General features: G+C 65.2%; 57 protein-coding genes and 1 riboswitch (2 of these 58 only partly in view). Of the genes, 30 read left to right on the top strand and 27 right to left on the bottom strand.

What is annotated here, in order from left to right; all coding sequences use genetic code 11:
* The 3 genes in view from dnaE to POM99_RS11925 are tightly spaced (at most 17 nt apart) and all read left to right on the top strand, a layout consistent with a single transcriptional unit that may run on beyond the window.
* A protein-coding gene (dnaE, locus tag POM99_RS11915) for a DNA polymerase III subunit alpha (protein WP_277278059.1) crosses the window boundary here: on the top strand, positions 1 to 1486 show its end. 2111 nt of this gene lie to the left of the window's left edge; 1486 of the gene's 3597 nt are visible here — the last part of the coding sequence; the start codon falls outside the window, past its left edge; it ends in the stop codon at positions 1484 to 1486.
* 17 nt (positions 1487 to 1503) lie between these two features.
* Entirely contained in the window at positions 1504 to 3108 is a 1605-nt protein-coding gene (locus POM99_RS11920) for a long-chain fatty acid--CoA ligase (protein ID WP_277278061.1), read from the top strand.
* A gap of 1 nt (position 3109) precedes the next feature.
* A complete protein-coding gene (locus POM99_RS11925) occupies positions 3110 to 3541 on the top strand; it encodes a DUF1330 domain-containing protein (RefSeq protein ID WP_277278063.1) in 432 nt (143 codons plus the stop codon).
* 21 nt (positions 3542 to 3562) lie between these two features.
* Here POM99_RS11925 and POM99_RS11930 read toward each other — a convergent pair whose 3' ends face one another.
* From POM99_RS11930 to POM99_RS11945, 4 genes are read right to left on the bottom strand one after another with little or no spacing between them, the layout of a single operon-like run.
* Positions 3563 to 4630 (bottom strand): PA0069 family radical SAM protein, encoded by a 1068-nt coding sequence (locus POM99_RS11930; RefSeq protein WP_277278065.1) that lies wholly within the window; start codon positions 4628 to 4630, stop codon positions 3563 to 3565.
* Positions 4631 to 4678: 48 nt separating this feature from the next.
* Positions 4679 to 5206 (bottom strand): molybdenum cofactor biosynthesis protein B, encoded by a 528-nt coding sequence (moaB, locus tag POM99_RS11935; RefSeq protein ID WP_277278067.1) that lies wholly within the window; start codon positions 5204 to 5206, stop codon positions 4679 to 4681.
* Positions 5196 to 6977, bottom strand: a complete 1782-nt coding sequence (locus POM99_RS11940) for a lytic transglycosylase domain-containing protein (RefSeq protein WP_277278069.1) — start codon at positions 6975 to 6977, stop codon at positions 5196 to 5198. Before POM99_RS11940 ends, moaB begins: the two co-directional genes overlap by 11 nt.
* Positions 6974 to 7720, bottom strand: a complete 747-nt coding sequence (locus POM99_RS11945) for a uracil-DNA glycosylase family protein (RefSeq protein ID WP_277278071.1) — start codon at positions 7718 to 7720, stop codon at positions 6974 to 6976. The genes POM99_RS11940 and POM99_RS11945 overlap by 4 nt, the downstream gene beginning before the upstream one ends.
* A gap of 100 nt (positions 7721 to 7820) precedes the next feature.
* On the opposite strand from POM99_RS11945, the gene POM99_RS11950 reads away from it, so the two are divergent.
* The 7 genes from POM99_RS11950 to POM99_RS11980 all read left to right on the top strand — a co-directional run bounded on the left by POM99_RS11950 (position 7821) and on the right by POM99_RS11980 (position 16007).
* Positions 7821 to 9467 carry an electron transfer flavoprotein-ubiquinone oxidoreductase gene (locus tag POM99_RS11950; RefSeq protein ID WP_277278073.1) on the top strand — a complete coding sequence of 549 codons (1647 nt, stop codon included), beginning with the start codon at positions 7821 to 7823 and terminating at the stop codon, positions 9465 to 9467.
* Between the two features lie 77 nt (positions 9468 to 9544).
* Positions 9545 to 10348: a 4-(cytidine 5'-diphospho)-2-C-methyl-D-erythritol kinase gene (locus tag POM99_RS11955; RefSeq protein ID WP_277278075.1), complete on the top strand. Its 804-nt coding sequence runs from the start codon at positions 9545 to 9547 to the stop codon at positions 10346 to 10348.
* Positions 10345 to 11067 carry an N-formylglutamate amidohydrolase gene (locus POM99_RS11960; protein WP_277278077.1) on the top strand — a complete coding sequence of 241 codons (723 nt, stop codon included), beginning with the start codon at positions 10345 to 10347 and terminating at the stop codon, positions 11065 to 11067. Before POM99_RS11955 ends, POM99_RS11960 begins: the two co-directional genes overlap by 4 nt.
* A gap of 123 nt (positions 11068 to 11190) precedes the next feature.
* On the top strand, positions 11191 to 13038 hold the full coding sequence (gene ilvD / locus POM99_RS11965; RefSeq protein ID WP_277278079.1) for a dihydroxy-acid dehydratase: 1848 nt from the start codon (positions 11191 to 11193) through the stop codon (positions 13036 to 13038).
* 32 nt (positions 13039 to 13070) lie between these two features.
* Positions 13071 to 13403, top strand: coding sequence for a hypothetical protein (locus tag POM99_RS11970; RefSeq protein ID WP_277278080.1), 333 nt, complete (start codon positions 13071 to 13073; stop codon positions 13401 to 13403).
* 1 nt (position 13404) lies between these two features.
* On the top strand, positions 13405 to 14802 hold the full coding sequence (locus POM99_RS11975; RefSeq protein ID WP_277278082.1) for an NAD(P)H-hydrate dehydratase: 1398 nt from the start codon (positions 13405 to 13407) through the stop codon (positions 14800 to 14802).
* Positions 14799 to 16007 (top strand): class I SAM-dependent RNA methyltransferase, encoded by a 1209-nt coding sequence (locus POM99_RS11980; protein ID WP_277278084.1) that lies wholly within the window; start codon positions 14799 to 14801, stop codon positions 16005 to 16007. The genes POM99_RS11975 and POM99_RS11980 overlap by 4 nt, the downstream gene beginning before the upstream one ends.
* Here the strand turns inward: POM99_RS11980 and POM99_RS11985 are convergent.
* The 5 genes from POM99_RS11985 to POM99_RS12005 form a co-directional block, all read right to left on the bottom strand.
* Complete coding sequence (locus POM99_RS11985) at positions 16004 to 16441, bottom strand: MAPEG family protein (protein WP_277278086.1); 438 nt, start codon at positions 16439 to 16441, stop codon at positions 16004 to 16006. The two genes, POM99_RS11980 and POM99_RS11985, sit on opposite strands and share 4 nt — an antisense overlap.
* Before the next feature lie 22 nt (positions 16442 to 16463).
* Positions 16464 to 16895, bottom strand: coding sequence for an MAPEG family protein (locus POM99_RS11990; RefSeq protein ID WP_277278088.1), 432 nt, complete (start codon positions 16893 to 16895; stop codon positions 16464 to 16466).
* A 77-nt stretch (positions 16896 to 16972) separates the two neighbouring features.
* Positions 16973 to 17623: a class I SAM-dependent methyltransferase gene (locus POM99_RS11995; RefSeq protein WP_277278090.1), complete on the bottom strand. Its 651-nt coding sequence runs from the start codon at positions 17621 to 17623 to the stop codon at positions 16973 to 16975.
* A complete protein-coding gene (locus POM99_RS12000) occupies positions 17623 to 18801 on the bottom strand; it encodes a BtaA family protein (RefSeq protein ID WP_277278200.1) in 1179 nt (392 codons plus the stop codon). The genes POM99_RS11995 and POM99_RS12000 overlap by 1 nt, the downstream gene beginning before the upstream one ends.
* Before the next feature lie 128 nt (positions 18802 to 18929).
* Entirely contained in the window at positions 18930 to 19928 is a 999-nt protein-coding gene (locus tag POM99_RS12005) for a threonine ammonia-lyase (RefSeq protein WP_277278092.1), read from the bottom strand.
* Between the two features lie 78 nt (positions 19929 to 20006).
* On the opposite strand from POM99_RS12005, the gene POM99_RS12010 reads away from it, so the two are divergent.
* The 3 genes from POM99_RS12010 to POM99_RS12020 all read left to right on the top strand — a co-directional run bounded on the left by POM99_RS12010 (position 20007) and on the right by POM99_RS12020 (position 24008).
* Complete coding sequence (locus POM99_RS12010) at positions 20007 to 21212, top strand: saccharopine dehydrogenase family protein (RefSeq protein WP_277278094.1); 1206 nt, start codon at positions 20007 to 20009, stop codon at positions 21210 to 21212.
* A 130-nt stretch (positions 21213 to 21342) separates the two neighbouring features.
* Complete coding sequence (locus tag POM99_RS12015) at positions 21343 to 22539, top strand: carboxynorspermidine decarboxylase (protein ID WP_277278096.1); 1197 nt, start codon at positions 21343 to 21345, stop codon at positions 22537 to 22539.
* Between the two features lie 260 nt (positions 22540 to 22799).
* Positions 22800 to 24008, top strand: a complete 1209-nt coding sequence (locus POM99_RS12020; RefSeq protein WP_277278098.1) for a type III PLP-dependent enzyme — start codon at positions 22800 to 22802, stop codon at positions 24006 to 24008.
* 65 nt (positions 24009 to 24073) lie between these two features.
* Here the strand turns inward: POM99_RS12020 and POM99_RS12025 are convergent, their stop codons facing one another.
* The 4 genes from POM99_RS12025 to murI all read right to left on the bottom strand — a co-directional run bounded on the left by POM99_RS12025 (position 24074) and on the right by murI (position 28063).
* The gene (locus POM99_RS12025; protein WP_277278202.1) at positions 24074 to 24751 is read right to left on the bottom strand and encodes a nitroreductase; all 678 of its coding nucleotides are present in this window, start codon (positions 24749 to 24751) and stop codon (positions 24074 to 24076) included.
* Between the two features lie 131 nt (positions 24752 to 24882).
* Positions 24883 to 26103: a 5-aminolevulinate synthase gene (gene hemA / locus POM99_RS12030; protein ID WP_277278100.1), complete on the bottom strand. Its 1221-nt coding sequence runs from the start codon at positions 26101 to 26103 to the stop codon at positions 24883 to 24885.
* Positions 26104 to 26211: 108 nt separating this feature from the next.
* Positions 26212 to 27192 (bottom strand): MBL fold metallo-hydrolase, encoded by a 981-nt coding sequence (locus tag POM99_RS12035; RefSeq protein WP_277278102.1) that lies wholly within the window; start codon positions 27190 to 27192, stop codon positions 26212 to 26214.
* Between the two features lie 43 nt (positions 27193 to 27235).
* On the bottom strand, positions 27236 to 28063 hold the full coding sequence (gene murI, locus POM99_RS12040) for a glutamate racemase (protein WP_277278104.1): 828 nt from the start codon (positions 28061 to 28063) through the stop codon (positions 27236 to 27238).
* Positions 28064 to 28142: 79 nt separating this feature from the next.
* On the opposite strand from murI, the gene plsY reads away from it, so the two are divergent.
* From plsY to POM99_RS12075, 7 genes are all read left to right on the top strand, one after another.
* Positions 28143 to 28730, top strand: a complete 588-nt coding sequence (gene plsY / locus POM99_RS12045) for a glycerol-3-phosphate 1-O-acyltransferase PlsY (protein WP_277278106.1) — start codon at positions 28143 to 28145, stop codon at positions 28728 to 28730.
* On the top strand, positions 28727 to 29857 hold the full coding sequence (gene dprA / locus POM99_RS12050; protein WP_277278108.1) for a DNA-processing protein DprA: 1131 nt from the start codon (positions 28727 to 28729) through the stop codon (positions 29855 to 29857). Before plsY ends, dprA begins: the two co-directional genes overlap by 4 nt.
* Positions 29858 to 29995: 138 nt before the next feature.
* Positions 29996 to 30958: a hypothetical protein gene (locus POM99_RS12055; RefSeq protein ID WP_277278110.1), complete on the top strand. Its 963-nt coding sequence runs from the start codon at positions 29996 to 29998 to the stop codon at positions 30956 to 30958.
* Positions 30959 to 30978: 20 nt separating this feature from the next.
* The gene (locus tag POM99_RS12060) at positions 30979 to 31656 is read left to right on the top strand and encodes a hypothetical protein (RefSeq protein WP_277278112.1); all 678 of its coding nucleotides are present in this window, start codon (positions 30979 to 30981) and stop codon (positions 31654 to 31656) included.
* Between the two features lie 93 nt (positions 31657 to 31749).
* Positions 31750 to 34353, top strand: coding sequence for a type I DNA topoisomerase (topA, locus tag POM99_RS12065; RefSeq protein WP_277278114.1), 2604 nt, complete (start codon positions 31750 to 31752; stop codon positions 34351 to 34353).
* Positions 34350 to 34529, top strand: coding sequence for a hypothetical protein (locus POM99_RS12070; RefSeq protein ID WP_277278116.1), 180 nt, complete (start codon positions 34350 to 34352; stop codon positions 34527 to 34529). Before topA ends, POM99_RS12070 begins: the two co-directional genes overlap by 4 nt.
* A 129-nt stretch (positions 34530 to 34658) precedes the next feature.
* On the top strand, positions 34659 to 35081 hold the full coding sequence (locus POM99_RS12075) for a UrcA family protein (protein ID WP_277278118.1): 423 nt from the start codon (positions 34659 to 34661) through the stop codon (positions 35079 to 35081).
* Here the strand turns inward: POM99_RS12075 and POM99_RS12080 are convergent.
* From POM99_RS12080 to lepB, 4 genes are all read right to left on the bottom strand, one after another.
* Positions 35072 to 36643: an ArnT family glycosyltransferase gene (locus POM99_RS12080; protein ID WP_277278120.1), complete on the bottom strand. Its 1572-nt coding sequence runs from the start codon at positions 36641 to 36643 to the stop codon at positions 35072 to 35074. The two genes, POM99_RS12075 and POM99_RS12080, sit on opposite strands and share 10 nt — an antisense overlap.
* 121 nt (positions 36644 to 36764) lie before the next feature.
* A complete protein-coding gene (gene era / locus POM99_RS12085; protein WP_277278121.1) occupies positions 36765 to 37658 on the bottom strand; it encodes a GTPase Era in 894 nt (297 codons plus the stop codon).
* Complete coding sequence (gene rnc, locus POM99_RS12090; RefSeq protein ID WP_277278123.1) at positions 37655 to 38377, bottom strand: ribonuclease III; 723 nt, start codon at positions 38375 to 38377, stop codon at positions 37655 to 37657. The genes era and rnc overlap by 4 nt, the downstream gene beginning before the upstream one ends.
* Positions 38332 to 39195 carry a signal peptidase I gene (gene lepB / locus POM99_RS12095; RefSeq protein WP_277278126.1) on the bottom strand — a complete coding sequence of 288 codons (864 nt, stop codon included), beginning with the start codon at positions 39193 to 39195 and terminating at the stop codon, positions 38332 to 38334. Before lepB ends, rnc begins: the two co-directional genes overlap by 46 nt.
* 170 nt (positions 39196 to 39365) lie before the next feature.
* Here lepB and pgi point away from each other — a divergent pair, with 170 nt between their 5' ends.
* The 3 genes from pgi (at position 39366) to POM99_RS12110 (ending at position 43407) form a co-directional block, all read left to right on the top strand.
* Positions 39366 to 40883 carry a glucose-6-phosphate isomerase gene (pgi, locus tag POM99_RS12100; protein ID WP_277278127.1) on the top strand — a complete coding sequence of 506 codons (1518 nt, stop codon included), beginning with the start codon at positions 39366 to 39368 and terminating at the stop codon, positions 40881 to 40883.
* A 71-nt stretch (positions 40884 to 40954) separates the two neighbouring features.
* Positions 40955 to 42313 (top strand): glutathione-disulfide reductase, encoded by a 1359-nt coding sequence (gene gorA / locus POM99_RS12105; protein WP_277278130.1) that lies wholly within the window; start codon positions 40955 to 40957, stop codon positions 42311 to 42313.
* Positions 42314 to 42378: 65 nt separating this feature from the next.
* Complete coding sequence (locus POM99_RS12110) at positions 42379 to 43407, top strand: NAD-dependent epimerase/dehydratase family protein (protein WP_277278131.1); 1029 nt, start codon at positions 42379 to 42381, stop codon at positions 43405 to 43407.
* Positions 43408 to 43410: 3 nt separating this feature from the next.
* Here the strand turns inward: POM99_RS12110 and POM99_RS12115 are convergent, their stop codons facing one another.
* The 6 genes from POM99_RS12115 to crtY all read right to left on the bottom strand — a co-directional run bounded on the left by POM99_RS12115 (position 43411) and on the right by crtY (position 49254).
* On the bottom strand, positions 43411 to 44160 hold the full coding sequence (locus tag POM99_RS12115; RefSeq protein ID WP_277278133.1) for a molybdopterin-dependent oxidoreductase: 750 nt from the start codon (positions 44158 to 44160) through the stop codon (positions 43411 to 43413).
* Positions 44157 to 44957, bottom strand: a complete 801-nt coding sequence (locus tag POM99_RS12120; protein ID WP_277278135.1) for a cytochrome b/b6 domain-containing protein — start codon at positions 44955 to 44957, stop codon at positions 44157 to 44159. The genes POM99_RS12115 and POM99_RS12120 overlap by 4 nt, the downstream gene beginning before the upstream one ends.
* A 78-nt stretch (positions 44958 to 45035) precedes the next feature.
* The gene (locus tag POM99_RS12125; RefSeq protein ID WP_277278137.1) at positions 45036 to 45992 is read right to left on the bottom strand and encodes a phytoene/squalene synthase family protein; all 957 of its coding nucleotides are present in this window, start codon (positions 45990 to 45992) and stop codon (positions 45036 to 45038) included.
* An 8-nt stretch (positions 45993 to 46000) separates the two neighbouring features.
* Positions 46001 to 46582 carry an LOG family protein gene (locus POM99_RS12130; protein ID WP_277278139.1) on the bottom strand — a complete coding sequence of 194 codons (582 nt, stop codon included), beginning with the start codon at positions 46580 to 46582 and terminating at the stop codon, positions 46001 to 46003.
* The gene (locus POM99_RS12135) at positions 46579 to 48057 is read right to left on the bottom strand and encodes a phytoene desaturase (protein ID WP_277278141.1); all 1479 of its coding nucleotides are present in this window, start codon (positions 48055 to 48057) and stop codon (positions 46579 to 46581) included. Before POM99_RS12135 ends, POM99_RS12130 begins: the two co-directional genes overlap by 4 nt.
* Positions 48058 to 49254: a lycopene beta-cyclase CrtY gene (gene crtY / locus POM99_RS12140; RefSeq protein ID WP_277278143.1), complete on the bottom strand. Its 1197-nt coding sequence runs from the start codon at positions 49252 to 49254 to the stop codon at positions 48058 to 48060.
* A 77-nt stretch (positions 49255 to 49331) separates the two neighbouring features.
* On the opposite strand from crtY, the gene POM99_RS12145 reads away from it, so the two are divergent.
* Both POM99_RS12145 and thiC read left to right on the top strand, forming a co-directional pair.
* Positions 49332 to 49937, top strand: a complete 606-nt coding sequence (locus POM99_RS12145) for a DUF2585 domain-containing protein (protein ID WP_277278145.1) — start codon at positions 49332 to 49334, stop codon at positions 49935 to 49937.
* 43 nt (positions 49938 to 49980) lie between these two features.
* Positions 49981 to 50089, top strand: a riboswitch (TPP riboswitch).
* A 34-nt stretch (positions 50090 to 50123) separates the two neighbouring features.
* Positions 50124 to 52004: a phosphomethylpyrimidine synthase ThiC gene (gene thiC, locus POM99_RS12150; RefSeq protein WP_277278147.1), complete on the top strand. Its 1881-nt coding sequence runs from the start codon at positions 50124 to 50126 to the stop codon at positions 52002 to 52004.
* A 37-nt stretch (positions 52005 to 52041) separates the two neighbouring features.
* On the opposite strand, the gene POM99_RS12155 is transcribed toward thiC, so the two are convergent.
* Complete coding sequence (locus POM99_RS12155; protein ID WP_277278149.1) at positions 52042 to 52518, bottom strand: YaiI/YqxD family protein; 477 nt, start codon at positions 52516 to 52518, stop codon at positions 52042 to 52044.
* 71 nt (positions 52519 to 52589) lie between these two features.
* Here POM99_RS12155 and POM99_RS12160 point away from each other — a divergent pair, with 71 nt between their 5' ends.
* The 5 genes from POM99_RS12160 (at position 52590) to POM99_RS12180 (ending at position 54530) form a co-directional block, all read left to right on the top strand.
* A complete protein-coding gene (locus tag POM99_RS12160; protein WP_277278151.1) occupies positions 52590 to 52817 on the top strand; it encodes an AbrB/MazE/SpoVT family DNA-binding domain-containing protein in 228 nt (75 codons plus the stop codon).
* Between the two features lie 6 nt (positions 52818 to 52823).
* Positions 52824 to 53225, top strand: a complete 402-nt coding sequence (locus POM99_RS12165; RefSeq protein WP_277278153.1) for a type II toxin-antitoxin system death-on-curing family toxin — start codon at positions 52824 to 52826, stop codon at positions 53223 to 53225.
* A complete protein-coding gene (locus POM99_RS12170; RefSeq protein ID WP_277278155.1) occupies positions 53222 to 53596 on the top strand; it encodes a nuclear transport factor 2 family protein in 375 nt (124 codons plus the stop codon). The genes POM99_RS12165 and POM99_RS12170 overlap by 4 nt, the downstream gene beginning before the upstream one ends.
* A 115-nt stretch (positions 53597 to 53711) precedes the next feature.
* Positions 53712 to 54197, top strand: coding sequence for a glycine zipper 2TM domain-containing protein (locus POM99_RS12175; protein ID WP_277278157.1), 486 nt, complete (start codon positions 53712 to 53714; stop codon positions 54195 to 54197).
* Positions 54198 to 54275: 78 nt separating this feature from the next.
* A complete protein-coding gene (locus tag POM99_RS12180) occupies positions 54276 to 54530 on the top strand; it encodes a DUF5654 family protein (RefSeq protein WP_277278159.1) in 255 nt (84 codons plus the stop codon).
* Between the two features lie 11 nt (positions 54531 to 54541).
* On the opposite strand, the gene POM99_RS12185 is transcribed toward POM99_RS12180, so the two are convergent.
* The 3 genes from POM99_RS12185 to POM99_RS12195 form a co-directional block, all read right to left on the bottom strand.
* A complete protein-coding gene (locus tag POM99_RS12185) occupies positions 54542 to 54841 on the bottom strand; it encodes a hypothetical protein (RefSeq protein ID WP_277278161.1) in 300 nt (99 codons plus the stop codon).
* 35 nt (positions 54842 to 54876) lie between these two features.
* Positions 54877 to 55323, bottom strand: a complete 447-nt coding sequence (locus tag POM99_RS12190; protein WP_277278163.1) for a hypothetical protein — start codon at positions 55321 to 55323, stop codon at positions 54877 to 54879.
* A gap of 106 nt (positions 55324 to 55429) precedes the next feature.
* On the bottom strand, positions 55430 to 55435 hold the 3' end of the coding sequence (locus POM99_RS12195; RefSeq protein WP_277278165.1) for a hypothetical protein. Its footprint extends 288 nt past the window's final position; only the last 6 of its 294 coding nucleotides appear in the window; its start codon lies off the right edge, out of view — the gene reads right to left on this strand; it ends in the stop codon at positions 55430 to 55432.

The raw sequence follows: 55435 nt of genomic DNA on the forward strand, positions 1-55435 counted from the left end.
CCTCTCGGAAACCTATGGTATCTTCGTCTACCAGGAACAGGTGATGCAGGCCGCGCAGATCCTGGCGGGCTATTCGCTGGGCGATGCCGACCTTCTGCGCCGCGCCATGGGCAAGAAGGTGCAGGCGGAAATGGACGCCCAGCGCCAGCGCTTCGTGGACGGGTGCAAGGAAGTTTCCGGCATCGAGAAGGGCAAGGCCAACGAGCTGTTCGACTTGATCGACAAGTTCGCCGGCTATGGCTTCAACAAGTCTCACGCTGCCGCCTATGCCCTGCTGGCCTATCAGACGGCGTGGATGAAGACGCATTATCCGCATGAATTCTATGCCGGATCGATGTGCTTCGACATGCACCAGTCGGAAAAGCTGAACGTCTTCGTGGACGACATGCGCCGCAACGGTGTGGCGCTGCACGGGCCGGACATCAACCGCAGCGAGGCCGAGTTCACGGTGGAGCGGACCGACGAAGGCTATGCCGTGCGCTATGCCCTGGCGGGCCTGCGCAACGTGGGCGAAAAGGCGATGGAAGCGATCGTGGCGGAGCGGGAGGCCAATGGGCCGTTCACTTCGCTCGACGACCTGTTTCGCCGGCTGCCCGCCGGATCGATGAACCGGCGCGGGCTGGAAGCGCTGGCCGCGGGCGGTGCGCTCGATTGCCTGGAACCGAACCGCGCCAAGGTGACCGCCAATGCCGAACTGCTGATGGCGGTGGCGGACGAGGCGGCACGATCGCGCACGTCGGGACAGGGCGGCCTGTTCGGCGGCGACGACCATGCCGAACAGGCGACGCGGCTGGCCGAGACCAAGCCGTGGAGCCGGGCCGACCAGATGGCGGCGGAGCGCGAGAACTTCGGCTTCTATTTCGCCGCGCATCCGGTGGAGGAGTACCGCGCGGTGGCCAGCGCCAACGGTGCGCGCACTTATGGCAGCCTGATGGCGGGCGGCGGCGATGGTGGGGCGCGATCGGGCGCGGTGATGGCCGCGCTGGTGGAGAACGTGCAAAAGCGCAAGACGAAGAAGGGCAAGGACTTCGTCATGGCCGACTTCTCGGACAGCAGCGGTCTTTTCTCGGCCAGTTGCTTCGAGGAATCGCTGGTCGACAACTTCGTGCAGTGGGCGCGCGAGGGCACCTGCGTGCTGCTGAATGTGGAGCTGGACAGGCCAAACCCGGATGAGCCGCCACGTGTGACGGTGCGCGGGGCGCGGCCGCTGGACAGCGTGACAAGTGCGGCGCGGATGATGCTGAAGCTGGATGTCAGCCGGCCGGAGGCGATTGCCGAGCTGGCGATGCTGCTGCCCCGCGCGCCTGACGGCAAGGGCGAGGTGCTGGCACGGCTGAAGACCGGGCGGGCGAAGGAGCCACTGGTGCGGCTGGGCAATGACTTCCGCCTCGACAGCGATTTAATCGAACGGTTGATTCCGATCGAAGGCATCGCCAATGTGGCATTGACGGCGAGGGCGGAGAGGCATCTGCGGCTCGTCGAATAAAACGACGGGAGACATCGATGCTGCTTGGCGCCATGCAGGACTGGCCGTTGCGCGTGACGCGCCTGATCGACCATGCCGCGCGAGAGCATGGCGGGCGCGAGATCGTGAGCCGATGGGCCGATGGCAGCGAGACGCGGACCACCTGGGCCGGCGTGCGCCGCGATGCGATGCGCATGGCCAATGCCCTGCGCGCCCTGGGCATCGCGCCGGGGGACCGCATCGCCACGCTGGCGATGAACCACCACCGCCACCTCGTGACCTGGTATGGCGCGGTGGGCGCGGGCGGCATCCTCCACACGATCAACCCCCGCCTGTTCGACGACCAGCTGGAGTACATAGCCAACCACGCCGAGGACAAGGTGCTGCTGTTCGACAGGCAGTGGGCGCCGATCGTGGAGCGGATGAAGCCACGCTGGACGACGATCGAGCACTACATCTGCTTTGACAGTGATGAGCCCGCGCGGGCTTTCGAGGACTGGATCGCTGGCGCCAGCGACGAGGGCGAATGGGCCGATGGCGACGAGCGCGAGCCGTGCATGCTGTGCTATACCAGCGGGACAACGGGCAACCCAAAGGGTGTGCTTTACGAGCACCGTTCCACAATGCTCCACGCGCTCACGGCGCTGGGCAGGCCGGTGCTGGACATGGATTGCCGCACGGTGATGATGCCGATCGTGCCGATGTTCCATGCAGCCAGCTGGGGCATTCCTTGGGCCGGTGCGGCGGCGGGGGCGAAGCTGGTCTATAGCGCCAGCAACGATCCGGCGACGGTGTGCGAACTGTTCGAGAACGAAAAGGTCACGTCCTCGGCCGGTGTGCCGACGGTTTGGCTGGGCGTGTTCCAGCACATCGACAGGCAAGGCAAGCCGATCCCGCCCGACCTGAAGCAGATCGTGTGCGGCGGCAGCGCCATGCCGCGGGCGATGATCGAACGCTTCATGGCGGCGGGCGTGCGCATCGCCCATGCCTGGGGCATGACCGAGACATCCCCGATCGGCACCACGGGGTGCGAGACGCCGGATTGGGACGAGCTGACGTTCGACGAACAGGTCTCGATCAAGGCGATGCAGGGGCGGGTTCCCTTCGGCGTGGAGATCCGCTGCGTTGACCTGGGCGATCCGACCATGGTCCTGCCGCGCGACGGCAAGACATCGGGTGCGCTGCAGGTGCGCGGGCCATGGGTGGTACGTCGCTATTTCAAGGCGGAGCAGGACGCCACCACCGAAGGCCAGTGGTTCGACACGGGCGATGTGGGCGTGATCCACCCCGATGGCACGCTGCAGCTGACCGACCGGACCAAGGACGTGATCAAGTCTGGCGGGGAGTGGATCAGTTCGGTGGAACTGGAGAACGCCGCCATCGGGCATCCCGCCGTGGCCGAAGCGGCCGCGATTGGCATCCAGCACCCGAAGTGGGATGAACGCCCCCTGCTGGTTGTGGTGAAAAAGCCCGAAGCGGCAGTCTCTGCCGATGACCTGCGCACTTTCCTGGGCCAGCATGTGGCCAAGTGGTGGGTGCCAGACGATGTCGCCTTCGTCGATGCCATCCCGCATACCGGCACGGGCAAGATCAGCAAGAAGGACCTGCGGGAGCAATTCCGCGATTGGCAGTGGAAGGCCTGAGGTGACCAGCTATATCGACCCCAGCCGGGAGAACTTCGATCGGTTCAAGGCCCTGCCGCGCGACGAGCCCGTGGAGATGCTCAATCTCGTCAGGTTCAAGGCGCTTGCCAGCTATCCCGAAGGACACGAGCTGGCGGGCAGGGGGCTGACCGGTGCGCAGGCCTATGCCGAGTATATGCGCACGATCCAGCCAGTGCTTCAGCGCGCCGGGGGCGAGATCGCCTGGCGTGGCCAGTTCGGCTGCGTGGTGACCGGCCCCGCCGAATGGGAATGGGATGAAACCTTCGTGATGCGCTATCCCAGCGCGGCGGCGTTCATGGGCATGGTGAAGGACCCTGATTATGCGCCGGTGGTGGTGCATCGGCAGGCGGCGGTTGAAGACAGCAGGCTCGTCCGCTTTGCGCCGACCGGCAGGTTTCCTTTGCACGCCTGACGAAGCGCTGACGGTGCGATCCTAAAGCAGGGTGAGCTGCCCATCGGCGCTGGGGGCGCGGAACTGGCTGCAGTCCAGGTCGTGGCGTTGCTGGGTGATGCCGGCCTTGCGCAGGGCGATGCGGAAGCGGCTGCGGATCAGGTCTGCCCACACGCCGTTGGGTTTCATCCGGGTGTGGAAGCTGGAATCATAGTCCTTCCCGCCCCGCATCGATTGCACCGTGTGCATCACCTTGTCAGCGCGATCGGGGAAGTAGATCTTCAGCCATTCGCGGAACAGGGGCGCGACTTCGTGCGGCAGGCGGACGATGATCCAGCTTGCGGAGCGAACGCCCAGCGCGCCGGCCCGCACCAGGATCTCCTCGAGGAACTGATCGGTGATCGAAGGGATGATCGGCGAGACCGAGACGTGCGCGGGCACGCCGGCTTCGACCAACCGGCCCAGCGCAGCCAGGCGTTTTTCCGGCGTGCTGGCGCGCGGTTCCAGCCTGTTGGAGAGACGCGCGTCGAGCGTCGTGACCGAGATGCCGACCGCGATCAGGCGTCGGCGGGCGAGTTCGGCAATCAGATCAAGGTCATCCAGCACGCGGGCAGACTTGGTCGTGATGGTGACCGGGTGGCCTACCTCGAGACACAGTTCCAGCACACTGCGGGTGATGCGATAGCGCGTCTCGATCGGTTGGTAGGGGTCGGTGTTCGTCCCCATCGCAATCGGTTTTGGCACGTATCCGCGCTTGGCAAAGGTGCGCCTCAGGATTTCGGCCGATTGCGGCTTGGCAAAAAGCTTCGTCTCAAAATCCAGTCCGGGCGACAGATCATGGTAGGCATGGGTTGGGCGGGCGTAACAATAGATGCAGCCATGCTCGCAGCCACGATAGGCGTTGACCGAACGATCAAAGGGAATGTCGGGCGAGGAATTGAAGGTGAGGACGGTGCGGGGGAATTCCTCGGTCACCGTGGTCCGCAACTTGGGAAGCGGTCCGTCGATCAGTCCCTGATCATCGAGCCAGTCACCATCGGCTTCGCGTGTGGCGAGGCCGAAGCGGGTGGGAACGCTGGCTGATTGTGCTCCTCTGCCGTGGACTGCCATAGTCCACTGAGTAGAACATAATAAGAACGAAGGTACAAGCCGGTGGAGTTACTTTTCCAGCAGGCGAGGCATCAGTTCCACAAAGTTGCAGGGGCGGTTCCGGCTGTCGAGCTGTTCGTGCAGGATGCCATCCCAACCATCCTTCACCGCACCGTTCGATCCGGGCAGCGCGAAGATGTAGGTGCCGCGCGCCACCACGGCGCAGGCGCGCGACTGAATGGTGCTGGTGCCGATGGTCTTGTAGCTGATCCAGCGGAACAGTTCGCCAAAGCCCGGAATGTCGCGGGTCTTTACGCGGTCTAGCGCTTCGGGCGTTACGTCGCGACCGGTGAGGCCGGTGCCGCCGGTGATGACCACGGCATCGATGTCACGATCATCGATCCAGTTGTTCAGGCGGCTGGCGATGCGATCGGCATCGTCCCTTTCGATGGCGCGGGCGGCAAGCCGATGACCCTTGCCACGGATGCGATCTGCCAGGATATCGCCCGAAGTGTCCTCATCAGGACCGCGCGTGTCCGACACGGTCAGCAGGGCAATGGCGATCGGCTTGAACGTGCGGCTTTCGTCAATTGCCACGCGAGGCGATCCTTACCGAGTCCGCGCCGTTCAGGCCGGGGAAGCGCGGCCACATGCCCTGGGCAAGGCCGATGCGGCTTTCCGAGGGACCGCCAGCCTGGCGTTCATACATCCAGTAATTGCGCATCACGGTGGCGACGTAGCCACGGGTTTCCCAATAGGGGATCGATTCCATCCACAGCAGCGGATCGCCCTTGTCGCGGATCTCGGTGTTCCAGCGGCCGATGGGCATGGGGCCGGCATTATAGGCGGCGATCACCTTGGGCAGCAGGCCCTGCGTTTCCGATCGGTCCTTCAGCCGGGTGAGGTAGCTTTGCCCGAAGGCGAGGTTCACCTGCGGCACGTCCAGCTGGCTGTCGAAGCCCGCCATCGAGGGATCGGCCTTGGTCAGATCGCGCGCGGTGCCGGGCAGCACTTGCATCAGCCCCTTGGCGCCGGCCGGGCTGGTGACGGCGGTGCGGAAGTTCGATTCCTGCAGGCTGTGTGCGAAAAGCAGTGCGGGATCGACCTTCCAGCCGTTGGCCGGCACCCATTTGGGCGCGGGGAAACGGGCTGCATCATCGGGCCGCGCGCCAGCTGGCGCGTTGTAGGCCATCCACAGCTGGGTGGAAGGCAGCCCAAGATCACGCGCAAGGCGGGAAAGCGGGGCATATTGGCCGGGATCACCGATGCGCGCCTGATAGCGCAGCACTTCGTCGGCAAGGCCGTCCTCGCCAATCTCGGCCAGTTGAACCGCGATGCGCACGTTGTTGACCGTGCGCAGGCGCTGCCAATCATCCGATGAGAAATCGGGCGCAGCGGCTGGCGCGCTGTCACGCAGGCCCAGCGCTTCGGCTGCGATCATGCCGTAGAGCGTATCGCGCGCCGAGGCGGCAGCGCGCAGCGAGGCGGTGACCTTCTGCGGCTGGCGACAGCGCATCCAGGCGCGGCCAGCCCAATAGTTGGCGGCGGACGACAGTTCGGGGTTGCTGGCCATGCCCGCCGCCTTGCCGAAGGCGTCGGCTGCGGCCATGCAATCATCCATGCGCCATGCGGCTAGGCCGGCGGTCCACATCGCTTCGGCCACCCACGGGCCGTTTCCGCTTTCGAACGCGGAGAGCGAGATGGCGCGGGCAGAGGCGTCGTCGTTTTCGATATAGAACGCCCAGCCCACCTTCTGCCGCCATTCGGCACGGGCTTCGGCGGAAAGGGTGGCGTCAACGCCATCAAGCAGCACGCGCGCGCCCATCGGATCATCGTTCTTGATCCGGTCAGTGATCGCGGCGGCAACGCCATCCGGCATGGTGCCATCGGCGATCGAGCGCGGTTTCAGCCGCTTTGACAAGGAGGGCAGGTTGAACAGCGGCTGCGTGCCGGGCAGCGCAATGGGCAGGCTGGTGGCGCCGCGCTTCAGCGCAAGGCGGCCGACCTGGTCAGACCACGGCAGGTCAGGCGCGCGGGTGAGCAGGTCGGTCAGCGGCTGCAGTTCTGCCTTGGGTGATGAGGCGGCCAGGAAATACTGCGCACGGGCCACGGCGTGAAGCGGGCCATCCTGGCGCTGGGCGAAGAGCTGCTGGACCGTGGCCCAATCCTGCTTCTCGATCGCGCCGAACAGCGTCTTGTAATAGCTGCGGTCATCCTGGCTGAGCAGGCTGGGCACCGCGGTACGATCAGCCCGGTTGCGGAAATAGTCGACTGCGGCGCTGTTGGCGTGGGCGGGCAGCGCGGCGGCGAGCCCGCCAAGGGCAGCCGCGCCGGTCAGCGCAACGCGAAGGGTACGCGCAAAATTCACAGTTCCTGGTTTCCCGTCCAGTCGAGCCAGCGATTCCACAACTGCGCTCTTGAACTACCCTTGCCAAGGATCAGTTCGAGGTCTGCAGCGGCCATCGCCGGAACACTGCCGCCTTCATGGTCAACGGAACGTAAATTTGGTCCACTTTGCGCCGGGTCGTGGCCCAGCAGCGGTGAGATGTCCTTCTGTCCGAGAACCAGGAGCCGGCGGGGTGCTGCGAGTGCGACATGGTGTGCCAGCACTGCGCCAAGCCCCTCGGCGGCAAGAGTTGCCCAGTCCGGCATGGCGACTCGGGCCGGCAGGGCGGATGCACAGTAGGTCCGGCTTCGATCGAGCCCCATCGCGCCAAGCATCGCATCGATTACGGGCGCAGCCTTGCCGCTGAAAAGGGTATCCCCGTCATCGGCGAGCGGCATGGCCACCAGCACCATCAGATCTGCCCCCGCCTCTCCCGAAGGGGCCACCCGGCGCAGGCCGGAGGGGGCGAGCGAAGGATCGGAAAGCCACCAAGCCCGGAATTCCGCCAGGTCTGTTGGCCAGCTCTCTGGCGATCCACCCACGCGTGGCGGCGGCGGTGCGGCATCGGCAGCCGGTCCGGCCATCTGGATCGTGCGCGGCTTGGCCGGCGCGGCGCGGGCAAGCCAATTCTGCGGATCGTCCACGAAGTCGCAATCGACCCCGGCCTCGCGCCACCAGTCGAGCGCGGCCTTGATCGCCAGCGTGATGTTGTTTTGCGCCGTCACCTGTCCAAAAGTCCCGTCATCAGTGAGCTATTGACCTTGCGCGCCGCAGCTTTCAAGGCGAACCGGTAATTCGAATGCGTATGAGAAGTCGGAGCGCGGAATGAGCGAACGGGAATCGATGCCTTATGACGTCGTGATCGTCGGCGGCGGGCCTGCTGGCCTGGGCGCGGCGATCCGCCTGAAGCAGGTCAATCCGGAGCTGTCGGTGTGCCTGCTGGAAAAGGGCTCGGAGATCGGCGCCCACATCCTTTCTGGCGCGGTGGTCGATCCAAGGGCGCTGGACGAACTGCTGCCCGAATGGCGCACGCAGGGTTGCCCGATGGCCGAAGTGCCCGTGACCGACAACTGGCACTGGGTGTTGACCCGCACCGGCAAGATGGCAATTCCGCATTGGCCGATGCCTCCGTTCCTGTCGAACAAGGGCAACTATACCGGCTCGCTGGGCAACCTGTGCCGCTGGCTGGCCGAACAGGCGATGGAACTGGGCGTGGAAATCTTCCCCGGCTTCCCCGCTGCCGAAGTACTGTTTGATGAAAACGGCGCGGTGATGGGCGTGGCCACGGGCGACATGGGCGTGGGCCGTGATGGCGAGAAGAAGGCCGACTACCAGCCCGGCATGGAACTGCACGCCAAGTACACCCTGTTTGCCGAGGGCGCGCGTGGCCACCTGACCAAGCGGCTGAAGGCGCATTACGACCTTGAGCGCGATTGCCAGCCGCAGGTCTATGGCATCGGCATCAAGGAGCTGTGGGACATCGATCCCGAAAAGCACGTGCCCGGCCGCGTGCTGCACACGCAGGGCTGGCCACTTTCGGAATCGAATTCGTGGGGCGGCGGGTTTCTCTACCATCAGGCCAACAACCAGGTGGCATTGGGCTTCGTCACGGCGCTCGATTACGCCAACCCCTATGTCTATCCGTTCGAGGAATTCCAGCGCTGGAAGCAGCACCCGGAAATCCGCAAGATCCTGGAAGGCGGGCGCCGCGTGGCTTATGGCGCGCGCGCGATCAACGAAGGCGGCTGGCAGTCTGTGCCGCGCCTGTCGTTCCCCGGCGGTGCGCTGATCGGCTGCTCGGCCGGGTTCGTCAACGTGCCGCGCATCAAGGGCAGCCACACTGCGATGAAGAGCGGCATGTTGGCCGCCGAATCCATCGCTGCCGCCATCGCCGCGGGTCGCGAGCATGATGACATGGTGGAATACGATGCCGCCGTGCGTGACAGCTGGATCGCCAAGGAACTGAAGCTGGTGCAGAACGCACAGCCGCTGGTTTCGAAATTCGGCGGCTCTCTCGGCACCGTGCTGGCCGGGGCGGACATGTGGGCACGCGTGCTCAAGATCAATCCGATCAAGGGCATGGAGCACCATCGTGACAGCGAGGCGACGCAGCGCGCCGACCTGTACAAGCCGATCGCCTATCCCAAGCCCGATGGCGTGATCACCTTCGACCGCCTGACCAGCGTCTCGTTCAGCTACACCAATCACGAGGAGGACCAGCCGTGCCACCTCGTGCTCAAGGACCCGACGGTGCCGACGCGGATCAACCTGCCGCTCTATGCAGGGCCGGAGCAGCGGTACTGCCCGGCGGGTGTCTATGAATACGTCGGGGTGGAGGAGGGCAATCCGCGCCTGCAGATCAACGCGCAGAACTGCGTCCACTGCAAGACCTGCGACATCAAGGACATGACCCAGAATATCGAATGGGTCACGCCCGAAGGCGGCGGCGGGCCGAACTACCCGAATATGTGAGTTCCTCCCCGGAACGGGAGTGACAAGGCAGAGCGCCGAGGGTTGCCTCGGCGCTCTGCTCGTTTCACTGAGGGCGAATGACTTTGCGCGAAACAGCCTATGCCAAGATCAACCTTGCGCTGCACGTGCGGCGGCGGCGCGATGATGGCTATCACGAGTTGGAGACGCTGTTCGCCTTCGTTGATGCGGGGGATGAACTGGCCGCGACGCCCGCGCAGGCGGATTCGCTGCGCGTGATGGGCGAGTTTGGCGGTGTGCTGGACGATCCGTTCGGCAATATCGTGGCCAAGGCGCTGCATGCACTGCCACATGGAGCGGGCTGGGCGGTGACGCTGGAGAAGAACCTGCCGGTTGCGGCAGGACTTGGCGGAGGATCGGCCGATGCGGGCGCGATCTTTCGCATGGTCAGGGATAGCCATGGCCTTCCCGACGATTGGCACGCAAGGGCGGCGAAGCTGGGGGCAGATGTTCCTGCTTGCGTAGAGAGCGTAGCCTGCATCGGTCGTGGCATCGGGACCGAACTGGAGCCGATTGCCAACGATCTGGCCGGAACGTCGGTGCTGCTGGTCAACCCGCGCATCCCCTTGGCCACTGGCCCCGTGTTCAAGTCATGGGACGAAATCGACCGCGGCCCCCTGGAAGGGGCGAACCTGCGCGCGATGGCAATGTCAGGACGCAATGATCTTGAGGCTCCGGCGCTGTCGCTCGTTCCCGAGATCGCGGCCGTGCTTGAGGCACTGCGACAATCGGGGGCCTGGCTGGTCCGCATGTCTGGCTCCGGCGCGACGTGCTTTGCGCTTTACGAGACGGCGGAGCAGAGAGACGCGGCGCAGGTGGCCATGCCTGCCGGCTGGTGGACGATGGCGGGAGCCTTGCGATGAGCGAAGCCTATCGCATCCTCGGCACGCCGCGCTTTGGCGGCATTCTCGTGGTGTCGGATCATGCCTCGAACCGGGTGCCTGATGACATCGAGCTCGGAATTGCGCCTGATCTGCTGGACCAGCACATCGCCATCGATATCGGCGTGGGAAAAATCGGCCGGATCATGGCCGAACGCCCCGGAATCGCCGCCTTTCAGGGTAATGTCAGCCGCCTGGTGTGCGATTTCAACCGCGACGAGCATCTGCCCACGGTGGTGCCGATCGCCAGCGATGGCCACGCCATTCCCGGCAATGCGCTTGACCATGCTGGCCATGAAGCCCGGCTGGCGCGCTTCTTCCGCCCCTATCATGATGCCTTGGCGGACCTGCTCGACAGCATTCCGCAGGCGCTGATCCTGTCATTGCACAGCTTCACCCCGCAACTGGCATCGAGCGACGAGCCGCGGCCTTGGCACGTGGGCGTACTCTATAACGAGGACGATCGCGCTGCGCGGATCGCCATTCCGCTGCTGGAAGCCGATGGCCTGTGCGTGGGTGATCAGCAGCCGTACTCCGGTCGCCTCCTGAACGCGACGATGAACCGCCATGCCGAAGCGGAAGGTCGCCCATACCTCGGCATAGAGGTGCGTCAGGACCTGATCGGTGACGCGCGGGGCCAAGCCGAGTGGGCCGAGCGCCTGTCGCGCATCGCCAATCAGGTTGCAGTTGCAATCGGCTAGGATTTCTGCGGCTCTCAGACTGACATAGTTGTAATTAATACTTTCGACAGAGGCGCTTTTTCTAAGCTAGGGAGCGCTCACAAGTCGCCCAAAACTGCCGATTCCCAATTCGGAGCTCTTCCAATGCCCCCCTATCGCTCACGCACCACCACCCATGGCCGCAACATGGCGGGCGCACGTGGCCTGTGGCGCGCCACCGGCATGAAGGACAGCGATTTCGGCAAGCCGATCATTGCCGTGGTCAATTCGTTCACGCAGTTCGTGCCGGGCCACGTCCACCTGAAGGACCTGGGCCAGATGGTCGCGCGCGAGATCGAGGCGGCTGGCGGCGTGGCCAAGGAATTCAACACCATCGCGGTGGATGATGGCATCGCCATGGGCCACGATGGCATGCTCTATTCGCTGCCCAGCCGTGACCTGATCGCCGACAGCGTGGAATACATGGTCAACGCCCACTGCGCAGATGCGATGGTGTGCATCTCCAATTGTGACAAGATCACGCCGGGCATGCTGATGGCCGCGCTTCGCATCAACATTCCGGTCGTGTTCGTTTCCGGCGGGCCGATGGAAGCGGGCAAGGTCGTGCTCAAGGGCAAGGAAGTGGCGCTCGACCTCGTCGACGCGATGGTTGCTGCCGCCGACGAGAAATACACCGACGAGGAAGTGCAGAGCATCGAGCGTTCGGCCTGCCCAACCTGTGGTTCGTGCAGCGGCATGTTCACCGCCAATTCGATGAACTGCCTGACCGAGGCGCTGGGCCTTTCGCTCCCCGGCAATGGCTCCACGCTGGCGACGCATGCCGACCGCAAGCGCCTGTTCCTTGAAGCGGGCCGCCTCGCGGTGGACCTGTGCAAGCGCTATTACGAGCAGGATGATGAAAGCGCGCTGCCCCGCGCAATCGCCAGCTTCGAAGCGTTCGAGAACGCCATGAGCCTCGACATCGCAATGGGCGGTTCCACCAACACGGTGCTGCACCTGCTGGCTGCCGCGCATGAAGCGGGTGTGGATTTCACCATGGCGGACATCGACCGTCTTTCCCGCCGGGTGCCCTGCCTCTCCAAGGTGGCTCCGGCCAAGTCCGACGTCCACATGGAGGACGTTCACCGCGCTGGCGGCATTCCCGCCATTCTCGGCCAGCTGGAGCGCGCGGGCCTTCTCCACACCGGGCTCCCCACCGTGCACAGCCGCACGATGGGCGATGCGCTGGACAAGTGGGACATTTCGCGCACCAATTCGCCATCGGTGCAGGAATTCTTCAAGGCGGCGCCGGGTGGCGTGCCCACGCAGGTGGCCTTCAGCCAGGACCGTCGCTGGAAGGAGCTGGACCTCGATCGCCAGACTGGCGTGATCCGGTCAAAGGAGCACGCTTTCAGCCAGGATGGCGGCCTTGCCGTGCTGACCGGCAACATCGCGCTTGATGGATGCATCGTGAAGACTGCGGGCGTCGACGAATCGATCCTGAAGTTTTCAGGCCCCGCCGTGGTGTTTGAAAGCCAGGATGCGGCTGTCACCGGAATCCTGACCGGGCAGGTCCAGGCGGGCGACGTGGTGGTGATCCGCTATGAAGGGCCCAAGGGCGGGCCGGGCATGCAGGAAATGCTCTATCCCACCAGCTACCTCAAGTCGAAGGGGCTGGGCGCGGCCTGTGCGCTGCTCACCGACGGGCGCTTCTCCGGCGGCACCTCGGGCCTTTCGATCGGCCACGTTTCGCCCGAAGCGGCAGAAGGCGGCACGATCGGGTTGGTGGAAAAGGGCGATATCATCACCATCGACATCCCGGCGCGCACCATAACGCTGGACGTGTCCGAAGCGGTGTTGGCAGAGCGCCGCGCGGCGCAGGCGGCCAAGGGCTGGAAGCCGGCCAAGGACCGCCCGCGCAAGGTTTCCACCGCGCTTCAGGCCTATGCCGCGATGACCACCAGCGCCGCGCGCGGTGCGGTGCGTGACCTGTCGCAGCTCGAGAAAGGTTGACGCAGGGGCGGCAGGGGTCGCAAGGCAGCGCGATGCGACACATCGTGCCTCTCCTTGCCGTCCTCCTGGCCGCAGCCTGCAGCAAGCCTGCGGGTGATCCGCAGCCTGTCATGCGCCAGATCGATTGTGCGCTTGCCGGTTCGCAGGCGTTCACGCCCGATTGCAGGGTAGAGCAGGCCGGGTCCGTGCTCGTGGTCCATCACAAGGATGGCGGTTTCCGTCGTCTGCAGAAAGTGGACGATGGGCGCGGCGTGATCGTGGCCGATGGCGTGGAGCAGGCAAGGGTTGCCTGGATCCCCGACGGCCGGCTTGAAGTGACCGTGGGTCAGGACCGCTATCGCTTCCCCGCCAAGGTAAAGCCCTGACATGCCGCTCGGCCGCAGTTCCATCCTGGCGCAGGTTCTCTCCGTGGCGCAGATGCGCGCGGCGGAAGAGGCGCTGTTTGAGCAAGGCACTTCGGTCGAGGCGTTGATGGAGACGGCGGGGCGAGGGGCGGGCGAATATGTGCGCCGCATCGCCGCCGGGCGCCCGGTCACCGTGCTGTGCGGCCCCGGAAAAAACGGCGGTGACGGCTATGTCATCGCCCGCCACCTGATGGAGCACGGCACGCCCGTGCGCGTGGTTGCCGCAGCTGATCCGGCAACACCCGCGGCCCGTAATGCCCGCGGTCTCTATCAGGGCGAGGTGCTCGGCCCAGATGCCGTGATCGAGGGCGAAGTGCTGATCGATTGCCTGTTCGGCAGCGGGCTGACGCGGCCTCTGTCCGACAGCCTGCTTGGATTGCTTCGCACGCTGGCCGAAAACCATCACCTCAAGGTCGCAGTGGATCTGCCGAGCGGGGTGGAGAGCGATTCCGGCGCCTGCCTGAATGCCGGCCTGCCGCGCTTTGACCTGACCGTCGCGCTGAGCGCATGGAAGCATGCGCACTTTGCGATGCCGGCGTGTGAGACGATGGGCGCGCTGCGCCTTTTCGACATCGGCGTTGCAGCGGTGCCGGGTGCCGCCGCCGTGCTGACCAGGCCCTTGTTCACGCCACCACCCGCGGATGCGCACAAGTACCGCCGTGGGCTGCTCGGCATCGTTGCGGGAGAAATGCCGGGCGCGCCACTGCTGTCTGCCGAAGCCGCGATGCGGGCAGGCGCGGGCTATGTGAAGCTCTTCGCCCGCGCGCGGCCCGCAGGCGTGCCCAATGACCTTGTCTGTCACGCAGGCCCAGATGCTGATGGCCTGGATGACCCGCGCATCGCCGCGCTGCTCGTCGGCCCGGGCCTTGGGCGCAGCGGAGCGGCGGCGGAGCGCTTGCAGGCGGTCCTTGAATTGAGCGTCCCCGTGGTGGTTGATGCCGATGCGCTCGTCCTGCTTGGCCCGGGCATGATGACAGGTCCCGCCGTGCTCACCCCGCATGAAGGCGAAATGGCGGCGCTTGAGCGCGCCTTCGGCCTTTCCGCCGATGCGCCCAAGCACGCCCGCGCCCTCGCATTGGCGCAGGCAAGCGGTGCGGTGGTGCTGTTCAAGGGGCCCGACAGCGTGATCGCCGCGCCCGATGGCCGCGTGCTGCATGCTCCCCGCGCTCCCTCGTGGCTGTCAGTCGCCGGCACCGGCGATGTGCTGGCCGGCATCACCGCCAGCCGCCTCGCCGTGCACCGGGATCCGTTCCGCGCCGCGTCCGAAGGCCTCTGGCTCCACGGCGAAGCCGCGCGCCGCTCCGGCCCCGCCTTTACCGCCGGCGATCTTGCCCGCACCGTTTCGAAAGCTTTCGCATGAGCCAGTCCGGCCTGATCGTCCGCATCGCCGCGAAGGGGGAGGGCGCGACCGCAGATGGCCGCTATGTCCCGCTCGCCGCGCCGGGTGACGTGATCGAGGCGGACGGCACGCTGACACCGGGGCCGGACCATGTCGAACCGCCCTGCCGCCACTTCCCTGCCTGTGGCGGCTGCCAGCTGCAGCACCTGTCCGAACGCGCGCTTGCCGACTATGTCCACGGCCGCGTTGCCGGCGCGGCGCGCGGGCAGGGGCTTGATCCCGGCGAGGTCGCCCCGGCGCATCTCTCCCCGCCCGACAGCCGCCGCCGCGCCACGCTGCATGCGCAGGCGATCGGGCGCCGCATCGTGCTCGGCTTCCGCGAACAGGGCAGCCACAAGATTGTCGACATGCGCGAATGCCACGTGCTCGCGCCCGAACTCTTCGCGCTGGTCGATCCGCTGCGCCGCCTGCTGGAAAGCTGGCTGGACCGGAAGCTGGCCGCCGATATCGAAATGACTTTGGCCGATCAGGGCGTCAGCATTGGCCTCACCGGGCTGAAGGCCGACGACCTTGCCAAGACCGAAGCCCTGCTCGATTTCGCCCGCGACAACCGCCTCGCCCGCCTCACGCTCGACAGCGGCTTCGGCCCGGAGAGCCGGTGGGAGCCCGAACCCGCCACCGTCACCCTCGGCGGCGTGCCCGTGGCGCTGCCGCCGGGCGGCTTTCTGCAGGCGACGCGTGATGGCGAACAGGCGCTGACCGACGCCGCGCGCGAATGGCTGGCCGGCGCATCCTCGGTGGCTGATCTCTTCAGCGGGCTCGGCACCTTCGCCTTCGCGCTGGCGGGGCCGAAGACAAAGGTTCTTGCCGTGGAAGCGGCGCGCGATGCGCATCTTGCCTGCCAGGCCGCCGCGCGGATGAACGCCCGCCCGGTCCATGCGCTGCACCGCGATCTGTTCCGCAATCCGCTGCGCGTGGAGGAACTGGATCGCTTCGCCGCCGTGCTGCTCGATCCGCCGCGCGCCGGCGCGCGCGAACAGGTGGCGCAGATCGCCGCGTCAAAGGTCGCCCGTGTCGTCTATGTCAGCTGCAATCCCGCCAGCTGGGCCAAGGATGCCGCCGCGCTGATCACCGGTGGCTACAGGCTCGCCGCGCTGCGTCCGGTGGGCCAGTTCCGCTGGTCCACCCATGTCGAGCTGGCGAGCCTGTTCCTGCGCGAGGCCTAGAAGATCGCCAGCGCCGCGTGCAGCACCAGCGCGATCAGCGCGAGGCTGGACAGCGAGAACACCATGAACCGCACCATCACCTTGTTGACGGTTGCCTGCACCAGCGAGTGGACCACGCGCAGGCCGACATAGGCCCAGGCGATCATGGCATTCACGCCATCGCCCTGGCCGATCATGGCCAGCACGATCGCCACTGCATAGAACACGGTCGGCGCTTCATGCAGGTGGTTGTAGTTGTGCGCCTTCCACTGCACCGATGCGGGCAGGAGATCGTCCAGCGTCTTCGATGGATCGCGCGCCAGCGAATCCGGATCAAGCTTCGCCGCGCTCATCGCGGGGATGCGCGTGGCATACATCCACACCCACATCACCATGGTCCACGCCGCCAGTGCGACCACCGGCTTCAGGATTTCCATTCCCACCGTCATATGCATGGCATTTCCCCCTTTGTGGTTATCAGTTTGCGCCCAGCGTCAGGATCGCGGCATGGATCGCCAGCGCAATCAGGCATGCCGTGGAAAGGAGGAACAGCGAGAAGCGCACCGGCACGGTGTTGATCAGCGCCTGCCACAGCGAATGGATCACGCGCAGGATCACGTATCCCCAAGCCAGCATCACATCCAGCGCGCTGGCCCCCACCACGGCAAGGATCAGCACCGTGGCATAGAACAGCGTCGGCTGCTCCATCAGGTGGGTGAAGTTGTGCGCTTTCCAGTTCACCGAATCCGGCAGAACACCTTCAAGGTCCTGCCCGCGCCCGCCCGGCTTGGCCTTGCCCAGCCCACCCATCTTCGAAATGGCGGGCAGGCGGGTGAAAGCCATCCAGAACAGGACGACGATAGACCACAGCACCAGCACGGCCGCCGGTGCGAGCACTTCCGTTTCCATCCGCTATCCCCCGCTTGTGTTTATGCGGGGCACAGTGCCGGAAAGAATCCGATTGTCAAATGCAACCCATCTGGCGCTCAGGCCGGTCGGCGCAGCACCACGATGCGGTAGTATCCCAGCGGCCCGCGCGTGACCGAGGGTTCCAGCCCCAGCGACTGGGCCGTGCCCCACATGCTGGTGACCATGTCGTTGCGCGGAGAAACATGGAAGCGCCGAAGCCAGCCCAGCATGGCCTTGCGCACAATCGGCGGCATGCCGCCAAAGCTGCCGAAATCAACCACATGCAGCGATCCGCCTGGCGCCAGCAGGCGTGCCGCATGCGCAATCGCCTCACGCCAGTGGGGGATCATCGATGCCGCGAACGAGATCAGGATGCGGTCGAACTCGCCAAGGCCGAAAAGGCGTTCGGCGTCGAAGTCGGTCGCATCGCCCAGCGCCAGGCGCGCCTCTGCGCCCAGCCGGGCCCGCGCGCTTTCCAGCATGGCGCTGGAGATATCCAGCCCGTGCCGCTCCACCCCCGGCCAGCACTTGCCGATCTGCGCCAGGTTGCGCCCGGTGCCGCAGCCCACCTCAAGCACGCGCATGCCCGGCGCACACGCCATCTCGCGGATCGCGGTGTCGCGGCCGAACAGGTAGTACTTGCGCGTCAGGTCATAGATGTGGCGCTGGCGGCGATAGATCGAATCCATCAGCGCGCCGTGCCCGCCGGTAAGTGTCGCCCCGTCCATCACGCCAGCTCGTACAGGTGCACGCCACCATAGATCGACGAGCGATCCCGCCGGGTGAAGTCGGCGCTCGGCGCTTCGTGATAGGTCCAGCGCGATAGCAGCGCATCTTCCACCCGGCCCGGCAGCAGGCTTGGCTCGGCCGCAGTGCGGAACAGCACGCGCGAACCGGGGCGCGCGGTGCGGGTGATCTCGCGCCACAGGTCGTTGAGCTGCGCGTCGGTCATCCAGTCCTGCGCATCCAGCAGCACATAGCGATCGAGCGAGGCGTCGGGCTGGGCACGCAGATGTTCGGTCATGTTGGCGTGGACCACGTTCACCCGCTGTGCCCGGTCGCGCACCTTCTCCCAGTTCGCTTCCTTCAGGTATGGCGGCAGCGGGCAATCCGCGCCCTTGCCATATCCGCGTGAAAAGGCCTGCCAGGCAAAGTAGTTGTCGTTGATCTCGAAATCGCAGGCCAGCTTTTCCAGCCTGCGGCGCAGCACTTCGGCCATGGGCTGGTCGCCCGCCAGCGCTTCGAACTGCGCCGGGGGAATGCCCAGGCCGAACAGCGATGCCGGCTGGTCGGTCAGCCAGCGCACGAACTTTCGGTCGAACACCGGGGCCAGCTCTTCCTCGAACACGCGGCGCTGGTCCTCGATGCTTTCTGCTGCAAGGATCGCCTTCAGGTCTATGCGATAGAGCCTCGCCAGCAGGTGTGCCGCGCCGATGAAGCCGCCCAGCAGACCGCGCTTGTAGATGCCTGAGCGAAACCCTCCGATGCGCCGCCGGAACATCAGGTCGCGCCCTTCCCAATACCGCCGCGTCGCATCGTCGAGATGCGGGGCAAGGTGCTCGCGATAGGCGCGGATATTGGCCTTGCTGTCCGCCTCGGCAAAGAACCGGCGGAAATGCGCGTGATCGGGCAGGTGGCGGGCGGAGGCGAGCTTCAGCTTGTTCAGTGCGATATGCGCGGTGTTCAGGTCCACCGCGGTGATCGCTGCCGGCCCGGCAACGAGATAGCTCAACACGTTGCAGCCGCCGCTGGCGATGGCGATCATCCGGCTGTCGGGCCGGATCTGCAGCGCCTCCATGTCCACTTCCGGGTCTTCCCAGATCTGGGCATAGACCAGCCCGCGAAAGGCGAAGGCAAAGGCGTGGTCCAGCAGCTTGCCGCCCATCCCGGCGGACTTGCGCACCATGGCGCCGGCAACCTTTTCCTGTGTGGAGGCGGCGTGGCTGCGTTCGCTGCTGTGCATGTCTTTGCCTTCTGTCCGTCTTCGATCCCGGGCGGCGGATATGCGCAAAGCGTTGCGGTATTGTGGCAGGATCAATCCTGTCCGGCGATCACCGCAGCAAAGGTGGCAGGATCCACATTGCCGCCGGAAAGGATGATTGCCGTGCGCGCGTCCACCGCCACCTTGCCCGCCAGCACCGCAGCCAGCGCCGCGGCGCCCCCCGGCTCAACCACCAGGCGCAGCTTCGCCAGCGCAAACCGCTGCGCCGCGCGCACTTCCGCCTCGCTCACCGCCACGGCGCGCAGGCCATGCGCCTGCATCACCGCAAAGTTTACCGGAAATGTGCAGGGGGTCTGCAAGGCATCGCAGGCGGTCCGGGGCGGATTGGCCCCGATCGGCAGGATTCGTCCGGCCTCAAGGCTGCGGCGTACGTCGTCCCAGCCTTCGGGCTCCACCGGAACCACGTCTGCATCGGCGCAGGCGAGCGCCAGCCCCGCCGCCAGCCCGCCACCGCCACATGGGCAGACAACCCGTGTCGGCGCACCGCCGGCCTGTCGCTCCATCTGCGCCATCAGCTCGGTTCCCGTGCTGCCCTGACCCTCGATCACCCATGGATCGCCATAGGCGTGGACCAGCACTGCGCCGGTGCGCTGGCACAGATCGCGGGCAATGGCGTCGCGCGATTCGGCCATGCGGTCATACAGCACGATCTCGGCGCCCAGTGCGCGCGTGGCATCCAGCTTCACCGCCGGGGCATCGCGCGGCATCACGATCGTTGCGGCCATGCCAAGCCTGCGCGCCGCCCAGGCCACGCCCTGCGCATGGTTGCCGCTCGAAACCGCAACCACCCCGCTTGCCCGCTCGGCTGCGTCCAGATCGGTCATGCGGTGCCATGCCCCCCGAATCTTGAAAGCGCCCACCGGCTGCAGGCTTTCCGCCTTGCACCACACCGTTGCGCCATCTGGCAGGTCCAGCGGCAGCAGCGGCGTGGGCGGCAGCAGTTCGGCCATCTTCGCCGACGCGCGCAGCACCCCGTCGCGGGTGGGGGCCCGTTCGGGCTGCGGCAGATCAACGGGTATTGGGTTTGTCATGCCACTACTCTAAAGGGCCTGCCCATGATTGTCGCGCGCAGGCATCACGGCGCGCGCGAAAAGGCATTTGGAGACAGCATGGCAAAGGTTCTGGTCATCGGCGCAGGCGGCGTCGGCTCGGTCGCGGTCCACAAGATGGCGATGAACAGCGATATCTTCACGGGTATTGCGCTCGCCAGCCGCACCAAGTCGAAGTGTGACGCCATCGCCGCTTCGGTGAAGGCGCGTACCGGCGTCTCCATCGACACGTTCCAGATCGATGCCGACGATGTTGCCGCCACCACCGCGCTGATCCAGCAGGTGAAGCCCGTCCTCGTCGTCAACCTCGCGCTGCCTTACCAGGACCTGCACATCATGGACGCCTGCCTTGCCGCCGGCGTCAACTACATGGACACCGCCAACTACGAGCCGATCGACGAGGCGAAGTTCGAATATTCGTGGCAGTGGGCCTATCAGGACCGTTTCAAGCAGGCGGGCCTGATGGCGCTGCTCGGTTCGGGCTTCGATCCGGGCGTGACCAGCGTCTTCGCCACCTGGCTCAAGAAGCACAAGCTGGACACCATCCGCACGCTCGACATCCTCGATTGCAATGGTGGTGACCATGGCCAGCACTTCGCCACCAACTTCAACCCGGAAATCAACATTCGCGAAGTGACCGCCCCGGCGCGCCACTGGAACAAGGGCGAATGGATCGAAACCCCGGCGCTGACCATCCGTCATCAGTTCGATTTCGAGGCGGTCGGCCCGAAGAACATGTACCTCATGTACCATGAGGAGCTGGAGAGCCTTGCCCACCACATCCCGGAGATCGAGCGCATCCGCTTCTGGATGACCTTCGGCGATGCCTATATCACGCACCTTACCGTGCTGCAGAACGTGGGCATGACGCGGATCGACCCGGTGATCTACAACGGGCAGGAAATCATCCCGCTGCAGTTCCTCAAGGCCGTGCTGCCCGAACCCGCCAGCCTCGGCCCCACGACCAAGGGCAAGACCAACATCGGTGACATCGCCACCGGCCTGAAGGACGGGCAGGAAAAGACCTTCTACATCTACAACATCTGCGACCACGAGGACGCCTATCGCGAAACCGGCAACCAGGCCGTCAGCTACACCACCGGCGTCCCCGCGATGATCGGCGCCGCCATGATGGTGCAGGGCCTGTGGAAGGGCGAGGGCGTGTTCAACATGGAACAGTTCGATCCCGATCCCTACATGGACATGCTCAACAAGCACGGCCTGCCCTGGCAGGTGAAGGAACTGGCGGGGCCGCTGGAATTTTGATCGCAATCCTCCCCTGACAGGGGAGGGGGACCGCCGCAGGCGGTGTGGAGGGGTAGCGGGCGAACCATACCCCTCCGTTAGTCCTGCGGGCTGCCATCTCCCCTCGCAGGGGAGGATGAAGAGGTGTTGCATGGAAACCAGAGCCGGCGATCCGGGCGCATTTGCGCAGTTTGACCTCAATCGGGTCGATAGTCCCGCATTCGTGGTCGATGCCGCGGCGCTGCGGCGGAATCTGGCGGTTCTGGCGGATATCCGGGACCGGGCGGGGATCAAGGTGCTGGCGGCGCTGAAGGCCTTTTCCATGTGGAAGGTGGCGCCCATCGTCGGGCAGTACCTCGATGGCGTTTGCACCTCCGGCCTGTGGGAGGCGCTGCTCGCCAACGAGCATTATTCGGGCGAGGTGGCGACCTATTGCGCGGCCTACAAGGCCGAGGACATGCCCGAGATCCTGCGGCTGTCCGACCACGTGATCTTCAATTCCCCCGGCCAGCACGAACGCTTCAAGGGCGAGATCGCGGCGGCGCGGGCGCGCGGCAACGTGTTCGACATCGGCCTCAGGATCAACCCGCTGCACCAGGAAGGCGAGGTGCCGCGCTATGACCCTTGCGCGCCCCATTCGCGGCTGGGCTTCCCGATCGACCAGCTGCGTGATGAGCATCTGGAAGGGGTGGACGGCATCCACTTCCACACCCTGTGCGAGCAGGACTTCAAGCCGCTTCAACGCACCGTCAACGCGGTTCTGCCCCTTCTCAGTCGTTTTCAACCCAACCTCAAATGGCTGAACTTCGGGGGTGGCCACCACATCACCCGCGCGGACTATCAGCGCGATGAACTTGTCCAGTTCCTGCAAGAGGTTAAGGCCCAGACAGGCTGCGAAATCTACCTTGAGCCGGGTGAGGCGGTGGCGCTCGACGCCGGCATCCTGGTGGGCACCGTGCTGGATACGCACTGGAACGGCATGCCGCTGGCAATCACCGATATTTCAGCCACTTGCCACATGCCAGATGTGATCGAGGCGCCCTATCGCCCCGCCATGCTGGGCGAACTGCCCATCGACGAATACGAAGATGGCCAGGGCGACGCCCCGGTCCGTCTCGGCGGTCCATCGTGCCTCGCCGGGGACGTCATCGGGGATTACCGGATGGCGCAGAAGTGCGAGCCGGGCACCCGCTTCGCGTTCCTTGACCAGGCGCATTATTCGATGGTGAAGACCACCACCTTCAACGGCGTCCCGCTCCCCTCGATCTGGCTGTGGGACAGCGAAACGGACGCGCTCGAGAAGGTGCGCGGGTTTTCGTACGAGGATTTCCGCGACCGACTGTCCTGATCGGGAACCGATTCGGCGCGGGAGAGGCTTGCGGATTGCCGCAGCTCGCGTCGCAAGGTGTCATCGAAGTGCACGGAAATCCAAGGGTTTCGGGCCAAACCGCCTGTCATTGTTTCATTTTTGTGACCGCAGTTTTGAGTGCCCATTTTTTCACTTGATGTTCAGCGCAGGGGTCCTATTTACCCCCTCTCGCTGCCCCATGGGGACTTCCAAACCGCAAGGCAGCTTTGTTCAACTGTTCCGTTTGGGGGTCCCTTGAGTTGCACATCCATCAAGACGCTCTGGCCGTAGTCCGCGCCGCCGCGCCGGACCAACCTGCCATCCTCAACCGCCCGCACGCCGCTGCGCGCGCCGCCCGCTTCTTTGTCGAGAAGTTCCCGGGCCGGTCGCTCTATGCGGTGAAAGCGAACCCCTCTCCCGATCTGCTGCGCGTCCTGTGGGAAGCCGGCGTCACGCACTATGACGTTGCTTCCATTGCGGAAGTGCGCCTGGTGCGTTCCACGCTGCCGCAGGCGACGCTGTGCTTCATGCACCCGGTGAAGGCGCCCAGCGCCATCGTCGAGGCCTATCGCGACCACGGCGTGCGCGTGTTCAGCCTGGATTCGGTGGAAGAGCTGGAGAAGATCCGTCTTGCCACCACCGAAGCCAACGGCGGCGTGCTGCCCGAGGACCTGACGCTGTGCGTGCGGCTGCGCGTTTCCTCCGAGTATTCGGAGCTGAGCCTGGCCAGCAAGTTTGGCTGCGACCTGACCACGGCGGGCGAACTGCTGCAGGCGACCCGCCAGGTGGCGGATTCGCTGGGCGTGTGCTTCCACGTGGGCAGCCAGTCGATGAGCCCGCATGCCTATGTGCAGGCGCTGGAAAAGGTTCGCGCCGCGATCGTGGATGCGTCGGTCACTGTCGACATCATCGACGTGGGCGGGGGCTTTCCCTCGATCTACCCGGGCATGGAGCCGCCGCCGCTGGAGGATTACTTCGGCGTGATCGACCGCACCTATGAATCGCTGCCGGTCTCTTATTCGGCAGAGCTGTGGTGCGAGCCGGGCCGCGCCCTGTGCGCCGAATACAACTCGATCATCGTGCGGGTGGACAAGCGCCGCGAGGACGAGCTGTTCATCAACGATGGCGCCTATGGCGCGCTGTTCGACGCGGCGCACGTGGGCTGGCGCTTTCCGGTGCGGCTGCTGCGCGATGGCGCTTCGGCCGAGACCGAGCCGTTCAGCTTTTACGGCCCCACCTGCGATGACATGGACCACATGGACGGTCCGTTCGAACTGCCGGTGGACATCAAGCCGGGCGACTACATCGAGATCGGCATGCTGGGCGCCTATGGCGCGGCGATGAAGACCGCCTTCAACGGCTTTGGCGCGAACGAGGTCTATGAAGTGCTGGATGAGCCGATGGCCAGCCAGTACCGCGGCGACCGTCGCGATCCGCGCGTTTCGGATAACGTGGTCAGCCTGCGCTGATCCTTTCGGGTCGCACCGAAAAATGGAAGGCCCCGCCAGCGATGGCGGGGCCTTTTGCATTTCGGTCAGTCTGCAAAGCCGATGAACCGCGCGGCTTCTTCCATGCTTTTGCGATGGCTGACCACGGCGTTTGCGGGGAAGCTCGGGTCCGGCCAGCCCATGGCAACCGCCTTCATGATCACCTGATCGTCCGGGATGCCGGCGTGTTCGCGCACCACCGGCGATTGCATGATGCCTTGCGAATTGATGACACAGCCGAGCCCGCGAGACCAGGCCGCGTTGACCAGGGCCGTCGTAACCGCGCCGCAATCGAACGCGGTGTCGTCGCTGCCAGACAGCTCGCGGTCATAAGCGACGATCACGCAGACCGGAGCATCGAACTGGCGAAAGCCGCGCAGCACCCAGTCTTGCCGGGCGGCGCCATCGTCGCGCGCGATGCCCATGGCACTGAACAACTGCTTGGCGACTTCAACCTGCCGTTCACGATGGACGCCGGAAAAGGCCTCGCCCCGGCGGAATTCGCGACTGTCGGGCTCGCCAGCCAGGATGCGCTTGGTGTTGCCCTCCCTGATGCGGGCGAGAGGTTCGCCGGTGATGACATGGAAGTGCCAGGGCTGCGTGTTCATCGAGGTTGGCGAACGCATGGCGATCGTCAGGATCTCCTCGATCAGGGTCCGAGGAACCGGCTTGGGGAGATATCCGCGGATCGAGCGCCGTCCGAGGACGACCTCGTCATAGAGCATTGTAGACATCGCCTCTCCAGCGTTTAATCATTCGATTAAGGCTAGCGGAAGATACACGAAAGGCAAGCCCAACGAAAAAGCCCTCCCGGTGAGGGAGGGCCAATCCGTCGTTTCCATACAGGAGAAAAGGCTCAGGCGGCCTTCTTCACTTCCAGTTCCAGCCGTTCCCAGATCTCCACCAGCGCCTTGGTGAGGTCCACCATCATTGCCTCGGTATGTGAGGGGCCAGGGGTGAAGCGCAGGCGTTCCGTGCCGCGGGGCACGGTGGGGTAGTTTACCGGCTGCACATAGACGCCGTATTCGGCCAGCAGGATATCGCTGACCTTCTTGGCACGCACCGGATCACCGACCATCAGGGGCACGATGTGGGTGGTGCTGGGCATCACGGGCAGGCCGGCCTCGGCAAAGGCCTTCTTGAGGAAGGCGGCAGCGGCCTGCTGCCCTTCACGTTCCACGCTGCTGGCCTTCAGATGGCGCACCGAGGCGAGCACCCCTGCAACCAGCACCGGCGAGAGCGAAGTGGTGAAGATGAATCCGGGTGCATAGGAGCGGATCACGTCGATGATCTTGGTGTCCGCCGCGATATAGCCGCCCATCACGCCAAAGGCCTTGCCCAGCGTGCCTTCGATGATGTCGATACGGTGGGCCGCCTCATCCCGATCGGTGATGCCGCCGCCGCGCGGGCCGTACATGCCCACGGCGTGAACCTCGTCGATATAGGTCAGCGCATTGTACTTTTCGGCAAGGTCGCAGATCGCGTGGATCGGGGCGACATCGCCATCCATCGAATAGACGGATTCGAACGCGATCAGCTTGGGCAGCGCGGGGTCCGTTTCGGCCAGAAGCTCTTCCAGATGCTCGACGTCGTTGTGACGGAACACCTTCTTTTCCGCGCCGGAATTGCGGATGCCCGCGATCATGCTGGCGTGGTTCAGCTCATCCGAGAAGATCACGCAGCCGGGCAGGATCTTGGCAAGGGTGGAGAGCGTGGCGTCGTTGGAGACATAGCCGCTGGTGAAGAGCAGCGCGCCATCCTTGCCATGCAGGTCCGCCAGTTCGCGTTCCAGATCGACGTGATAGTGGGTGTTGCCGCCGATATTGCGGGTGCCGCCCGATCCGGCGCCGACATCATGCAGCGCCTCTTCCATCGCGGCGATCACCTTTGGATGCTGGCCCATGGCGAGATAATCGTTGGAGCACCATACGGTGATCGGCTTCGGGCCATTGTGGCCGGCGAAGCAGCGGGCATTGGGGTAGGCGCCCTTGTTGCGCAGGATGTCGATGAAAACGCGGTAACGGCCTTCGCTGTGCAGGCGCTCGATCGCGGAATCGAAAATCTGGTCGTAGTTCACCCGCCGCTCCTTGTTCCTGCTGGAGACCTGTCTGTCTCCGCGGCCCGTCCCCCTGGGTCGCCCGGCGATGGCGCGGCTTCTACGCTTGTTTTCCCTGCTTTGCCAGCATCATTTGATGGCATTCGCATTGCCCGCAGGGGCGGCTGCAGGGGTTTCTTCATCCAGCGGATCGCGGTCCTCGGGCGTGGTGGTCCACAGGAAATCGGTGTGGAAGCCGGGGCCGCGGCGGCCGCTCTGCAGCCATGCCAGATCGTGTGAATAGACCAGCGTGAGGCGGGGGTTGCGCCTGGCCAGATCCGACAGGCCCTTGATCCATCCGATCGTTGCTCCCCGATCCTCGGGTGCGATCCAGTCCGACACGAGATGCGAACGCGGCCTGACCCAGCCGACATTGCGCGCCATCGACGCGGTATCGCCAGTGAACAGGTATTCGCGCCCGTCCTGCAGCTGCACGAAGATCATCTGCGATCCGGGTGTGTGGCCCGGCGTGCGCATGAGCACCACGCCGGGGGCAACGGCGGCGTATTCGCCATAATGCAGCGGCTTGGGCAGGCCGGCAACGCGGCTGGCTGCCACCTCCTTAATGCCTGCGATCATTTCGGGCAGGATCACCGCCTTGGGCGCGATGCGGGCGAAATGGGGGGAGGCGAGAAAGCCGCCGACATGATCGGGGTGTTCGTGGGTGAAGAGTATCAGCCGGGCGCTGTCCATCCAGCCATTCACGCGGGCCTGCGCCGGGCCTTTCCACAGATCGATCCCCATGTCGTGGGCCTGCGCCTGGCTGAGACCGGAATCGATCAGGATATCGCCACCGGGCGAGACAAGGCGATAGGCGACGATGCCGATCAGGTCACGCTTCAGCCCGCCACCGGCCACAAGGGCCGCACCGGGTGCCCGACGCGCCGCGACTGCGGCATATTCGATCGCCACGGGCTTTTGCCCCGGCACGTCCTGCGCGGCGCGGCGCAGGGCAACGATGTCGATGGGTTTGGCAGGAACGCTGCCAGTTCGCGCATCGACCAGCAGCCAATAGTACGGGATGGCGACCAGCAGGACGAAAAGCAGGATGATCCTGTTCCACAGCTTCATGCGCCTGAAAGTCCCCCCTATGGGCCTGTCGAAAAGGGTGCGTTCAGAACAGAATGGTCTGTTCGAGTCCGCGCGCGGCCAGCGTTGGTCTTAACGCCTCGACATCCTCACCGCCACGGGTGAAGAGCGCGACATCCGGCTTTTCGCGCACGAATTGCTGCGACTGCGTTAAAAAGACGATGCGGCGGGCAATACCGTCGGAACCGTCGACGAACGAAACGCCGGGGCCGAAGGCCTGGGCCAGTTCGTCCTGCACAAGCGGAAAGTGGGTGCAGGCCAACACCACCGTGTCGATCCGCTCCCCATCCGACATCGCGCGCAGGGCGGTGGCGGCGCGGGCATAGACGGCAGGATCGACCGCTTCGCCCCGCAACTTCGCTTCGGCAGCAGAGACGAGTTCGGGCGCGGCGTGACGCAGCAGGCGCTTGTCAGCCGCGAATTCGGCCTCGAGCCGGTCAACATAGCCCTGGCGGATCGTTGCTTCGGTGCCGAGCAGGCCGATCACGCCGGTGCGGGTCATCACGGCAGCGGGCTTGATTGCGGGCACGGTGCCGACGATCGGAACCTCCAGCACTTCGCGCACCGAGGCGAGCGCGATGGTGGAGGCGGTGTTGCACGCGATGCAGACAAGGCGCGGACGGAAGCGTTCTGTCATGCGGCCCAGCAGACCCGATACCCGCGCGGCGATCTGCGCCTCGGTCTTGCTGCCATAAGGCAGGCCGGCATAGTCGGCGGCATAGATGACCGGGGCCTGGGGCAGCACCTGGCGCAGCTTGTCCAGCACGGAGAGCCCGCCCACGCCGGAATCGAACAGCAGGACGGGGGCTGCGGGATCGGCTGATGGATCGGCGGTAGGATCGGGGGCGGCCATTGCCCGGCTTCTAGCCGCAGTTGCGGGAAAAAGGGAAGGCGCCTCTCCCCAAGGTTCCCCGCGCTGGTTATGAGGCGGCATGGAAACCACCCTGATCGCCCTGCTGGGCGGATACCTTCTGGGCTCCGTGCCCTTTGGCCTGATCCTCACCCGCCTGACCGGTGCGGGTGATTTGCGCGCGATCGGATCGGGCAACATCGGCGCCACCAACGTGCTGCGCACCGGGCGCAAGGGGCTGGCGGCGGCGACACTGTTGCTGGACCTGGCCAAGGGCGCGCTGGCGGTGGTTCTGGCCCGCCATTTCCTGCCCGCCCAGGCCGAGGCGATGGCGGCAGGTGCGTCGGTGATCGGGCACTGCTTCCCGGTGTGGCTAAGGTTCAACGGTGGCAAGGGCGTGGCGACGACGATGGGCGTCTCGCTCGGCCTCGCCTGGCCCATCGGGCTTGCCTATGCGGTCGTGTGGCTCGGCGTGCTGGCGCTGACGCGGATTTCGTCGCTGGGCGGGCTGAGCGCGGTGATCGCCGCGCCGATGGCCGCCTATGTCTTCGGTTATCCGCAATACGGCCCGGTGCTGGGTGCGATCGCGGTGCTGGTGATCTGGCTCCACCGCGCCAACATCGCCCGCCTGCGTGCGGGGACGGAGCCGAAGGTGGGCAGCAGGAAATGAGCGGCGGGGGGCAGGCGCTGAGCCAGGCAGAGGCGTTTGCGCGCATCCGGCTGCTGCGCTCGCCCAACGTGGGGCCGGTCAGCTATGCCCAGCTGCTGCACCGCTTTGGCAGCGCAGAGGCTGCGCTGGAGGTGCTGCCCGATATCGTTTCGCGCGGTGGGGGCAAGTATCGCCCGGCCGACAAGGCCCGGATCGAGGACGAGATCGCCGCGGTGAAGCGGCTGGGGGCGCGGTATCTGTTCCATGACGGGGCGGATTATCCGGCGCTGCTGGCGCAGCTGGACAGCCCGCCGCCGATCCTGACGGTGCGCGGCGATACCGGGCTGTTCGCAAGGCCCTCCGTAGCGGTCGTGGGTGCGCGAAATGCCTCGGCGGGGGCGGTGAAGCTTTCACGCGAGTTCGCATTGGGCCTTGCCGAGATGGGCCACGCGGTCATTTCAGGGCTGGCCCGTGGCATAGATACCGCGGCGCACCGCGGCGCGCTGGCCGGTATGGCGCAGGGCGGTGGGACCATCGGCGTGATCGCCGGCGGGATCGACGTGGTTTATCCGCCGGAGAACGCGGAACTGCAGGACGAGGTGGCGCGGCGGGGCCTGCTGGTGGCGGAAATGCCACCGGGCACAGAGCCGCTTGCCCGCCATTTTCCCCACCGCAACCGCATCATCGCCGGGTTGGCGACCGGGACCGTGGTGGTGGAGGCGGCGCCAAAGTCGGGCTCTCTCATCACAGCGCGGCTTGCCGGGGAAGCCGGGCGCGAGGTGATGGCGGTGCCGGGCTCGCCACTCGACAGCCGCTCGCACGGGTGCAACCAGCTGATCCGCGACGGGGCGATCCTGGTGCAGAATGCACAGGACGTGGCGGAGCTGCTGCAGGGATTCACCGGCAGCCCGCGTTCGACCTTCCGCGAGGCGTTGGCGCCCGTCTACACTGCGGTTCCGGACGCCGAGTTAGAAAGCGATCCGGCCGACATTGCGGGCCTGCTGGGCACGGCGCCAGTCAGCATCGACGAGATCGTGCGCCAGAGCGGCGCCAGTGCGGGCGCAGTCCAGACGGCCTTGCTGGAGCTGGAACTGGCCGGGCGGCTTCAGCGCCATGCCGGCGGACGGGTGTCGCTGGTTCAGGGCTGAACCGGCCGCAATCGTTACCCAGTATTTGACGCTTGCAATTGCCTGCCTGTCTTTCGTTAATGTGGTGAAAACCATGAAAAGGGGCGGGGATTGACCATGCACGACAAGAGGCGTCAAGTCTTTGCTGCGGCACTGCTGATGTCGCTTTTTTCTGTTCCTACGCAAGTACTTGCAGGAGAGCCTGAGGCCATCAAGGTTTCCGGCAAGGAAGCGGTCAAGGGTGCGACGACGGTGGCCATCGGGGCCTTCAACGTTGGCTTCATCTTCGAGTCGACCGACCAGACCAAGGCCACCGGCGGCCTGATGGGCGCATTCGGCGGCACGACCAAGGCGAAGTCTCAGCTTGTTGGCGTGACGCCAGAGATGATGCAGAAGATCGCCGATGCCGCCTATGCCGATTTCGTGGGCAAGCTGCAGGCGGCGGGGCTGACGGTGCAGGGGCCGGCAGCGGTGTTTGCCGCACCGGAACTGGCCAAGCCACATGGGCATCCTTCGCCGCTGGACATCAACATCCAGCTTGAAAAGAAGAGCACGGGCAAGGCGACCTATGTGAAGCCGTCTGCGCTGCCCACGCTGATCATGGTGGCAGGCGATTTCCAGGGAAGCGGCTTTTCGAGCATGGGGCTGGCCATGGAAGCGGGGCAGGCCGGCATGGCGCTGTCGAACTATGCTCGCGCTTCGGGTTCACCGGTGATCGACGTGACCTACCTGATCGACTTTTCCGACCAGAAGCGCCCCGGCGCGTTCAGCTTTGGCGGGCTTGAGGTCAACGCCAACCTGTCGGTGGTGCCGGGCTATTCGCGGATGACGATCTTCGGCGCGAACGGCAAGACCACCACGGCCACGCTGCAGCAGGGCGTATCGGTGGATGGGGACTTCATCACCAAGGAAGATGCGACAAGTGGCGCCTCCAAGACGACGCAGGCGGCGGGCAATGTGGTGGGTGGCTTGCTGGCCGCCGGTGGCATGGGCGGATTGCGCCTTGGCAAGACGCGCAAGTTCGAATTCACCGCCAAGCCCGGCAATTACGAAGATGGCGCCACCAAGGCTGCGTCGCTTGCCAACGAACGGCTTGTCGCGCAGATTGCCGCATTGAAGTAGTCTAGAGTTCAGGGGGCGGAATGGCGAGCACGGCCGGTTACACCACGGTGGGGCAGATCCTGTCGCAATGGACGGCGATCGTGGGGCGGAACATGGGGGTCTGCCTGCTGGCCGGCGGCTTCATCGCGATTCTGGGCACCGTGCTGGACCTTGCCATGGGCGAAGGCGGCAGCTCGCTTTTGTTGAGCATCGCAACCTTCTTCATCTCGTATCACTTTTCCGAACACATCCTGCAACAGGAAGGCTTGATGGCGCGGGGGGTGAGCAGCCGGCATTATGCATCTGCATTCGGTGCGGCGTTCCTGGGCACGCTGGGGATCGTTGCGGGCCTGATTGTCCTTGTCCTTCCCGGCCTTTATGTGGCCGCGCGGTGGTCGATGTCGAGCAGCCTGGTGATTGCCGAGGGGCTCACCACCACGCAGGCGCTGGGGCAATCGTGGCAGCGGACGGCCCAAGCTGCCTGGCAAGTTACCGGGGCAGCCTTCGTGGTCGGGCTTGGCATGCTGGCGCTTTTCGCGCTGGTCGGGCTCGTGGGAGGGCTTTCGGAAACTGGAACGTCCGAACAGATGGGGCTGGTCGGCACGGCCGTCGCCAACGCGGCCGGTGCCGGCATTCAGATCATGACGACGCTGTTCGCTGTAGCTGTCTACGCCTGCCTCGGCCAATCCACGGGAAACCTTGACGACGTGTTCGGCTGAACCGACTTTCCTCTCATCGGCGGCTTGACGCGAGCCGCCTTGCGTCCCCACCCTCGCGCGTACGTATACGCGTGAAGGTAATTGTTTCGGATCATGCAGCTCGTCATCGTTGAATCTCCCGCCAAGGCCAAGACCATCGAGAAGTACCTCGGTCCCGGCTACAAGGTCCTCGCCAGCTATGGCCACATCCGCGACCTGCCGGTGAAGGACGGGTCCGTCCGTCCCGACGAGGACTTCGCGATGGACTGGGAGCTTTATGGCGACAAGCAATCGCGGGTGAAGGCCATCACCGACGCCGCAAAGGGGGCTGACCGCCTGATTCTGGCCACCGACCCCGATCGCGAGGGCGAGGCGATTTCCTGGCACGTGCGCGAACTGTTGGCCAAGCGGCGCTCACTGCCCAAGGAAGTGGAACGCGTCACCTTCAACGCCATCACCAAGGCGACGGTGACCGAGGCGATGAAGAAGCCGCGCGAGCTGGATCAGGACCTGATCGACGCTTATCTCGCCCGGCGCGCTCTGGACTACCTGTTCGGCTTCACCCTTTCGCCCGTGCTCTGGCGCAAGCTGCCGGGGGCGAAGTCTGCCGGCCGCGTGCAGTCGGTTGCGCTGCGTCTGATCGTGGAGCGCGAGCGCGAGATCGAGGCGTTCAAGGCGCAGGAATACTGGTCGGTGATCGCGCGACTGGAGCAGGGCGGCACCGAGTTCGCCGCGCGCCTGGTCAAGTTCGACGGGCAGAAGCTCGACAAGCTGACGCTTGGCGACGAAGGCGCAGCGATGAAGGCCAAGGCCGTGGTCGAGGCCGGCACCTTCCGTGTCGAGGATGTCGAGACCCGGCCGACCCGCCGCAATCCCTATCCCCCGTTCACTACTTCGACGCTGCAGCAGGAAGCTGCACGCAAGCTTGGCTTCTCTGCCAGCCACACCATGCGCGTGGCGCAGACGCTTTATGAAGCGGGCGCGATCACCTATATGCGTACCGACGGCGTGCAGATGGACCCCAGCGCCATCAGCGCGGCGCGCAAGGCGATCTCGGACCGATATGACGGACACTATCTGCCGGAAAAACCGCGTCATTACGAGACCAAGGCCAAGAATGCGCAGGAAGCGCATGAAGCGATCCGCCCCACCGACTTTTCCAAGGACCGCTATGGCGTGGGCGACGAGGCCCGGCTCTATGACCTGATCTACAAGCGCGCGATGGCGAGCCAGATGGCATCCGCCAATATCGAGCGCACGACCGTGACCCTGCGCGACGGCACCGGCAAACACGAACTTCGTGCGACGGGACAGGTCGTGAAGTTCCCCGGCTTCCTGGCCGTGTATGAAGAAGGGCGCGACCAGAAGGCCGAGGGCGAGGACGACGAAAGCGGCCTGCTGCCCGCGATGACCAATGGAGACACACCGGCGAAGCGCGGCGTGGACGCCACCCAGCACTTTACCCAGCCGCCACCGCGCTATTCGGAAGCGAGCCTGGTCAAGCGGCTTGAGGAGCTCGGCATCGGTCGCCCATCGACCTACGCCGCCACGCTGCAGGTGCTGAAGGACCGAAACTACGTCAGAACCGAAAAAAACCGTTTCTTCGCAGAGGAAAGCGGGCGGTTGTTGACAGCGTTTCTCGAACGATTCTTTGACCGCTATGTCGCCTATGAATTCACTGCCGGGATGGAGGACGAGCTGGACGACGTGTCCGGCGGCCGCGCCGCCTGGAAAGCGGTGCTCGCCGCGTTCTGGAAGGACTTCAAGCCCAAGTCCGATGAGGTGATGGAAAAGAAGCCGAGCGAGGTGACCGCCGAACTCGACACCTTCCTGTCCGACTACCTCTTCCCGCAGAAGGCCGAGGGCGGCGATCCGCGCCTGTGCCCCAAGTGCGGCGAGGGGCGGTTGGCCCTTCGCGGTGGCAAGTATGGTGCGTTCGTCGCCTGCTCGAACTATCCCGAGTGCAAGTTCACCCGCAAGTTCGCGCAGCCGGGCGGCGAAGGCGATGGCGGTGAGGGCGAGGAGAGCGGCCTTGGCAAGGACCCGGTGACGGGCCTTGAGGTGATGCGCCGCACCGGGCGCTTTGGCCCCTATATCCAGCTGGGCGAGGGCAAGGAGGCCAAGCGTGCCTCGATCCCCAAGGACATCCCGGAGCTGGACCTGGAATGGGCGCTGAAGCTGCTGAACCTGCCGCGCGAAATCGGCATGCACCCGGAGAGCGGCAAGCCCATCGTCGCCTCGATCGGGCGCTATGGGCCGTACCTGTCGCACGACGGCAAGTATGCCCGGCTCAAGGCGACATCCGAGGTATTCGAAACCGGCATGAACGCGGCGGTGGTCAAGCTGGCCGAAGCGGCTTCCGGAGCAGGCGCGAGGGGTAACAGGCAGGCTGCGGAACCGCTCAAGACGTTCGGCCCGCACCCGACTTCGGGCGGTGAGATGAAGCTGATGGCGGGCCGCTATGGCCCCTATGTGACCGACGGCACCACCAACGCCACCCTGCCGCGTGACAAGAAGCCCGAGGAACTGACGGCGGAGCAGGCCGTGGTCCTGATCGATGAGCGCGCCGCCAAGGCCCCGGCCAAGGGCAAAAAGAAGGCGACTGCAAAGAAGGCTCCGGCCAAGAAGGCCCCGACCGCCACGGATGGGGCCAAGAAGCCGGCAGCGAAGAAGGCTGCACCCAGGAAGAAGGCCACCAAGGCGGAGTCGGGCGAATGAGCGAGAAGGTTGCCCGCCACCGCCAGCCGTGGAAGCCGGACGAACTGCAGAAACTGCGCAGCCTCGCCTCCAAGGGCAAGGGTCTGAAGGAAATCGCCAAATCCCTGAACCGCACCGAGGAATCGACCAAGGATGCGGCGAAGGAGCACGGCATGACCATCGCCAAGCTGCGCTGAAAGGATGCGCATCCCCGCTTGCGGCGCACTGTTCGTCGCAAGCGGGGGGAACGGCGCGGCCTGCCCTCCATTCCTTTCGCGACCGCCTGGCGGGAGGATGGGTGTCGGCTCCACATCAGGAGCAGACCAATGCTACTTCGAAAACTCGTTGCCCCGGCCGTCTCGCTGGCCACGCTGACCATTCCGGCCATCGCCACGGCACAGGGCGCGGCAGAGGAAATCACCGTGACCGGCCGCTATGGCAAGGTGCCCGACAGCGTGCAGTCGCTGTCACAGGCGGTCAGTTACGCCGATCTCGACCTCAGCACCAAGGCCGGCAAGGATGAACTGCGCCGCCGCGTTTCGCTGACCGCACGCTTCCTGTGCGAGAAGATGGGCGAGACCGACACGACCGATCCGGTGGCGCCCTCGTGTCGCGATGCTGCCGTCAGCGACGCGATGCAGCGCATCGGCACCATTGAGGGCAGCTTCGCGCCGCGCGGCACCACGTGGGTGCATCCGCCTGCCTGGGTGCCGCCCTATCCGGCCGACTGGACCACGCGCTACCCCTGAACGGCGCTTGTCGGAATGGCTGCGCCCGTATCCTGCGGGCGCAGCTTCGGTCGCCACAGGCCATAGCTGCGCTCGCCCACCTGCACGCTGGCGTAATGCTCGTAGTCCCGAAGAAGGAAATCCATCAGCACCGCGCGGCTGACATGGTTGGGCAGGTAGATCTTCTTCCACTCGGCCACCTGCACCACGTCCGGCCGGGAAAGCATGATCCGCGCGACTTCCACATTGGGATCGGCCCCGATAGCCGTCGCCTCGGTATAGGTGGTCAGGTGATTGGGAAAAGCGAAGCGCGTTGGGACGCAGGCCCCCACGGCCTGATAGAACGCCGGTTCGCCATCGAACTGGAAATAGCAGCCGCCATGGATCTCCGATCGCACCGTGGAGGCAAGATGGCTGACCTGCTGCCCGTTGCCGTGCCGATGGACCTGATAGACCATCACCACCAGCCCCGCGACCGCCCCGAAGCCCAGCAGCAGGCGGCCATACCACCGCTCTCCCGGCTTGGTCCGGGCGAGGGCGGGCGCTGCCAGCACCGACAGGGGCGCAAGCGTCGGCGCGACATAGTGATCGTACCATGTGCCGAACACAAGGAAGCCCAGCACCGCCGCCGCCGCCCATAGGCGCAGCGCGCGCAGGGCTACCGGGTGCGCCCGTGGCATCGGCATGCGCCTTGGAGCTAGCAGGATCGCGAGGATGAAGGGTGAAAGCGCCAGCGTTTCCTTGAACACGCGGAACCCGGCGACGGGCCCTTCCGGCCCACGCTGGAACACCGAGACGAAGTTCGCCTGAATGAAGGCTTCGCCATGCCCTGCCGCGGCATAGGCGCCGAGGGCCAGCGCCATCGGCAGGATGGCGATCCCCGCCCATACCGCACATGCCATGGCGAAGCGCCACCCGCGCCAGCCATCGGCCCAACCCCGCGCCAGCAGCATCAGGCCCAAGGCCATGCCCTCGAACACCACGCAGGTCTTGATCTGCATGGCGATGCCGACCAGCGCCATCGCCTGCACGCCGCGCGCCAGCAGGTCCGGCGCGTTGGGTCGCTTCCAGGCCTCCATCACGGTCAGCGCCGCGAGCGCTACCGGCAGGTTGTAGAACACCGGCCCCTGGCCCAGCGCGCAGTTGAAGACAGGCATGTAGAGGACATAGGCTGCACCGGCGAGCCATGTGGCGCGGGGCGGTGCGATCTCCTTCGCCATGCGCTCCACCACCAGCGCCGTCAGCGCGGTGAAGACGATCCCGGCAAGCTGGTAGGCGACCAGCCCGCCGCCCGGGGCCATCACAAACAGGCGATAGAGCGCAAACAGGCCGATCGGCTTGCGGTCCCACACCCCGACATAGGGCAGGGCGCCTTGCTGCCAGCGTTGGGCCGCATAGAGGTAGAACTCCTCATCCACATGGACGACGGGATTGCCGATCAGGAACGCGCGGAAGGACAGCGCGAGGAAGAGATAGGCGGCCAGCGAAAGCCAGCCCTGCGCAATGCCACCGTGCCGCCCCCGCCAGACCTCCACCAGCGCACGGCGGGGGGCCTGCAGGGTCGCACTCGCAATTCCGGGCATTCACGCACTCCGCGTCTGTCACTGTGCAAGTGCAAACGCGGCTGTCGTGTTTATCCTTCGGCAATAATGGGTTGGTGTCCCGAAAAGAGCTCGCGCCGTCGCATAAACCGGTGCGACGGGATCATTTTACCCAGTCGAGGCCGATCTCTTCGTAGATTTCCCGGCTTTCCGCCCAGTTTTCTTCCACCTTCACGTGCAGGAACAGGTGGACCTTCACGCCGAGCAGCTCGGCCAGCTCCTTGCGCGCGGCCTCGCCGATTGATTTCAGCTTCGATCCGCCCTTGCCCAGCACGATGCCGCGCTGGCTGTCACGCGCGATCACGATCTGCTGGTGGATCTCCACCGACCCATCCTTGCGGTGGGTATAGCTCTCGGGCCGCACCGCGCTGTCATAGGGCAGTTCGTCGTGCAACTGGCGGTAGATCTGCTCGCGAGTGATCTCGGCGGCTAGCAGGCGTTCCGAGGCATCGGAAACCTGATCCTCGGGATAGTGCCAGGCACCTTCCGGCATCAGTTCTGCAAGGCGTGTCTTCAGTTCGGCCACGCCGTCGTTGGTCAGAGCGGAAACGAAGAACACCTCGTCGAAGTTGCCGGCGGGGGAAAGCTCCTCGGCCATCACCAGCAGCGGTTCCTTGGGCGTGGCGTCCACCTTGTTGAGCACCAAGATCTTGCGCTCGGGCCGGTCCTTCAGGCTCTCCAGAATGGGCTCGAGATAGTCGCGTTTCTTCTTGCGCGAATCCACCACCAGCAGGATGGCGTCGGCTTCCGATGCGCCTTCCCACACGGCGTTGACCATCGCCCGGTCGAGCCGGCGCTTGGGCTCGAACAGGCCGGGCGTGTCGGCCAGGATGATCTGCACCTCATCCTGCAGGGCAATGCCCATCAGCCGCGCGCGCGTGGTCTGCGCCTTGGCTGATACGATCGCCACCTTCTGGCCGACGAGCGCGTTGACGAGGGTGGACTTGCCCGCATTCGGGGCGCCGATAACGGCGACGAGGCCGCATTTCTGTGTCATGCAAACTTCTTCATGAAATCGCGGGCGGCGTTGGTCTCCGCCTCCTGCTTGGATGATCCGCGTGCTTCGGCTTCACCGACGCCCTTCACGGAAACGGAAACGGTGAACGTGGCCGCGTGGTCGGGCCCTTCGCGCGAAACGATGGCATAGACCGGCGGCTTGCGCCGGTTGCCCGCCGCCCATTCCTGCAGCGCGGCCTTGGGATGCTTGCGTTGCCCGGTGCCGCCCTCCATGGGCCGCGCCCAGGCCTTGCGAACGAAGGCGCGGGCCGCCTCGAACCCGCGTTCAAGGAACAGCGCACCGATCAGTGCCTCCATCACGTCGCCCAGGATGTTGTCGCTGTCGGCGCCGCCATCATCGCGCGCCTGCTTGCCCAGCCGCATGTATGGCTGCACGCCCAGTGCGCGGGCGACATCGGCGCAGGTTTCGCGCGCGACCAACGCGTTGAGCCGCTGCGAGAGCTTGCCCTCGGCGCCTTCGCTGCGTTCATAAAGCCAGTCGGCGATCACCAGCCCCAGAACCCGGTCACCCAGGAATTCCAGCCGCTGGTAATCGCGCGTCTCGCCCATCGATCCGTGGGTCAGCGCGTCGTTCCACATGTCGGGCCGCTGCGGCGCGGCCCCGGTCAGCGCGGTCAGGAACCCTGCCGCATCGTCGCTCAGCACGGGACCGCTCAGAACGTGCCCCCGATCCGGTTCCACCGTGCGGCGGTGAACCATGTCCAGGGCAGGAACCAGTTGGCGCTGCCATCGGTGGACCACATCACGATCGTCGCACGGCCGACGAGGTTGTCCTGCGGCACCAGCCCGATCCCGCCGCCTTCGACCGCCGGGAAACGGCTGTCCATCGAATTGTCGCGGTTGTCGCCCATCAGGAACAGGTGGCCCTCGGGCACGACCACGGGCACCGTGTCATCCTGCTGGCGATAGCCGAGGTCGAGCACGTTGTAGCTCTTGCCCTCGGGCATCGTCTCGCGGAACTGCGGGTAATGGCAGGTCGGCGTGCCGTCCTTCTCCATGACCTCGAATTCCGGGCTGACACAGTTGGTGTTGGCCGAAACCGGGATCACGAAGTCCTCGATCTTCACCTTGGGCACCGGCTTGCCGTTGATGTTCAGCACGCCGCCAATCATCTGGACGGTGTCACCCGGCAGGCCGATCACGCGCTTGATGTAGTCCACATCGTTGCCCGGCGGCGCCTTGAAGATCACCACGTCGCCACGGTTGGGCTGCCCAGCAAGGATGCGCTTGGGCAACAGGGGCACGCTGAACGGCAGCGAATACCTAGAATAGCCGAACGGCCACTTGGCGGCGAGCAGGTAATCCCCGTTCTCAAGCCTTGGCAGCATCGATTCCGAAGGGATGTTGAAAGGTGAGAAAATGAAGCTGCGGAAGATCGCCACGATCAGCACCAGCTTCACCAGGAACACGCCGAAGCTGTCTTCCTTCTTTTCCTTCTTCACCGGCGCGGCCGGGGCAGGTGCCGCAGCGGGCGCGGCAGTGGTGGCTTCGGGCGCGTTTTCGGGCGTTTCGTTCATGGAGGCGGTCATGTGGAGGGGGCTGCTTCCCGTCAAGGGTGATATTCAGCCGATAGCCGCGATCAAATACGATTGCACCCCCGTTCGTCGATCCACGTCGGCGCTTGGCGGATTGGCCCTGAGCGGGCATGAAGGGGCGATTCCGCACCTGCGAAGAAGGAAATGCACCAATGACCGATCAGGCGGCCGCGCTGTGGCAGGAACTGGAAGGCCTTTCGCGCCCCACGCTGGCGGAGCTTTTCGCCGCGCCCGACCGGCTTGATGCGTTCTGCACCACGCTTGACCTGCCCGGCGGCGCGATCCGCTTCGATTGGTCGAAGACCCATCTTTCCGCCGAAGTCACCAGCGTGCTCGCGCGCCTTGCCACCGCGATGAACCTTGCGGGTAAGCGGCAGGCGCTGATCGACGGGGATAAGATCAACAATACCGAAGGCCGCGCTGCCGAACACACCGCCGAGCGTGGCGTCGGCAATCCCGCCAGCGTGGTGGAAGCCGAGGCACTGCACGCCCGCATGAAGGGGCTGGTCGACGCGATCCACGAAGGCCTGTTGGGCGATGTGAAGAGCCTGATCCACATCGGCATCGGCGGTTCCGCCCTTGGCCCCGCGCTCGCCATCGATGCCCTGGCGCGTGACGAGGCCAAGGTGGCGGTTCATGTCGTCTCCAACATCGATGGCTGCGCGCTGGAAGCGGCAATGAAGGCCTGTGATCCGGCCACCACCATGATCGCCGTCGCCTCCAAGACGTTCACGACCACGGAAACGATGACCAATGCCGCTTCGGCAATCGAATGGCTGGAGCAGGGTGGCGTGGCCGATCCCTATGGCCGCGTCGTCGCGCTCACCGCCGCGCCGGACAAGGCGGTGGAATGGGGCGTGGACGAAACCCGTGTGCTGCCGTTCAGCGAAAGCGTTGGCGGTCGTTACTCGCTGTGGTCCTCCATCGGCTTTCCTGTGGCGCTGGCGCTGGGCAGCGATGCCTTTGCCGAATTCCTCGATGGCGCGGCCGCGATCGACCGCCATTTCATCGAAGCGCAGCTTGAGGCGAACGCTGTCGTCCGTGCCGCCTTCGCCGATCTCTATTATACGCAGGTGCGCGGCTGCCAGACCCGCGCCGTCTTCGCCTATGACGAACGGCTCGCGCTGCTGCCCGACTATCTCCAGCAGCTTGAGATGGAATCGAATGGCAAGCGCGTGACCGCCGATGGCGCCCCGCTCACCCGGCCCAGCGCACCGATCACCTGGGGCGGGGTGGGCACCGATGCCCAGCACGCGGTGTTCCAGTTGCTGCACCAGGGCACGCACCTGATCCCGGTCGATTTCCTCGCGGTGAAGATCCCCGGTCACGATCTCGATCCGGTCCATCACCAGATCCTGCTGTCCAACTGCTTTGCCCAAGGCGCGGCCTTGATGGCCGGCAAGTCCAGCGAGGACGGAGCCCGTGCCTATCCGGGTGATCGCCCCTCCGCCACGATCCTGTGCGACGATCTCAACCCCGCCACGCTCGGCGCGCTGATTGCGTTCCACGAACATCGCACGTTCGTTTCGGCCATGCTGCTCGGCATCAACCCGTTCGACCAGTTCGGGGTGGAACTGGGCAAGGCCATTGCCAAGCAGATCGACGCTGGTGGCGGCGATGGCTTCGACCCATCGACCGAGGCGCTGTTGAAGGCTGCGGGTATCGCCTGACGCGTTTTCCTGCCAAACCCATTGGCAAGCAGGCCCCCTTCGCCCCATATGCGGCGGCAAAGGAGCTTCCAATGGCCGAGCAGGAATACGACTACGATCTCTTCGTCATCGGCGCCGGATCAGGCGGGGTGCGGGCCAGCCGCATCGCCGCCAGCCATGGCGCGCGCGTGGCCGTGGCTGAAGAGTACCGGGTTGGCGGCACCTGCGTGATCCGCGGCTGCGTGCCGAAGAAGCTGCTGGTCTATGGATCGCACTTTGCCGAGGAACTGCAGGACGCCGCCAATTATGGCTGGACGGTGGGAGACCTGAAGTTCGACTGGCCAACCCTGCGCGATGCCGTGCTCAAGGACGTCGATCGCCTGAACGCGGCCTACACAACCACGCTGGAAAACAACAAGGTCGAGCGATTCCTGGAACGCGCCGAGGTGACCGGCCCGCACTCGGTCCGGCTCGCCTCTGGCCGCGAGGTCACCGCGAAATACATCCTCGTGGCCGTGGGCGCGTGGCCGGTGACGCCCTCTTTCGAGGGTGCAGAGCACTGCATCACCTCCAACGAGGTGTTCCACCTGCCCGAACTGCCGCGCCGCGTCGTCATTTCCGGCGCGGGCTATATCGCCATGGAGTTCGCCGGCATCTTCAATGCGCTCGGCTGCCATGTCACCGTCGTCAACCGCAGCGAGACCCTGCTGCGCGGCTATGACGAATCGCTGCGCGATCGGCTGCTGCAGATCACCATGGCGCGTGGCATCGAATACAAGTTCAACTCGCCCTTCGATAAGGTGGTGAAGCGCGAGGATGGCTGCCTTGAAGCCCATCTGGCGGGCAAGCCCGACCCGCTGGTCTGCGACCTGATCCTGGTCGCCACCGGTCGCAAGCCCAAGACGCCGGGTCTCGGCCTTGAGACGGCGGGCGTGGAACTGGGCGAGAATGGCGAGATCAAGGTGGACGACACCGGGAAGACCACCTGTGACAGCATCTATGCCGTGGGCGACGTGACCGACCGGGTCCAACTCACCCCCGTCGCCATCCGCGAAGGTCATGCCTTTGCCGATCGGGTCTTTGGCGGCAAGGAGACGACCATCTCCTATGACTGCATCCCCAGCGCGGTGTTCTCGCAGCCCCCACTGGCGGGCGTGGGGCTGACGGAATCCCAGGCGCGCAACGCCTTCGGCAGCAATATCAAGGTCTTTTCGTCGGATTTCCGCCCGATGAAAAACATCTTCGGCCATCGGCCTGAGCGTGGCCTCTACAAGATGATCGTGGACGCCGGCACGGACCGGGTGCTGGGCATCCACATGATCGGCCCCGAAGCGCCCGAGATCCTGCAGGCTGCAGCCATCGCCGTGAAGGCCGGGCTGACCAAGGCCGATTTCGACGCCACGGTGGCGCTGCATCCCTCGATGGCCGAGGAACTGGTGCTGATGCGCTGACAATTGGGTTGCGGTTTGCAACCCATGGCGTACTCTCCCCGCGCGAGGTTCAGCGGGAGGCGCAGATGGGTGGAACGGTCCTGGTCACGGGCGGAAGCGGCTATATCGCCGGCTTCTTGATCCGGCAGCTGCTGGATACGGGCTGGACCGTCCACACCACCGTACGCAGCCTTTCGCGCGAGGCGGAATTGCGGCCCCGACTCGGCGGCACGGCTGAAACGCTGCGGTTCTTCGCCGCAGACCTGACTTCTGATGCCGGATGGGCCGAAGCGGCGCAGGGCTGCAGCCACGTCACCCACGTGGCCTCACCGTTCCCGCTCACGGTGCCAAAGGATGCGGAAGAGCTGATCCGCCCCGCGCGGGACGGCGCCCTGCGCGCGCTCAAGGCCGCCAAGGCCGCGGGGGCTGGGCGCTTCGTCCTCACGTCCTCGTTCGCCGCAGTCGGCTATGGACACCCCGCGCACCGCTATGTTCCGGGCCACGAGTTCACCGAGGCCGACTGGACCGACCTGACCAACCCGGCCGTGCCGCCCTACATGCGCAGCAAGACCGTGGCCGAACGCGCGGCGCGCGACTGGATCGTTGCCGAAGGCGAGGGCATGGAGTTCGCCTCGGTCAATCCCGTCGCGGTGCTCGGCCCGGTGGCGAGCCGCGACCTTTCCACCTCGATCGAGCTGGTCAAGCAACTGCTCGAAGGCGCCATTCCCGCCTTGCCGGATGTCGGCTTCGGCATTGTCGATGTGCGCGACGTGGCCGACCTTCACGTCCGCGCACTGGTGACGCCGGGCCTCGCCGGGGAACGCTTTCTGGCCTCCGGCCCCTTCCTCACCTTCGCCCAGATTGCGAAGATCCTCCGGCGTAACCTGGGGCATGAGGCGCGCAAGGTGCCGACGCGCAGACTGCCGGACTGGATCGTCAAGGCGGCCGCCCCCTTCAGCGCATCGATCAAGCAGGTTTCCAGCGAACTCGGCAAGCATCGCGCCGCCAGTTCCGCCCACGCGATGGAGCGGGTGGGCTGGACCATGCTCCCGGTCGAACAGACCATCATCGATACCGCACGCAGCCTGATCGACCAGGGTATCGTCAAAGTCTGATGATCAGATCCCGGCGTACCACTGGTATCCGGACCGGTCTTCCCAGAATCCACCCTTGCCGCCGTGCAGCCGGTCAAGGCTGGCCACTGCCTCGATCCGCATCACGTACTTCGCCTGCTTGTAGCCCAGCTGACGTTCCACGCGCAGGCGCAGGGGCGCGCCGTGGCCAATGCCCAGCCTCTGCCGGTTCAGGCTGTGCGCCAGGATCGTCTGCGGGTGAAACGCATCGATCAGGTCTATGCTCTCGTAGTAAGGCTTGCCGAACAGCGTGTCCGCGCAATGGAACACGATGAAGCGCGCATTGGTGGATAGCTGCGCCTGCTTCAGCAGCAACCCCAGCGGCAACCCGGTCCATTCACCGATCGCGCTCCAGCCCTCCACGCAGTCATGCCGAGTGATCTGCGTGCGCGAAGGCGCCGCGAGGATCTGCGGCAGGCCAAGCGCCATGGGCTGCGCCACAAGGCCGTCCACCACCAGCCGCCAATCGGCAAAGCCGTTGGCCACGTGCGCGGCATAGGCATCGCCCTGCGGCCGCTTGGTGCCGTTCTCCTTGAACACAGGCGAAATGTCGGCCCGGCCGAACTCCTGTGCCAGCGCGTTGCGGTCCGATATCAGGCGCTGCGTGCTGCGCGTGGCCTTTTCTCCCAGTGTCAGCACCTGCTTCACCGTGGGGGAGGCCACGATCCGGTCACACCCTGCAAGCATCAGCCCGCCTGTACCCACCAGCATGTTCCGCCGCGAGATCACCGTCATGGCTTCACCTCCCGTTCGGCCGGCAGGCGGTACCAGCCCGTGATGATCGAACGCAGTTCGTTGAACGGCCCGGCCAGCACCACCATCAGAAGATGCACGGCGATGAACAGGGCAAAGCCGAAGGCGCAGAGGAAATGGATCGACCGCGCCGATTGCCGCCCCCCAAACAATTCAGGCAGCCACGGCCATGCCGCGTCCATGGCCGGAGACATTGTCAGCCCGGTCAGCACCACCAGCGGGATCAGCATGAACAGCACGCCCAGATAGGCGATCTTCTGCAACGGATTGTAGGCGCGCGCCTTTTCCCCGGTGGGAAAGTGGAGCCGCGCGTGCTCCTTGATGTCAGCCCAGAGGTGGGAAGGGCTCAGCTCTTCACGTTTCAACGCAAGATCACGCCATAAATGTCTGGAAAAAATGGCGTATATCAGGAAAATGGCCAGCGCGATCACCAGTACCCACGCAAAGGCGAAGTGCCACTGTCGCGCGGCTGCGATGCTGTAGCTCGAAGGGATGGTAACCAGCGGCGGAAACGCCTCGGCCGTTCCCTGCGCATACCCCAGCACACCCGTGGTCGGAATTTCCACGCCCAGCAGGTTGAGGAACCCGGTTTGCCCGCGATTGCCGATTTCCAGCCAGGCAGGGTCGAAATTGGCGCCCGCCTTTCCCCAATAGAGCCGCGGGTGGGCATTGAAGATCATCATTCCGCTCATCAGCATGATGAAAATCGTCAGGGCGTTGATCCAGTGCCACAGCCGCACCGGCAGCTTCGTTCGGTAAACCAGCGGTCGCTCGGCCATGCTTGTCACCCGCCTCCATGCTTCCGTCACGCACTCGTGCCACGCCAGCGAAAGGTTACAAAGCGATTTGGTGTGCCGTCACGTTCGCCCGAGTGCGGCAAGCGCCCTGCGTGTGTAACGACGCCCCTCGGCCTGGCGGGCACAATCGCGCGTGGGGCCGCGAACCGCGTGCCACAGCGCGCGCCAGATCAGTCCGGCCTTCTCCCTGCGCGGCACCGTTACGCGACGGTCCCACGCCGCTTCTCCCCGTCGCGTAACTTCGCGCGCAATGCCGCCATAGATGCCGGCAGCGGAAAGGATTGCCCAGCGCTGACGGAATGAAAGCCGAGCTGCGCCGATCCGTGCCGAACATTCGTGCGCCTGCGCCAGCCCGCAGAGCCGGGCCACCTGCTGGGTCAGCGCCCTGCGGTACAGAGGCTTCATCTGTTCGCCGGGCGGAATGTCCGCCTCCGCCAGCCATTCCGCTGGTACGTAACAGCGCTCGCCCGCATCATCCTCGCGAATGTCACGCGCGATGTTCGCCAACTGGAACGCCAGCCCCAGGTCACAGGCACGATCGAGTGTGTCTTCATCGTTCGGGTCCACGCCCATGACCACGGCCATCATCACGCCCACCGCGCCTGCCACGTGCCAGCAGTATCGCATCAGGTCGGCCTCGCTGCGCGGTTGCCAGTCGGCCACATCCAGCGCGAAACCCCGGATCACGTCCTCAGCCATGTCGGGTGTGAGGCCGGTTTCGCGCGCCACCTGGCCCAGCGCGTCGAAGGCCGGATCTCCGGTCGGCTCACCGGCAAATGCCTTGGCGGTCAAGGTGCGGACCGTTACGAGACGCTCCTCGGATCCCGCATCGTTACCCAACGCGCCACCCAGTTCCTGTCCGTCGATCAGGTCGTCACAACGCCGACACCATGCATAGAGCAGCCAGGCCCGCTCACGCGTGGTCTGGTCGAACAGGCGACTGGCCGAGGCAAAGCTCTTCGATCCCTTGCGGATCGTGTCGCGCGCCTGGGCGACGAGGATGGCACGCTCCGGCATCTGTTACGTTACAGGTCGCCGGCCTTCATCGCGAAGATCGGCACATGCGGTTCATGCGCCGCCATGCGATCGAGCAACAGGTCCAGTTCGTGCTCCGCCATGATGATGCCGGCATGGGCGGGCCGCACAAAGCCGACGTCGATCATATGGCGGTTGAAGGCCAGAAGGTGGTCAAAGAAGCCGAAAGCATTCAGCAGGCCCACCGGCTTGGCGTGATAACCAAGCTGCGCCCAGCTGACCGCCTCCCACAGCTCGTCCATCGTGCCCACGCCGCCGGGGAGGGTGAGGAAGCCGTCGGAGAGGTCGGTGAACGCGCGCTTGCGTTCGTGCATGCCCGTTACGATACGAAGTTCGCTGCAAGCCGGATTGGCCAGCTCCGCGTCAACCAGCGCCTGCGGAATTACGCCGATCACTTCGCCGCCGGCGTCAAGTGCGGCCTCGGCGACCGCGCCCATCAGGCCCATCCGCCCACCGCCATAGACAACGCCGATGCCGCGCCGGGCCAGAGTTCGCCCTGTTTCTGCAGCAAGCGCAACGTAACGTTCGTCGGCCGGGCTGGCCGAACCGCAATAGACCGCGACACGTTTCAAGCGAGATCTTCCAGCATCAGCTTGGCCGTGGCCTTGGCACTGCCGACCACGCCGGGAATGCCCGCGCCCGGATGCGTGCCCGCGCCCACCAGGTACAGGTTGCGGATGGCATCGTCACGGTTGTGCGCGCGGAAATAGGCGCTCTGCGTTAGTAACGGCTCAAGGCTGAACGCGCTGCCCAGATGTGCCGAAAGGTCTGTGGCGAAGTTGCTGGGCGCGTAATGGAACTTCGTTACGATACGCTGGTGAATGTCGGGGATCAGCCTCCGGCCAACTTCGTCAAGAATGCGCTTTTCCAGCATCGGGCCCACTTCGGCCCAGTCCACCGGCAGTTTGCCCATGTTGGCCACCGGCACCAGCGCGTAGAACGTGCTCATCCCCTCGGGCGCCATGGACGGATCGGTGACCGTGGGATGGTGGAGATAGATCGAGAAGTCCTGCGGCAGCACGCCGTGGTGATAGATGTCGTCCAGCAGGCCCTTGTAGCGCGGACCGAACAGGATCATGTGGTGCGGAATACCGGGCCACGAACCCTCCACGCCGAAGTGGACGACGAACAGGCTGGGTGAAAAGCGCTTGCGCTTGAGAGACTTGGCCCGGCGCTGGGCATGGCCGTTGTCGGCCAGCAGGTCCTTGTAGGTGTGGACGATATCGCCATTGGAAGCGACAGCGTCGAAATTCTCCTTCCACCCGCTACGCGTCTCGACCGCCGTAACGTTACTGCCCAGTGAGTGGATCTTCGTTACGGCATCCCCCATCCGCACATCGCCGCCAAGCCGCTGGAAATGCGTGACCATGCCCGCGATCAGCCGGTTGGTGCCGCCCTTGGCCCACCAAACGCCGCCGTCCTTCTCCAGCTTGTGGATCAGGGCATAGATCGCACTGGTGCTCATCGGGTTGCCGCCGACCAGCAGGGTGTGGAAACTGAAGGCCTCGCGCAGCTTTTCGTTACTCACGAACTTGCTGACCATCGAATAGACCGAGCGCCAGGCCTGGTACTTGGCCAGGGCAGGGGCCGCCTTGATCATGCTGGCGAAGTCGAGGAACGGCACCGCCCCAAGCTTGACGTAACCTTCCTCGAAGACCCCGGCCGAGTATTCGAGGAAGTCGTCATAACCCGTAACGTCACGCGGCGAGATCTTGGCGATCTCCGCCCGCAGCCCGGCTTCGTCGTTCGAGTAATCGAAGTTGGTGCCGTCGGGCCAGTTCAGCCGGTAGAACGGCATTACCGGCATCAGCTCGACATCCCGCGCCATGTCGTTACCTGACAGCTGCCACAGCTCCTGCAGGCATGGCGGGTCGGTGATCACCGTCGGGCCGGCATCGAAGGTGAAGCCGTCGCGCTCCCAGTAATAGGCGCGACCGCCCGGCTTGTCGCGCGCTTCCACCAGCGTGGTCGCCACGCCTCCAGACTGCAGCCGGATCGCCAGCGCCAGGCCCCCGATGCCGGCGCCGATCACGCATGCCCTTTTCATCTACTTGCGCATCCCCGAAAGAGTAAGTGGTGCGGTCTTCGGACCTACCCCCGCCAGCACCGCCATCGCCTTGGTCATTGGCACCGGCGGCCTGCCCACCAGCACGCGCAGCTTGTCCAGCGTGCGCGACCGCCCGGCGTAGAACCGTTCGATCAGCTGCGGGTTGAGACGATAGAACCGCTCAAGCACCTTGAAGCGCTTCTCCGGATCGGCCGCAACGAACAGCAAGGCTGACAAGTCTCGATAAAATTTTCCGGCTTTCCAATGTCTTAGAGACCACTCCTCAGACATGGATGAAAGTTTATCCCCATCCAGATCGGTCTGATCGGCCACCGCCAGGGCAAATCGCACCGAATCCGGCACCGAATAGCTGGTCAGTGGGTGGAAAAGCCCTGCGCGCGTTCCCGCCCGCGCCACATCCTTGCCTGTGGAGCGCAGAAATCCCTCAAAATCTCCGCCGGTTACAACCGGAAGTACACCTTGCTCCTCAGCGGTCACAGCCTCAATCTGCCAACCCTGCTCGGCCACCCATTGGTCGATCCGCTGCGCCAGCGCTGCCGTATCCAGCGCCGGGCCGTCGGAATAATAGGTGTCCTCCACGAAGACGTCGTCGTCGCCAAAGGGCAGGGCATAGACGAAGCGATAGCCGTCGATCTGCTCAACGCTGGCATCCATCACGATCGGATTGTCCAGCCCGTGCGGCGCCTTCAGCTTCAGCCTGCGCCCCAGGAACTTCTGCCAGCCTCCGGTCAGGTGCCCCATGTTGCGCACTCCGCGCGCATCGATCACCGCGCCGGCCTCGATCCGCGTGCCGTCGCCCAGCGTGGCGTTGTGCGCGTTGCAGGCCAGCACCCGCGCCCCGGTCAGGATCGCATCGGCAGGCAGCGCCTTGCGCAGCGCAGCATCCAGCCGGTCTGATGTCATCGTGTAATAGCTGGTGTGGAGATGCCGGGTATAGGCCGGGAAGCGCACACTGTACCCGCTCCACCCCTTCGTCACCAGCGGCGCCAGCAGTTCACGCCCGCGCCGGCCCACGTCCGAACCGAAGAACGACCAGACGTGGTTGCCGCCAAGCCGATCGTCCTGCTCGACCAGCAGCAGCGATAGGCTGCTGCGGCTGCGCGCCAGCGCCAGGGCAATCAGTCCGCCTGCCAGCCCGCCTCCCAGGATCGCAATGTCGCAATGTCTCACGCTCATGGCCACAGGGGTAGGCGCTCGGGGCAGGGGGCGCAACAGGCCTTGCGTCCAGACGCCCCACGCGGCACCACAGGGCAATGGGGGAATTGACCACAAAACCGCTGCTGCCCGGGCGTACCGGCACGCTTCTTGCCGCCACTTTCTGGCTTGGCACGATTGTGATCCTGCTTTCGTGGCACCGCCCGCCAATCTGCCCTTGCGGCATGGTACGCTTCTGGGCGGGTGAGGTGCAGTCGGCGGAAAACAGCCAGCAGATCACCGACTGGTACAGCTTCAGCCACCTGATCCACGGCATGCTGTTCTATGGCGTGGCGCACCTGCTTTGGCGCAGGGCCGGGCTCGGGCGCTGGCTTCCCGCGCGCACATGGGCGCTGCCGCTGGCCGTGCTTGTGGAAGGCAGCTGGGAGCTTCTCGAGAACTCGCCCATCATCATCGATCGCTATCGCGCCGTCACCATCAGCTATGGCTATTCGGGGGACAGCGTCCTCAATTCCGCCAGCGACATCGCCTGCATGGTGCTTGGCTTCCTCTTCGCCGCCCGCGTCCCGGCGCGCCTGACGATCGCCGTGGCACTGGCCTTCGAACTCTTCACCCTCGCCATGATCCGAGACAACCTGACTCTCAACGTCCTTATGCTCGCCTCGCCGATCGAGGCGGTGCGGCAATGGCAGGCGGCAACCTGATCTTTCCGCCGCTGGACAGCGTGGCGTGGCTGGCCTATCCCGAATCCATACCCCGGGGAGCCAGTGCTGGCTGAGAGGGGCTGGTCACGCAGCCCGACCCGTCGAACCTGAACCCGTTAGCACGGGCGGAGGGAAGGGCAGCCACGGCACCCGTCTCGAACTCCGCCCGCCGAAGGAGCGTTGCGCATGGCGGACATCAATTCAAAGCTCGAGATCGGCGTCACCACCGGCCCCATCCGCGGGAGCCGCAAGATCCACGTCGAATCACCCCGGTTTCCCGGCCTCACCGTCGCCATGCGTGAGATTTCGCTTGAACCCAGCAGCGGCGAACCGCCGGTGCGCGTCTACGATACGTCGGGCCCCTACACCGACAGCAAGGTCGCCATCGATATCGCCGCCGGTCTGCCCAAGCTGCGCCGGGACTGGATCATGGCCCGTGGCGATGTCGAGGCCTATGATGGCCGCGCCGTCAAGCCCGAGGACAACGGCCTGAAGGGGCCTGACCGCTCCGCTGGCGTGCCCGCTTTCCCCAATGTCGAAAAGCGCCCCCTGCGCGCCAAGGCCGGCGCCAACGTCAGCCAGATGCACTATGCCCGCCAGGGTATCATCACGCCCGAGATGGAATATGTCGCCATCCGCGAGAACCTTGGCCGCAAGCAGTTGAAGGAAGCGCTGGTCCGCGACGGACAGGATTGGGGCGCCTCGATCCCTGATTACGTCACCGCCGAATTCGTGCGCGACGAAGTTGCACGCGGCCGCGCCATCATTCCCAGCAACATCAACCACCCCGAATCCGAACCGATGGCGATCGGGCGCAACTTCCTCGTCAAGATCAACGCCAACATCGGCAACTCCGCCGTCGCGTCCGACGTGGCCAGCGAAGTCGACAAGATGGTCTGGTCGATCCGCTGGGGCGCCGATACCGTGATGGACCTGTCCACCGGTCGCAACATCCACGACACGCGCGAATGGATCCTGCGCAACAGCCCCGTGCCGATCGGCACCGTGCCGATCTACCAGGCGCTGGAAAAGGTCGGCGGCATTGCCGAGGACCTGACCTGGGAGGTTTTCCGCGATACCCTGATCGAACAGGCCGAACAGGGCGTGGACTACTTCACCATCCACGCCGGTGTGCGCCTGCCCTACATCCCGCTTGCCGCCAAGCGGATGACCGGAATCGTCAGCCGCGGCGGTTCGATCATGGCCAAGTGGTGCCTTGCGCATCACAAGGAATCGTTCCTCTACGAACGCTTTGACGAGATCACCGAGATCATGAAGGCCTATGACGTGGCCTATTCGCTGGGTGACGGCCTGCGCCCCGGATCGATCTACGATGCCAACGACGAAGCCCAGTTCGCCGAGCTCTACACCCTGGGTGAACTGACCAAGCGTGCCTGGGCGCAGGACGTTCAGGTGATGATCGAGGGTCCCGGCCACGTGCCGATGCACAAGATCAAGGAGAACATGACCAAGCAGCTCGAAGCGTGCGGCGAAGCGCCGTTCTACACGCTCGGGCCGCTGGTTACCGACATCGCGCCGGGCTATGACCACATCACCAGCGGCATCGGCGCGGCGCAGATCGGTTGGTACGGCACCGCCATGCTCTGCTACGTGACACCGAAGGAACACCTCGGCCTGCCCGACCGCGATGACGTCAAGGTCGGCGTGGTGACCTACAAGCTGGCCGCCCACGCGGCCGATCTAGCCAAGGGCCACCCGGCGGCGCAGGTGCGTGACGATGCACTGAGCAAGGCGCGCTTCGAATTCCGCTGGCGCGACCAGTTCAACCTCTCGCTCGATCCGGACACCGCCGAGCAGTACCACGATCAGACCCTGCCCGCCGAAGGCGCGAAGTCCGCGCACTTCTGCTCGATGTGCGGCCCCAAGTTCTGCTCGATGAAGATCAGCCAGGAAGTGCGTGACTTTGCCGCCAAGCAGAACCAGCCGGTCGAAGGCTTCGTGGCGAACGAGGCCGAGGCCGAAGCCGGCATGAAGGCGATGAGCGCGAAGTACGACGAGATGGGCCGCGAGCTCTACATCGGCGCCGGCGGCCGCGAACACGATTGATCGGTCTCCCGCCGCTCTCTGTGGGCGGCGGGCACCCTCAACCTCGCATCAGGCGCACCAAGGCTTCGTCCAGCGCCTGCAGGAAGCGGGACCGGTCGGCCTTGCTGAACGGGGCGGGGCCGCCCACCACGTCGCCCCCGGCGCGCAGGTCCGCCATGATCGCCCGCGTGGCGATCTGGCTGCCTATGGAATTGGCGGTAAAGGGCTTTCCTGCAGGAGAAAGCACCACCGCGCCCGCCTTGATGCACCGGTCGGCCAGCAGGATGTCCGCCGTGATCACCACGCTTTTCGGCCCGGCAGCTTCGGCAATCCAGTCGTCCGCGGCGTCAAACCCGTCGCTCACCACCACGCGCCGTACCAATGGATGGACCGGCACCCGGAACGGCGAATTGCTGACCACCGTCACCGGTATCTGGTGGCGAAAGGCCACCTTGTAGATTTCCTCCTTCACCGGGCACGCATCACCGTCGACCATGATGGCAGGTGCAGCGAGGGGAGGGGGCGGGTTGTTCATGCGCCCCGCTGCCACGCCCGCGCAAGTGGCGCAAGCTTGCGACCCGCCAAGCAATCCGTTATAACACCCGTATGAACGCGCCCCTGAAGATCACGAAGATCGGCAATTCCGCCGGGATCGTCCTGCCCAAGGAACTGCTCGCCCGGCTTCGCGTGGGTGTGGGCGACACGCTTTTCGTGACTGAGGCGCCGGATGGCATCCGCATTACAGCGGCCGACCCTGATTTCGCTGAAAAGATGGCCGCAGCCGAGCGGATCATGCGCGAGGATCGCGATATCCTGCGCGAACTTGCTAAGTAACGTCCCATGTCCCTCCGTCTCGAGCCGGTCTGGCTGGACAGCCGACTCGCGCTTGCCATCCACGACAGGCAATTGGCCGAACATGGCGGCCCCAGCGGAGTGCGGGATTCCGGTGCGCTGGAATCCGCCTTGGCACGGCCGTGCAACCAGTGGGAGTATGGCGAAGACGATCTCTGCCAGATTGCCGCTGCCCATGCGTTTGGCATAGCGCGCAACCATCCCTTCACCGACGGCAACAAGCGGACAGCCTGGGTAATCGCGCGCACATTCCTCGTGCTGAACAGCGTGGAGATCGCGTTTGCCGCAGTTGACGCCGTTGCCACGGCGCAGGCCCTCGCCGCAGGCGACCTTACCGAAGACGAACTAGCCCACTGGTTTCGCCAGCACATCCGAACCGCTGACACATGACCGACCTCGCCATTCGCCTGCGCCGCGCCGCATTCAATCGGGCGCTGGCCGAAGCTGATCTCGCCGCCATCGGTCCGATCCTCTCCCCGAACTGTATCCTGGTGACGGGCACGGACAGCGCCGTGATCGCGGGCCGCAAGGCGCAGCTGGTGGCATGGAAGCGCGAGTTCGCCGCCCGTCCGCGCACCGCCTACACCCGCACGACGGAAACCGTGACCGTGTCCGCGATCGAACCCATCGCCATGGAAACCGGCCATTGGCAGGGGCTCATCGAGGGGCAGGTGCAGGCTTCGGGCACCTATGGCGCCAAGTGGCGGCAGGCGGGCGCCGATTGGCTGCTGGAGGCGGAGATCTTCGTTACCCTCGACTGATCGGGCTTTCCCGCACGCCTGCCGGAACCACACTGCCCCCCGGCGATTGCTGCTTGGCACCGGGCGCGCCCCTTATCTTTGCGCCCTCCCATCTCTCCCGCATGGAGAAGGCGCCATGAAGTTCCCCAAGAAAGCCCTTGTGATAGCCCCGCTCGCCGCCGCAGCCCTGCTGGGCGGCTGTTCCACCTATGGCGATGGCTACTATGACAACGGCCCGCGCTACGCCTCTGACCGCAACGGTGACTGGGGCTACTATGATCGCGGCTACTATGACCGCTACGGTCGCTATGACTGGAACAATCCTGATCCCAGCTACGGCGGATACTACGCCGATCGATACTATCGCGAAAATCCACGATATCGCGAACGCCGCCTGAGCTATGACGATCGTGTCTATCGCGGGCGTGACGGGCGCTATTACTGCCGCCGGTCCGACGGTTCGACCGGCATCATCGTCGGCGGCCTTGCCGGGGCAGCGCTGGGCGCGGTCATCGCCGAAGGGGACAGCAAACCGCTGGGCGCAATCATCGGCGCCATGGGTGGCGCCATTGCCGGCGGTGCCGTTGACAGTGGCCGCAACAGGGACGTTCGCTGCCGCTGATCCAGCGCCCTTGAAACGGTGACGCCATGACGGCAATCTCCCTCGTGGGACCGTAGTACCACGAGGGAGATTTTGCCGATGACCGACCCCAAGGCCATGATCCAGACGATGATCGCGCTCGCTTCCGCCTCGCTCGGGCTCGTCGCTGCGCTGGCCTGGAACGAAGCGATCAAGGCCACGCTGGCGATGCTCGGCATGGGCGACAATCTCGCCGGGCTATACAGCTATGCCATCGTGGCGACTGTACTGGCAGTGGTCGTGCTCACGGTCCTTGGCCGTATCAGCGCGCGGATCGGTGGTGCCGCGGCCTTTGAACGCGAAGCGGAAGGCTGACCCGCCAAAGATCAGTGGTGGCGGTGGACGCGTACCCCGTTTTCCGTGGTGACTGCCTCCGCCGCCCGCTTTCCCGGCAGCCAGCCTGCGGGAACGATCTCATGCGCAAACTGGCCCACGCCATCAAGCAGGCCCTTGCCTGAAGCTGTGCCTTGGTACCCGCGCGTCACGCGCACGCCATGTGTCTCGACCGCGTTGTCCGCTGGTGCGCCATTTCCACCCGGCATGCGCTGCGCGAACAGGGTTACCGCGCCCAACACGGGCAGCAGCCAGACAACGCGACGCGCGATGATGCGGGGTACACTTGCCATGGCGCACACATTGGCGGGAAATGCTTGGCGAAGACTTAATAGTTCGCCGGCCCCTGCACGTCCTCGACCGGGGCATCGTCTTCGGGTGAAGGGATGTCCTCGGGATCGGGATCATCATACCCTGTCCTGGTGGCCGCTTCCTGCTCGTCGTAATCGTCCCACACTTCCCTCTGCGGTGGTTCGGGAGGAAAGTCTGTACTGTCGAGCCGCCAGTCTGCACCGGCATAGACCCTGGCATGGGCAACCTTGGGGGGAATGGACTCTCCGCGCTCGCCTGGCCATGGCGCGGGATTGAACGTTTCCCCGCTGAATGTCGCCGCGTAGCTCTCCGTCTGCTGCTGCCGTTGGGCCAGTGCGGCGCCCTTGCCACGCCAGGGTGGATCGGGCGGGGCCAGGATCGTGGTGGGCGTGGCCAAGCCGATCAATATGCCCAGCACGAGGCCTGCAGCCAGGATTTTCGCGATGGGGTCCTGCAGCTTCATGCCACTTCAACAGCGCCCGGCAGGCACGGTTCCCGGCACGCAAAAGGGGCCTCCCGCGCTGGCGGAAAGCCCCTTTTCAGCCCGCTACCGGGCCCGCGTCAGTCGCTTACTT

The organism is Novosphingobium cyanobacteriorum, from assembly GCF_029436685.1.
Classification (GTDB): Bacteria; Pseudomonadota; Alphaproteobacteria; order Sphingomonadales; family Sphingomonadaceae; genus Novosphingobium; species Novosphingobium cyanobacteriorum.

Coding starts and splice junctions, on each gene's coding strand:
- POM99_RS12160 (WP_277278151.1), top strand. CDS start 52,590: ATGAACGCGCCCCTGAAGATCACGAAGATCGGCAATTCCGCCGGGATC.
- POM99_RS12135 (WP_277278141.1), bottom strand. CDS start 48,057: ATGAAAAGGGCATGCGTGATCGGCGCCGGCATCGGGGGCCTGGCGCTG.
- murI (WP_277278104.1), bottom strand. CDS start 28,063: ATGGCCGCCCCCGATCCTACCGCCGATCCATCAGCCGATCCCGCAGCC.
- rnc (WP_277278123.1), bottom strand. CDS start 38,377: ATGGTTCACCGCCGCACGGTGGAACCGGATCGGGGGCACGTTCTGAGC.
- POM99_RS12170 (WP_277278155.1), top strand. CDS start 53,222: ATGACCGACCTCGCCATTCGCCTGCGCCGCGCCGCATTCAATCGGGCG.
- POM99_RS12125 (WP_277278137.1), bottom strand. CDS start 45,992: ATGCCGGAGCGTGCCATCCTCGTCGCCCAGGCGCGCGACACGATCCGC.
- POM99_RS12075 (WP_277278118.1), top strand. CDS start 34,659: ATGCTACTTCGAAAACTCGTTGCCCCGGCCGTCTCGCTGGCCACGCTG.
- POM99_RS12070 (WP_277278116.1), top strand. CDS start 34,350: ATGAGCGAGAAGGTTGCCCGCCACCGCCAGCCGTGGAAGCCGGACGAA.
- POM99_RS12000 (WP_277278200.1), bottom strand. CDS start 18,801: ATGGTGCGCAAGTCCGCCGGGATGGGCGGCAAGCTGCTGGACCACGCC.
- era (WP_277278121.1), bottom strand. CDS start 37,658: ATGACACAGAAATGCGGCCTCGTCGCCGTTATCGGCGCCCCGAATGCG.
- POM99_RS11960 (WP_277278077.1), top strand. CDS start 10,345: ATGAGCGAAGCCTATCGCATCCTCGGCACGCCGCGCTTTGGCGGCATT.
- POM99_RS12055 (WP_277278110.1), top strand. CDS start 29,996: ATGTCGCTTTTTTCTGTTCCTACGCAAGTACTTGCAGGAGAGCCTGAG.
- POM99_RS12025 (WP_277278202.1), bottom strand. CDS start 24,751: ATGCTCTATGACGAGGTCGTCCTCGGACGGCGCTCGATCCGCGGATAT.
- POM99_RS12120 (WP_277278135.1), bottom strand. CDS start 44,957: ATGGCCGAGCGACCGCTGGTTTACCGAACGAAGCTGCCGGTGCGGCTG.
- topA (WP_277278114.1), top strand. CDS start 31,750: ATGCAGCTCGTCATCGTTGAATCTCCCGCCAAGGCCAAGACCATCGAG.
- POM99_RS12080 (WP_277278120.1), bottom strand. CDS start 36,643: ATGCCCGGAATTGCGAGTGCGACCCTGCAGGCCCCCCGCCGTGCGCTG.
- POM99_RS11930 (WP_277278065.1), bottom strand. CDS start 4,630: ATGGCAGTCCACGGCAGAGGAGCACAATCAGCCAGCGTTCCCACCCGC.
- POM99_RS11980 (WP_277278084.1), top strand. CDS start 14,799: ATGAGCCAGTCCGGCCTGATCGTCCGCATCGCCGCGAAGGGGGAGGGC.
- POM99_RS11995 (WP_277278090.1), bottom strand. CDS start 17,623: ATGGACGGGGCGACACTTACCGGCGGGCACGGCGCGCTGATGGATTCG.
- POM99_RS12175 (WP_277278157.1), top strand. CDS start 53,712: ATGAAGTTCCCCAAGAAAGCCCTTGTGATAGCCCCGCTCGCCGCCGCA.
- POM99_RS11970 (WP_277278080.1), top strand. CDS start 13,071: ATGCGACACATCGTGCCTCTCCTTGCCGTCCTCCTGGCCGCAGCCTGC.
- POM99_RS12015 (WP_277278096.1), top strand. CDS start 21,343: ATGGAAACCAGAGCCGGCGATCCGGGCGCATTTGCGCAGTTTGACCTC.
- POM99_RS11990 (WP_277278088.1), bottom strand. CDS start 16,895: ATGGAAACGGAAGTGCTCGCACCGGCGGCCGTGCTGGTGCTGTGGTCT.
- pgi (WP_277278127.1), top strand. CDS start 39,366: ATGACCGATCAGGCGGCCGCGCTGTGGCAGGAACTGGAAGGCCTTTCG.
- POM99_RS12115 (WP_277278133.1), bottom strand. CDS start 44,160: ATGACGGTGATCTCGCGGCGGAACATGCTGGTGGGTACAGGCGGGCTG.
- dprA (WP_277278108.1), top strand. CDS start 28,727: ATGAGCGGCGGGGGGCAGGCGCTGAGCCAGGCAGAGGCGTTTGCGCGC.
- crtY (WP_277278143.1), bottom strand. CDS start 49,254: ATGAGCGTGAGACATTGCGACATTGCGATCCTGGGAGGCGGGCTGGCA.
- POM99_RS12060 (WP_277278112.1), top strand. CDS start 30,979: ATGGCGAGCACGGCCGGTTACACCACGGTGGGGCAGATCCTGTCGCAA.
- POM99_RS11950 (WP_277278073.1), top strand. CDS start 7,821: ATGAGCGAACGGGAATCGATGCCTTATGACGTCGTGATCGTCGGCGGC.
- thiC (WP_277278147.1), top strand. CDS start 50,124: ATGGCGGACATCAATTCAAAGCTCGAGATCGGCGTCACCACCGGCCCC.
- POM99_RS12035 (WP_277278102.1), bottom strand. CDS start 27,192: ATGAAGCTGTGGAACAGGATCATCCTGCTTTTCGTCCTGCTGGTCGCC.
- POM99_RS11985 (WP_277278086.1), bottom strand. CDS start 16,441: ATGCATATGACGGTGGGAATGGAAATCCTGAAGCCGGTGGTCGCACTG.
- POM99_RS11975 (WP_277278082.1), top strand. CDS start 13,405: ATGCCGCTCGGCCGCAGTTCCATCCTGGCGCAGGTTCTCTCCGTGGCG.
- POM99_RS12110 (WP_277278131.1), top strand. CDS start 42,379: ATGGGTGGAACGGTCCTGGTCACGGGCGGAAGCGGCTATATCGCCGGC.
- POM99_RS12190 (WP_277278163.1), bottom strand. CDS start 55,323: ATGAAGCTGCAGGACCCCATCGCGAAAATCCTGGCTGCAGGCCTCGTG.
- POM99_RS12165 (WP_277278153.1), top strand. CDS start 52,824: ATGTCCCTCCGTCTCGAGCCGGTCTGGCTGGACAGCCGACTCGCGCTT.
- POM99_RS11955 (WP_277278075.1), top strand. CDS start 9,545: ATGACTTTGCGCGAAACAGCCTATGCCAAGATCAACCTTGCGCTGCAC.
- POM99_RS12180 (WP_277278159.1), top strand. CDS start 54,276: ATGACCGACCCCAAGGCCATGATCCAGACGATGATCGCGCTCGCTTCC.
- lepB (WP_277278126.1), bottom strand. CDS start 39,195: ATGAACGAAACGCCCGAAAACGCGCCCGAAGCCACCACTGCCGCGCCC.
- POM99_RS12185 (WP_277278161.1), bottom strand. CDS start 54,841: ATGGCAAGTGTACCCCGCATCATCGCGCGTCGCGTTGTCTGGCTGCTG.
- POM99_RS12155 (WP_277278149.1), bottom strand. CDS start 52,518: ATGAACAACCCGCCCCCTCCCCTCGCTGCACCTGCCATCATGGTCGAC.
- ilvD (WP_277278079.1), top strand. CDS start 11,191: ATGCCCCCCTATCGCTCACGCACCACCACCCATGGCCGCAACATGGCG.
- plsY (WP_277278106.1), top strand. CDS start 28,143: ATGGAAACCACCCTGATCGCCCTGCTGGGCGGATACCTTCTGGGCTCC.
- gorA (WP_277278130.1), top strand. CDS start 40,955: ATGGCCGAGCAGGAATACGACTACGATCTCTTCGTCATCGGCGCCGGA.
- POM99_RS12010 (WP_277278094.1), top strand. CDS start 20,007: ATGGCAAAGGTTCTGGTCATCGGCGCAGGCGGCGTCGGCTCGGTCGCG.
- POM99_RS12005 (WP_277278092.1), bottom strand. CDS start 19,928: ATGACAAACCCAATACCCGTTGATCTGCCGCAGCCCGAACGGGCCCCC.
- POM99_RS11920 (WP_277278061.1), top strand. CDS start 1,504: ATGCTGCTTGGCGCCATGCAGGACTGGCCGTTGCGCGTGACGCGCCTG.
- POM99_RS12145 (WP_277278145.1), top strand. CDS start 49,332: ATGGGGGAATTGACCACAAAACCGCTGCTGCCCGGGCGTACCGGCACG.